The 57,671-nt window shown below is 37.8% G+C and carries 54 protein-coding genes (2 of these 54 only partly in view); 27 read left to right on the top strand and 27 right to left on the bottom strand.

The window, feature by feature from the left end; all coding sequences use genetic code 11:
- The 11 genes from B5488_RS02500 to B5488_RS02450 all read right to left on the bottom strand — a co-directional run.
- Positions 1 to 938, bottom strand: partial view of an NAD(P)/FAD-dependent oxidoreductase gene (locus B5488_RS02500; RefSeq protein WP_079733838.1) — the 5' portion only. The gene continues 127 nt to the left of window position 1, outside the view; 938 of the gene's 1,065 nt are visible here — the first part of the coding sequence; the start codon lies at positions 936 to 938; the stop codon falls past the left edge of the window.
- Positions 931 to 1,524, bottom strand: a complete 594-nt coding sequence (locus B5488_RS02495) for a precorrin-2 dehydrogenase/sirohydrochlorin ferrochelatase family protein (RefSeq protein ID WP_079733837.1) — start codon at positions 1,522 to 1,524, stop codon at positions 931 to 933. The genes B5488_RS02500 and B5488_RS02495 overlap by 8 nt, the downstream gene beginning before the upstream one ends.
- A gap of 9 nt (positions 1,525 to 1,533) precedes the next feature.
- The gene (cobA, locus tag B5488_RS02490; protein WP_231919795.1) at positions 1,534 to 2,334 is read right to left on the bottom strand and encodes a uroporphyrinogen-III C-methyltransferase; all 801 of its coding nucleotides are present in this window, start codon (positions 2,332 to 2,334) and stop codon (positions 1,534 to 1,536) included.
- Entirely contained in the window at positions 2,300 to 4,393 is a 2,094-nt protein-coding gene (locus B5488_RS02485) for a HEPN domain-containing protein (protein ID WP_079733836.1), read from the bottom strand. Before B5488_RS02485 ends, cobA begins: the two co-directional genes overlap by 35 nt.
- A 178-nt stretch (positions 4,394 to 4,571) precedes the next feature.
- The gene (locus tag B5488_RS02480; RefSeq protein ID WP_079733835.1) at positions 4,572 to 5,201 is read right to left on the bottom strand and encodes a phosphoadenosine phosphosulfate reductase domain-containing protein; all 630 of its coding nucleotides are present in this window, start codon (positions 5,199 to 5,201) and stop codon (positions 4,572 to 4,574) included.
- A 161-nt stretch (positions 5,202 to 5,362) separates the two neighbouring features.
- The gene (locus tag B5488_RS02475; RefSeq protein WP_079733834.1) at positions 5,363 to 5,614 is read right to left on the bottom strand and encodes a DUF2061 domain-containing protein; all 252 of its coding nucleotides are present in this window, start codon (positions 5,612 to 5,614) and stop codon (positions 5,363 to 5,365) included.
- Positions 5,615 to 5,742: 128 nt separating this feature from the next.
- Positions 5,743 to 6,159 carry an RrF2 family transcriptional regulator gene (locus B5488_RS02470; protein WP_079736501.1) on the bottom strand — a complete coding sequence of 139 codons (417 nt, stop codon included), beginning with the start codon at positions 6,157 to 6,159 and terminating at the stop codon, positions 5,743 to 5,745.
- Positions 6,160 to 6,254: 95 nt separating this feature from the next.
- The gene (locus B5488_RS02465) at positions 6,255 to 7,418 is read right to left on the bottom strand and encodes a trans-sulfuration enzyme family protein (protein ID WP_079733833.1); all 1,164 of its coding nucleotides are present in this window, start codon (positions 7,416 to 7,418) and stop codon (positions 6,255 to 6,257) included.
- Positions 7,419 to 7,440: 22 nt separating this feature from the next.
- Positions 7,441 to 8,514 carry a homoserine dehydrogenase family protein gene (locus B5488_RS02460; RefSeq protein WP_079733832.1) on the bottom strand — a complete coding sequence of 358 codons (1,074 nt, stop codon included), beginning with the start codon at positions 8,512 to 8,514 and terminating at the stop codon, positions 7,441 to 7,443.
- Between the two features lie 11 nt (positions 8,515 to 8,525).
- Positions 8,526 to 9,590, bottom strand: a complete 1,065-nt coding sequence (locus B5488_RS02455) for an alpha/beta fold hydrolase (RefSeq protein ID WP_079733831.1) — start codon at positions 9,588 to 9,590, stop codon at positions 8,526 to 8,528.
- A gap of 85 nt (positions 9,591 to 9,675) precedes the next feature.
- On the bottom strand, positions 9,676 to 10,968 hold the full coding sequence (locus tag B5488_RS02450) for an O-acetylhomoserine aminocarboxypropyltransferase/cysteine synthase family protein (protein ID WP_079733830.1): 1,293 nt from the start codon (positions 10,966 to 10,968) through the stop codon (positions 9,676 to 9,678).
- A gap of 927 nt (positions 10,969 to 11,895) precedes the next feature.
- Here B5488_RS02450 and metK point away from each other — a divergent pair.
- The 7 genes from metK to B5488_RS02415 all read left to right on the top strand — a co-directional run bounded on the left by metK (position 11,896) and on the right by B5488_RS02415 (position 18,875).
- Positions 11,896 to 13,152 (top strand): methionine adenosyltransferase, encoded by a 1,257-nt coding sequence (gene metK, locus B5488_RS02445; RefSeq protein WP_079733829.1) that lies wholly within the window; start codon positions 11,896 to 11,898, stop codon positions 13,150 to 13,152.
- A gap of 133 nt (positions 13,153 to 13,285) precedes the next feature.
- A complete protein-coding gene (locus B5488_RS02440) occupies positions 13,286 to 14,650 on the top strand; it encodes an acyl-CoA dehydrogenase family protein (protein WP_079733828.1) in 1,365 nt (454 codons plus the stop codon).
- A 28-nt stretch (positions 14,651 to 14,678) separates the two neighbouring features.
- A complete protein-coding gene (locus B5488_RS02435) occupies positions 14,679 to 15,608 on the top strand; it encodes a 2-hydroxyacid dehydrogenase (RefSeq protein WP_079733827.1) in 930 nt (309 codons plus the stop codon).
- A gap of 16 nt (positions 15,609 to 15,624) precedes the next feature.
- On the top strand, positions 15,625 to 16,077 hold the full coding sequence (locus tag B5488_RS02430; protein ID WP_079733826.1) for a universal stress protein: 453 nt from the start codon (positions 15,625 to 15,627) through the stop codon (positions 16,075 to 16,077).
- A 70-nt stretch (positions 16,078 to 16,147) separates the two neighbouring features.
- Complete coding sequence (locus tag B5488_RS02425; protein ID WP_079733825.1) at positions 16,148 to 17,086, top strand: pyridoxal-phosphate dependent enzyme; 939 nt, start codon at positions 16,148 to 16,150, stop codon at positions 17,084 to 17,086.
- A gap of 80 nt (positions 17,087 to 17,166) precedes the next feature.
- The gene (locus tag B5488_RS02420; protein WP_079733824.1) at positions 17,167 to 18,324 is read left to right on the top strand and encodes an ImmA/IrrE family metallo-endopeptidase; all 1,158 of its coding nucleotides are present in this window, start codon (positions 17,167 to 17,169) and stop codon (positions 18,322 to 18,324) included.
- Positions 18,324 to 18,875, top strand: coding sequence for a DUF4411 family protein (locus B5488_RS02415; RefSeq protein ID WP_079733823.1), 552 nt, complete (start codon positions 18,324 to 18,326; stop codon positions 18,873 to 18,875). Before B5488_RS02420 ends, B5488_RS02415 begins: the two co-directional genes overlap by 1 nt.
- 70 nt (positions 18,876 to 18,945) lie before the next feature.
- Here B5488_RS02415 and B5488_RS02410 read toward each other — a convergent pair whose 3' ends face one another.
- Positions 18,946 to 19,476 carry a DinB family protein gene (locus tag B5488_RS02410; RefSeq protein ID WP_079733822.1) on the bottom strand — a complete coding sequence of 177 codons (531 nt, stop codon included), beginning with the start codon at positions 19,474 to 19,476 and terminating at the stop codon, positions 18,946 to 18,948.
- Between the two features lie 165 nt (positions 19,477 to 19,641).
- Here B5488_RS02410 and B5488_RS02405 point away from each other — a divergent pair, with 165 nt between their 5' ends.
- The 3 genes from B5488_RS02405 (at position 19,642) to B5488_RS02395 (ending at position 23,833) form a co-directional block, all read left to right on the top strand.
- A complete protein-coding gene (locus tag B5488_RS02405) occupies positions 19,642 to 22,935 on the top strand; it encodes an amidohydrolase family protein (RefSeq protein WP_079733821.1) in 3,294 nt (1,097 codons plus the stop codon).
- A 116-nt stretch (positions 22,936 to 23,051) separates the two neighbouring features.
- On the top strand, positions 23,052 to 23,393 hold the full coding sequence (locus B5488_RS02400; protein ID WP_079733820.1) for a DUF202 domain-containing protein: 342 nt from the start codon (positions 23,052 to 23,054) through the stop codon (positions 23,391 to 23,393).
- Positions 23,394 to 23,464: 71 nt separating this feature from the next.
- Positions 23,465 to 23,833 carry a DUF6122 family protein gene (locus tag B5488_RS02395; protein WP_079733819.1) on the top strand — a complete coding sequence of 123 codons (369 nt, stop codon included), beginning with the start codon at positions 23,465 to 23,467 and terminating at the stop codon, positions 23,831 to 23,833.
- 503 nt (positions 23,834 to 24,336) lie between these two features.
- On the opposite strand, the gene B5488_RS02385 is transcribed toward B5488_RS02395, so the two are convergent.
- Together B5488_RS02385 and B5488_RS02380 are read right to left on the bottom strand one after the other, a co-directional pair.
- Positions 24,337 to 24,696, bottom strand: a complete 360-nt coding sequence (locus B5488_RS02385; RefSeq protein WP_079733817.1) for a DUF779 domain-containing protein — start codon at positions 24,694 to 24,696, stop codon at positions 24,337 to 24,339.
- Positions 24,697 to 24,698: 2 nt separating this feature from the next.
- Positions 24,699 to 26,198: an aldehyde dehydrogenase family protein gene (locus B5488_RS02380; protein ID WP_079733816.1), complete on the bottom strand. Its 1,500-nt coding sequence runs from the start codon at positions 26,196 to 26,198 to the stop codon at positions 24,699 to 24,701.
- Between the two features lie 112 nt (positions 26,199 to 26,310).
- Between B5488_RS02380 and B5488_RS02375 the strand changes: the two genes are divergently transcribed.
- Complete coding sequence (locus tag B5488_RS02375; protein ID WP_079733815.1) at positions 26,311 to 27,228, top strand: AraC family transcriptional regulator; 918 nt, start codon at positions 26,311 to 26,313, stop codon at positions 27,226 to 27,228.
- 186 nt (positions 27,229 to 27,414) lie between these two features.
- On the opposite strand, the gene B5488_RS02370 is transcribed toward B5488_RS02375, so the two are convergent.
- The 4 genes from B5488_RS02370 to B5488_RS02355 form a co-directional block, all read right to left on the bottom strand.
- The gene (locus tag B5488_RS02370; protein ID WP_079733814.1) at positions 27,415 to 28,377 is read right to left on the bottom strand and encodes an IS701 family transposase; all 963 of its coding nucleotides are present in this window, start codon (positions 28,375 to 28,377) and stop codon (positions 27,415 to 27,417) included.
- Between the two features lie 149 nt (positions 28,378 to 28,526).
- Positions 28,527 to 29,798, bottom strand: coding sequence for a DUF2254 domain-containing protein (locus B5488_RS02365; RefSeq protein WP_079733813.1), 1,272 nt, complete (start codon positions 29,796 to 29,798; stop codon positions 28,527 to 28,529).
- 751 nt (positions 29,799 to 30,549) lie between these two features.
- Positions 30,550 to 31,056 carry a DUF2141 domain-containing protein gene (locus tag B5488_RS02360; RefSeq protein ID WP_231919794.1) on the bottom strand — a complete coding sequence of 169 codons (507 nt, stop codon included), beginning with the start codon at positions 31,054 to 31,056 and terminating at the stop codon, positions 30,550 to 30,552.
- 414 nt (positions 31,057 to 31,470) lie between these two features.
- Positions 31,471 to 31,854, bottom strand: coding sequence for a DUF302 domain-containing protein (locus B5488_RS02355; RefSeq protein WP_079733811.1), 384 nt, complete (start codon positions 31,852 to 31,854; stop codon positions 31,471 to 31,473).
- A gap of 495 nt (positions 31,855 to 32,349) precedes the next feature.
- Between B5488_RS02355 and B5488_RS02350 the strand changes: the two genes are divergently transcribed.
- Positions 32,350 to 32,964, top strand: coding sequence for a deoxynucleoside kinase (locus B5488_RS02350; protein WP_079733810.1), 615 nt, complete (start codon positions 32,350 to 32,352; stop codon positions 32,962 to 32,964).
- An 11-nt stretch (positions 32,965 to 32,975) separates the two neighbouring features.
- Positions 32,976 to 33,641, top strand: a complete 666-nt coding sequence (locus B5488_RS02345; RefSeq protein WP_079733809.1) for a sterol desaturase family protein — start codon at positions 32,976 to 32,978, stop codon at positions 33,639 to 33,641.
- Positions 33,642 to 33,652: 11 nt separating this feature from the next.
- On the opposite strand, the gene B5488_RS02340 is transcribed toward B5488_RS02345, so the two are convergent.
- The 4 genes from B5488_RS02340 to B5488_RS02325 form a co-directional block, all read right to left on the bottom strand.
- Positions 33,653 to 34,687, bottom strand: coding sequence for an App1 family protein (locus B5488_RS02340; RefSeq protein ID WP_079733808.1), 1,035 nt, complete (start codon positions 34,685 to 34,687; stop codon positions 33,653 to 33,655).
- Between the two features lie 157 nt (positions 34,688 to 34,844).
- Positions 34,845 to 37,304 carry a DNA ligase D gene (gene ligD / locus B5488_RS02335; protein WP_079733807.1) on the bottom strand — a complete coding sequence of 820 codons (2,460 nt, stop codon included), beginning with the start codon at positions 37,302 to 37,304 and terminating at the stop codon, positions 34,845 to 34,847.
- Between the two features lie 3 nt (positions 37,305 to 37,307).
- Positions 37,308 to 38,084, bottom strand: a complete 777-nt coding sequence (gene ku, locus B5488_RS02330) for a non-homologous end joining protein Ku (RefSeq protein WP_079733806.1) — start codon at positions 38,082 to 38,084, stop codon at positions 37,308 to 37,310.
- A gap of 1 nt (position 38,085) precedes the next feature.
- On the bottom strand, positions 38,086 to 38,334 hold the full coding sequence (locus tag B5488_RS02325; protein ID WP_079733805.1) for a DUF7218 family protein: 249 nt from the start codon (positions 38,332 to 38,334) through the stop codon (positions 38,086 to 38,088).
- A 209-nt stretch (positions 38,335 to 38,543) separates the two neighbouring features.
- On the opposite strand from B5488_RS02325, the gene B5488_RS02320 reads away from it, so the two are divergent.
- Positions 38,544 to 39,026 (top strand): YciE/YciF ferroxidase family protein, encoded by a 483-nt coding sequence (locus B5488_RS02320; protein WP_079721667.1) that lies wholly within the window; start codon positions 38,544 to 38,546, stop codon positions 39,024 to 39,026.
- A gap of 170 nt (positions 39,027 to 39,196) precedes the next feature.
- Here B5488_RS02320 and B5488_RS02315 read toward each other — a convergent pair whose 3' ends face one another.
- The 4 genes from B5488_RS02315 to B5488_RS02300 form a co-directional block, all read right to left on the bottom strand.
- A complete protein-coding gene (locus B5488_RS02315; RefSeq protein ID WP_079733804.1) occupies positions 39,197 to 41,620 on the bottom strand; it encodes a sodium-translocating pyrophosphatase in 2,424 nt (807 codons plus the stop codon).
- 111 nt (positions 41,621 to 41,731) lie between these two features.
- Positions 41,732 to 42,250, bottom strand: coding sequence for an inorganic diphosphatase (locus tag B5488_RS02310; protein WP_079736500.1), 519 nt, complete (start codon positions 42,248 to 42,250; stop codon positions 41,732 to 41,734).
- Between the two features lie 64 nt (positions 42,251 to 42,314).
- On the bottom strand, positions 42,315 to 44,756 hold the full coding sequence (locus B5488_RS02305; RefSeq protein WP_231919793.1) for a DUF5686 and carboxypeptidase-like regulatory domain-containing protein: 2,442 nt from the start codon (positions 44,754 to 44,756) through the stop codon (positions 42,315 to 42,317).
- A 224-nt stretch (positions 44,757 to 44,980) separates the two neighbouring features.
- Positions 44,981 to 45,961, bottom strand: coding sequence for a pyruvate dehydrogenase complex E1 component subunit beta (locus tag B5488_RS02300; RefSeq protein WP_079733802.1), 981 nt, complete (start codon positions 45,959 to 45,961; stop codon positions 44,981 to 44,983).
- Positions 45,962 to 46,276: 315 nt separating this feature from the next.
- Here B5488_RS02300 and B5488_RS02295 point away from each other — a divergent pair, with 315 nt between their 5' ends.
- The 9 genes from B5488_RS02295 (at position 46,277) to egtD (ending at position 54,545) form a co-directional block, all read left to right on the top strand.
- Positions 46,277 to 47,023 (top strand): electron transfer flavoprotein subunit beta/FixA family protein, encoded by a 747-nt coding sequence (locus tag B5488_RS02295; RefSeq protein ID WP_079733801.1) that lies wholly within the window; start codon positions 46,277 to 46,279, stop codon positions 47,021 to 47,023.
- A gap of 142 nt (positions 47,024 to 47,165) precedes the next feature.
- Positions 47,166 to 48,128, top strand: coding sequence for an electron transfer flavoprotein subunit alpha/FixB family protein (locus B5488_RS02290; RefSeq protein ID WP_079733800.1), 963 nt, complete (start codon positions 47,166 to 47,168; stop codon positions 48,126 to 48,128).
- 83 nt (positions 48,129 to 48,211) lie between these two features.
- Complete coding sequence (locus B5488_RS02285; protein WP_079733799.1) at positions 48,212 to 48,835, top strand: bifunctional nuclease family protein; 624 nt, start codon at positions 48,212 to 48,214, stop codon at positions 48,833 to 48,835.
- 11 nt (positions 48,836 to 48,846) lie between these two features.
- Complete coding sequence (locus B5488_RS02280; RefSeq protein WP_079736499.1) at positions 48,847 to 50,538, top strand: NupC/NupG family nucleoside CNT transporter; 1,692 nt, start codon at positions 48,847 to 48,849, stop codon at positions 50,536 to 50,538.
- A gap of 80 nt (positions 50,539 to 50,618) precedes the next feature.
- Complete coding sequence (locus tag B5488_RS02275) at positions 50,619 to 51,443, top strand: thymidylate synthase (RefSeq protein ID WP_079733798.1); 825 nt, start codon at positions 50,619 to 50,621, stop codon at positions 51,441 to 51,443.
- Between the two features lie 32 nt (positions 51,444 to 51,475).
- The gene (locus B5488_RS02270; protein ID WP_079733797.1) at positions 51,476 to 51,853 is read left to right on the top strand and encodes an energy transducer TonB; all 378 of its coding nucleotides are present in this window, start codon (positions 51,476 to 51,478) and stop codon (positions 51,851 to 51,853) included.
- A gap of 33 nt (positions 51,854 to 51,886) precedes the next feature.
- The gene (locus tag B5488_RS02265) at positions 51,887 to 52,297 is read left to right on the top strand and encodes an energy transducer TonB (RefSeq protein WP_231919792.1); all 411 of its coding nucleotides are present in this window, start codon (positions 51,887 to 51,889) and stop codon (positions 52,295 to 52,297) included.
- 102 nt (positions 52,298 to 52,399) lie between these two features.
- The gene (gene egtB, locus B5488_RS02260) at positions 52,400 to 53,563 is read left to right on the top strand and encodes an ergothioneine biosynthesis protein EgtB (RefSeq protein ID WP_079733796.1); all 1,164 of its coding nucleotides are present in this window, start codon (positions 52,400 to 52,402) and stop codon (positions 53,561 to 53,563) included.
- Positions 53,564 to 53,576: 13 nt separating this feature from the next.
- Positions 53,577 to 54,545 carry an L-histidine N(alpha)-methyltransferase gene (gene egtD / locus B5488_RS02255; protein ID WP_079733795.1) on the top strand — a complete coding sequence of 323 codons (969 nt, stop codon included), beginning with the start codon at positions 53,577 to 53,579 and terminating at the stop codon, positions 54,543 to 54,545.
- A gap of 5 nt (positions 54,546 to 54,550) precedes the next feature.
- Here the strand turns inward: egtD and B5488_RS02250 are convergent, their stop codons facing one another.
- The gene (locus tag B5488_RS02250; RefSeq protein WP_079733794.1) at positions 54,551 to 55,636 is read right to left on the bottom strand and encodes an aminotransferase class V-fold PLP-dependent enzyme; all 1,086 of its coding nucleotides are present in this window, start codon (positions 55,634 to 55,636) and stop codon (positions 54,551 to 54,553) included.
- Between the two features lie 63 nt (positions 55,637 to 55,699).
- On the opposite strand from B5488_RS02250, the gene B5488_RS18115 reads away from it, so the two are divergent.
- The 4 genes from B5488_RS18115 to B5488_RS02235 form a co-directional block, all read left to right on the top strand.
- Complete coding sequence (locus B5488_RS18115; protein WP_231919791.1) at positions 55,700 to 56,197, top strand: 2TM domain-containing protein; 498 nt, start codon at positions 55,700 to 55,702, stop codon at positions 56,195 to 56,197.
- Positions 56,198 to 56,200: 3 nt separating this feature from the next.
- Positions 56,201 to 56,683, top strand: a complete 483-nt coding sequence (locus tag B5488_RS18110) for a dihydrofolate reductase (RefSeq protein ID WP_231919790.1) — start codon at positions 56,201 to 56,203, stop codon at positions 56,681 to 56,683.
- Entirely contained in the window at positions 56,670 to 57,521 is an 852-nt protein-coding gene (locus B5488_RS02240) for a fructosamine kinase family protein (protein ID WP_079733793.1), read from the top strand. Before B5488_RS18110 ends, B5488_RS02240 begins: the two co-directional genes overlap by 14 nt.
- A gap of 102 nt (positions 57,522 to 57,623) precedes the next feature.
- Positions 57,624 to 57,671, top strand: partial view of a pyridoxamine 5'-phosphate oxidase family protein gene (locus B5488_RS02235; RefSeq protein WP_079733792.1) — the beginning only. The gene runs 456 nt beyond the window's last position; the window shows 48 of its 504 coding nt (coding positions 1-48); the start codon lies at positions 57,624 to 57,626; its stop codon lies beyond the right edge, outside the window.

Genomic DNA, 57,671 nt, shown 5'->3' with positions numbered 1-57,671 from the left:
CTTTGACACATAATCGCTGCTTCGTGAAATCCGGAAAGGATTAGTTTCAATTTTCCTTTATAAGTATTCACATCGCCAATGGCGTAAACCCCCGGAATATTGGTTTGGTAGTCGTAAGAATTATCAACTTTTATCGCGTTTTTCTCGATTTCCAGTCCCCAGCTTCCAATCGGGCCAAGTTTTGGCGACAATCCAAATAATGGAATAAATTCATCTACATCTTTAAATTCTTCACCGCGGGCTTCATCTTTATGCCGTATTACCACCTGCTCAAGATTATCTTCGCCTTTTAAGCCAACAACCTCAGCATTGGTGATCATTTCTATCTTACCAAGTTTCGCCAATTCTGAAACTCTTTCTACAGAGTCTAGTGCTCCACGAAATTCTGCTCGACGGTGTACCAGGGCTACTTCAGCAGCAACATCGGCCAGGTAAATCGCCCAGTCTAAAGCTGAATCTCCACCACCTGCTATTACTACTTTTTTATCACGATAAACTTCCGGGTCTTTAATAAAATAAGAAACGCCTTTATCTTCAAAATCTGTAATATTAGCGATTGGGGGTTTTCTGGGTTCAAAAGAACCTAATCCACCGGCAATTGCTACCACCGGGGCGTGGTGTTGGGTGCCTTTATTGGTGGTTACGATAAATGTACCATCATCCAGTTTTTCTAAAGTTTCGGCGCGTTCGCCCAAAGTGAATCCTGGTTCAAAAGGTTTTATTTGTTCCATTAAATTTCCTACTAAATCTCCCGCTAAAATTTCAGGAAATGCCGGAATATCATAAATTGGTTTTTTAGGATATATCTCAGAACATTGCCCGCCGGGTTGCGGCAACGCGTCTATTAAATGCGTTTTTAATTTTAGCAATCCCGCTTCAAAAACGGTAAACAAACCGGTTGGGCCGGCCCCAATTATCAGGATATCTGTTTTAATCATCACTCTTGTTTTTAACTTTTAAAGATTCGGTTATAGAATTCATTTGCTCTACTTTAGCCTCAAAATCGCCTTTTATAGTGCTTCGGTACTCATTCAGGTTTTCTACCATTTGGTTTACATCCTCAGGAATTACTTCCTCAAAGAATTGACGTAAACGCTTTGCCGCGGTAGGTGATTTTCCGTTGGTCGAAATCGCTATTTTTACGTGACCTTTATTTACAATTCCGCCCATATAGAAATCACAGAGCTCCGGGGTATCGGCAATATTGGCCAGTAAATACCGCTTTTTGGCGTGTTTATAGACACGCTTGTTCAATTTCGCATCGTTGGTAGCTGCAATTACAAAATGCCTGTTTTTAAGGTATTTCCTTCTATACCTGCCTTTAGTCAATTTTGCACCGTGTTTTTTTGCCAGTTCTTCGGTTTCTGGTAAAAACCATTTCGCCACCACTTCTACATTGGCGTTCGGACTCGACTTAAACAGAAAATGCAATTTTTCGTGACCTACATTTCCACCGCCAACGACCAGGATATTTAGCTTATTAACTTTTAAGAATACCGGGTATAATTCGTTTCTCTCTTCCATAGTCTGCACTTAAACCTGTGAGGTTTTTGACTGATTTTGAACTTCCTTAAAAACAGCTTTAAGCTGTCCGCTTTCTCTTACCACTTCGCCAATTACAATAATCGCCGGTGCGGTTAATTGTTTTTTAGCTACAACTTTTTCAATATTTTTTATAGTTCCAAAACCTGATTTTTCATTTTCTGTAGTTCCATTTTGAATAATCCCTACCGGAATATTTTCCTTCCCGTAGTGACTAAAAATGTCTACGATTTCAGCGAGTTTGGCCATTCCCATTAAGATCACTACCGTTGCGGTAGATTGCGCTGCCAGTCTAACATCTTCTGACAGTTTCTTTTGAGTGGTAGTTCCCGTGATTACCCAGAAACTTTCGGAAGTTCCACGTTGCGTAAGCGGAATTCCAACATTTGCAGGAACTGCAATTGAAGATGTGATTCCTGAAACCACTGCGGTATCTAAACCTTTGCTTTTAGCATAATTTATTTCCTCAGAACCTCTTCCAAAGATAAAAGGATCTCCTCCTTTTAAGCGAACTACGTGACCTCTTTCTAACGCATATTTTACGATAAGTTCGTTTATTTCGTCCTGAGAATACCGGTGCTTATCTTTTCGTTTCCCTACAAATATATGTTCCGCTTGTGGTGCATATTCCAGTAGATCGCGATTTATTAGCGCGTCAAAAAGTACCACTTTGGCATCTTTCAGTGTATTCAAAGCTTTTAGGGTGATCAATTCCGGATCTCCGGGACCTGCACCTACTACGCTTAATTTTGGTGAATTATACATTTTGTACCTCCTTTGTTCTAAAAGCATCTACTCTTTTTAAGAATAAATGCGCGTCTTCTAAATATTTATTTGCAAAAGCTTCAGTTGGTTCGTGCTCGTTCATTTGATAAACAAAGTCTTTAAATGAAGTCGATAGTTCAATTTTACCGGTGTCTACAAACAATTCGTCAAACTGAGAAATTATTCCCGCCTGGGTATTGGTCTTCACATCTTCTGCAAGCAATAATGCTTTAGCAGAATTTACAATGGAAGTATAGGAATGATAAATACTATCGGCCCAGGCTTTTCTTTCCAGTGCGCTTTTTGCGTTATCAATCTTCTCTTCACTTTCAAATAATAATGTGGCGATAAGATCTATTACTACGCCGGCACATTCTCCCACTCCAACCGCTTTAATATAAGGCTCTTCGTGACCCCAATCCACATATTCGTTTTCTGTTAGGTTAGAGGTATCTGCCAGAATTTTTAGCAAATCGTAGAAATAAGTTTTACCCTGACGATCATAATATTCCGCGAATTTTTCTTCAGAAGTTGCGTTTGCTTCAAAATCGTTTAGCAATACTCGTAAAGCTTGTGGCCCTCGTTTACTGGGCACTTTTATCACTTTATCGGCAAAACGGCCTTTTCCATCTCCCAGCGTTCCGCCGCCAAGCAGAACCTGGAGTGCCGGCGCCACGGTTTTACCAACTTTAACTGACATCCCCTGGAAGCCAATCTCGGCCATATTATGCTGCCCGCAGGCATTCATACACCCGCTTATTTTTATGGTAATATCTTTTCCGTTTAAAAACTGCGGATACTCTTCTTTTAAAACATCTTCCAGCACGTCGGCAATTCCAGTGCTGCTGGCAATCCCCAGGTTACAGGTATCGGTACCGGGGCAGGCTGTTATATCTACGGTTTTATCATAACCGGTATCAGCATAGCCCAGTTTCTTTAATTCTGAATAGAAAAATGGTAAAAATTCTTCCCGAACGTGGCGAATTAAAATATCCTGCCTTAAACTTAGCCTGATCTCATTTCCTGCATATTTTTTCACTAAATCAGCAAGTTTCCTGGCCCCGCCTGTATAAAAATCTCCTAACGGAACACGAATTCCAACTGCAAATAAGCCTTCCTGTTTCTGCGGAATTACATTCGTACTTTTCCAGGTTTCAAAATCTTTCTGATCTTCAATTGTTACTGAAGGCACCTCAACACCCTGAAGCGGCGGTTCTACCTCAAATTTTTCTACCTCAAATTTTGGATGATTTTTGGAAAGCGCCGTACTCTGTTCTGCCACCAAATCCATAAACGCATCTTTTCCGATATCTTTTATAAGGAATTTCATCCTGGCTTTTAATCTTTTTGCACGTTCCCCGTGGCGATCAAAAACCCGCAATACACCTTCAATTAAAGGAAGGGTTTCTTCTACCGGAAGAAAATCATAAAGTTCATCGGCATGTCTTGGCTGAGAACCGAGCCCGCCGCCAAGCATCACTTTAAATCCGCGTTTTCCATCCTTTACCTTCGCGATAAAGCCGAGGTCATGAATGTAACTTAAAGCAGTATCCTCATCTGAAGAAGAAAAAGAAATCTTAAATTTTCTTCCCATTTCCTGGCAAATTGGATTTCGAAGAAAAAATTGGAAAGTTCCGTGTGCGTAAGGCGAAACATCAAAAGGTTCGTTTTTATCGATTCCCGCGGTTGGGGAAGCAGTTACGTTCCTTACTGTATTTCCGCAGGCTTCACGCAAAGTAATATCATCTCTTTCCAGTTGCGACCAAAGCTCTGGCGTTCTGTCTAAACTCACGTGGTGAATTTGTATATCCTGGCGCGTTGTGATATGCAAACGGCCTTTGGAATATTCATCAGAAACATCAGCAATTCTATGAAGCTGTTCTGATGTCACTTTCCCAAACGGCAATTTTATTCGAACCATTTGTACTCCCGCCTGTCGTTGCCCATAAACTCCACGTGCTAAACGCAGGCTTCGGAATTTCTCTTCATCAGCTTTCCCTTCACGAAACAACCTGATTTTCTTTTCTAAATCAAGGATATCTTGCTCTACGATTGGGTTTTCTATTTCGGTTCTAAAACTTTGCATTATCGATAATTTTTAAATTGAAACCTGAACAACAGGTGTTAAATAAAAAAGTCCTTTTTGGATATTCATTTAAAAGGACCTTTTATAATTTTATAAAAAGCTACTTTTAAGTGCAGAGAATACACATTATTGAACGGTACATCACAGTATATTTTTGCTCTTTTTCCATCTGAATTAATTAAGCATGGAGACCGCATTCACGGTTTTCCAAAACTTTAGTGGGATCAAAGTATTTAAATTCGTTTGGCAGTGCGTGTTGCTCTAAATAAGCATCTAATTTTTCGTCACTCCAGTGGTAAAACGGACTCACTTTTAAAATTCCATCTTTGCTGTAGCTTAAAATATCTATACTATCTCTAAAGCTGGTTTGACCCTTTCTAAGGTTAGTGAACCAAACATCTGGATTTTGCTGGCGCATAGCCCGTAGAAAAGGTTCCAGTTTTACCTGTTTGGTAAAATCCTCGTGTTGGGGATTATTAATATCTGGAATTCCACCGAAAAGCGCATCGCGATAAGCAGCAGTTTGCTTTGGGGTGTAAAGCTTAACATTAAGCGATAACTGGTCTATCACTTGTTTCGCGTGCTTATAAGTTTGCGGGGTATTGTAACCGGTATCGCACCAAATTACTTTTATAACCGGGTCTATTTCTGAAACTGCGTGCAAAATTGCAGCTTCATAAGGTCTAAAATTGGTAGTAATCACTGGCCTGGCCGAGTTGGATATTACCCACTGTACGATCTCAGCCGGCGTAATTCCCTTAAACTGCTGGTTGAGGATCTTTAATTCTTTTTCGCTGTACCGTTTCATCTTTTACAAATTTTCTGGCTCTTTTCGAACCTAACTATACTTTATATACTTTCTGAAATATATTTTTACTCGATAATCGAGATTTAAATGTTCCGAGGGTTTCCTCGAAAATTAAACAATAGATCTCAATGAATGCCTCGTGAGTTTTCTCTTGAGGTAGTTCACTCTTTCCCAAAACTTATCATATTCCAAAGCCGTTCGTGGCCAAAATACAGGATCATCTTAGTAACCAATTCTACCGATCCAATTGCCAGTGCGGTTTCAATTTCTTCCGTAAGAATCCAGGAAATAACTATCGTATCTATAGTTCCTACAATCCTCCAACTCACCGTTTTTAAAATACTGCGTAAGGGCTTTTCTGAAGTCCTGTCTTTTTTATAAGTGGTTTTAGATTTTGCCTGATCCAGTATCATACTGCTTTTCGTTTAAATTCTATTAACCTATCGGATTAGTAGGTTATAAAACAAAAGTAACTTTGTTTTTTTAGCAGACCAATTTTTAATGGCCTAAATTTCAGTATTTAACATTTAATTTTTAATTCTTATTTCTTAGCAGAAATATCAGCTAACGTATTATTGCCCAGTACTTTTAGCGTACTGTCCCTAACCTGAATCATCAAACTATGAACAGAACAGGCTTCTTCACTGGGGCAATCGTCGCATTTTTCGTAATAATTAAGGCTCACACACGGTACCATCGCTATAGGACCTTCCAGGACCCTAATTACTGAGGTCATTAGAATTTCTTCCGGTTCTTTAATTAAATAATAGCCACCGCCTTTACCTTTCTTAGACCCTAAAAACCCCGATTTTCGCAATTCCAGAAGTATGCTTTCAAGGAATTTTTGCGAGATATTTTCACTTTTCGAGATCTCTGAAGTTTGTACCGGTTTTCTATCCCCTTTTTTTGCGATAAATGCCAGGGCTTTAATACCGTATTTAGTCTTTTTTGAAAGCATATTGCGAATATACTTAAATATTGACTTTTTAGCATTTATTATTGCTTTCTCTACGGAAAAATCAAAAAGCCATGTGTCTGCTGAAATTACCATAACTAAATTGAGTTTAGAGCCTGTTTCAAATCTTCTATCACATCTTCCACATGTTCCAATCCTACTGAAACTCTTACCAAACCAGGTTTTATTCCCGCTTCTAACCTGTCTTCTTCGCTTAATTTACTATGCGTTGTAGATGCTGGATGCGTAACAATGCTACGGGTATCCCCCAAATTCGCCGATCTCGAACAGAGTTTTATAGCATCTATAAACTTCCTACCTGCTTCAATACCTCCCTTAATCTCAAAAGAAACAATATTCCCCCCTTTTTTCATTTGCTTTTTGGCAATTTCATATTGCGGGTGAGATTTTAAAAATGGATATTTCACATTTTCGGCGTTGGCTTCGGTCTCTAAAAATTCAGCTACTTTTTCAGCATTTTCGCAATGTTTGTCCAGGCGTACCGCAAGCGTTTCCAAACTTTTGGAAAGCACCCAGGCATTAAACGGCGACAAAGCCGGTCCCGTATTCCTTGAGAACAGGTAGATTTCCCTAATGAGATCGGCATTTCCAACTGTTACACCGCCCAGGACACGGCCCTGCCCGTCTATTAATTTTGTAGCAGAATGTATCACCAAATGAGCTCCAAATTTTATAGGGTTCTGCAGCCAGGGAGTGGCAAAGCAATTATCAATTATTAAAATAAGATTATGTTTTTTGGCGATCTTCCCTAAAACTTCCAAATCCAGAATATCTACACCGGGATTGGTAGGCGTTTCGGCAAAAATAATCTTTGTTTCAGGCTTTATTAAACTTTCAATTTTATCAACTTCGTTCACATTAAAATAAGAATGCGAAATATTCCATTTCGGGAAAAACTTGGTAAACAAACTATGGGTAGATCCAAAAACCGATCTTGCTGAAATTATATGATCTCCACTGTTTAAAAGTGCAGCCAGGCTGGAAAACACAGCGCTCATACCGGTTGCAAAAGAAAAACCTGCCTCTGCCCCTTCCATTTTAGCAATTTTCTCAGTAAATTCTGAGGTGTTGGGATTGGTAAAACGGCTGTAAATATTACGTTCTTTTTCTTCAGAAAATGAAGCTCTCATATCTTCGGCATCATCAAAAACATAACTGGACGTTAAGTACAGTGGCGTGGAATGCTCCTGGAACTGTGTGCGTTCGTTTTGGGTTCTAATGGCTTCGGTTTCAAAATGCATACTTGTTGGTTTTGGTAAATTTTTAATTTAGTCTTTGCGATAATTTAAGCACATCGCTTGCTACCCCACGAGCGGTTACCGCGGCTCCAGCACCGGCTCCCTGAATTACCAGCGGTTGATCGCCGTAAGATTCGGTATAAATTTCAAAAATATTATCGGCGCCTTTAATTTGTCCCAGCGCAGTATTTTTTGGCTCAGAAATAAGTTTTGCCTCCAGGTTGGCACTTCCTACTTCAATTTCCCCAATATACCGCAGTACGTGATCTTTGTTTTGTTCTTTTTTATGCTGAAAAAATATTTCATCCAGCTCACCTATTCTACGCTGAAATTCTTCTGCCGAAGTTTTTCCGTTTAATTTCTCCGGAATTAAAGATTGAATTTTCACTTCCTGAAATTCCTTTTCCAGCTGAAGCTCGCGCGCCAGGATCAATAATTTTCTTCCTACATCATTTCCGGAAAGATCTTCCCGCGCATCGGGTTCGGTATAACCGAGTCTTCCGGCTTTTCGCAATACATCAGAGAATTTCTCTTTATTTTCAGAAAAAGTATTGAAAATAAAGCTCAACGAACCAGAAAAAACACCACGAATTTTAGTGACTTTTTCTCCTGCCTGGTGTAATCCCTGTACGGTTTGTACAATTGGTAAACCTGCGCCCACGTTGGTTTCGTAATGAAAATATTTTCCGTGGTAATCTAATTCCTTACGAAGCTTTTTATAAAAATCGGCAGAAAGCGTGTTAGCAACTTTATTTGCAGCCACCAGGTTAAATCCGTTTTGAATTAACCGAATATAAAGCTCAACAAATTCCTTACTTGCCGTGGCATCGATGGCGATAAGATGTTCCAGGTCGTTCTCCTTAGTAAAATCGAGAATATCTTCCAGTTTGTACTTTTTAGCAGATTTTTTAAAATCCTTTTGCCAGGTTTCAGAAATCCCTTCAGCTTTAAAAAGCGCTTTCTTTGAATTGGCTATCACCGGAATACTTACCGAAACCCCGGAATGCTTTTCCCACTGCTCTTTTGCACCGAGTAATTGTTGGATTAAGGTACTGCCTACGTTACCTATTCCAAACAAGATTATGTTCACTTTCTTCATTTATTAATATTTTAACCCGAAAAATGGGAGTCTGAAACAGGACTTTCTTTCAAAACCTGTTTATTGGAATTTTTAGCGTCCAGCATCATGCTGGCTTCATTTTCTTTATTGTGGGTTTTAAAAACGGGTTTTAAAAACCTGGACAATTGGGATGCTTCAATTAAAAACGCATCATGCCCGTGAATCGATCTTATTTCGTGAATACTCACATTACTTTTTATCAGGGAAAGATTTACATAAGTATCCCAATTCTCGTCGGCCAGGAAAAACCAGTCAGAATTCACGGTTACAATATGAATATTTCCCTCAATTTGTTTTGCGGCTTCCAGGTAATTACCGCTGCCTTTGCTAATGTCTATGGTAGTTAGCAAATGATTCATAAATTTATAGGAGGCCAGTTGAAAACGTTCCTCTAACTTATCGCCGTGGTATTGCAACCAGCCTTCAACTTTGTAACAAGGCTTCACTTCTTCTTTTGTTCTATTGAATTTCTTGCTTAAAGATTGCGGAGTGCGATAAAACGTCATTGCATGCATTCTTGCGTCTTTTACCGGCTCTTTAGAGTTATTAAGAATTTGCTCCTGCACTTTACAATTAGCCAAAACCCAATCGGTCGCTTTATAATCTGTAGCGATGGGAATTATATTTTCAGCTAGCTCGGGTTTTAAAGCAGCCAGTTCCCAGGCCAATGCCCCGCCAATAGAACCGCCAATTATGGCAAACAGTTTATCAATTTTTAATTTTTGAAGCGCTAAAGCCTGAATTCTGGCAATATCCCGAAGCGTAAATTCCTTATAATTTTCAATTAAATGTTCTTTTTTTCCATTAAAACCATTCCCCGGAATATTAAAAGCCAGGATACTGAACTTATTGGTGTCAATACATTTTTGCGGACCAACAATTTTGGTCCACCAACCGATTTGTCCGGTTATTTGGGAGTTCCCGGTGAGCGCGTGGTTTATTAAAACCACTGGTGCAGTTTCCGGATTTTGCCCAAATTGCTGAAAGCTCAAATAAATATCCTGAACCGTTCCCGTCGAATTTTCAAAATCTTTTAAACAGAGTTCCTGAAGCATTTTTTTCTTTTTTTGATCTAGAAAGAGCAAAAGGAAAAAGACTTAACCTGGCTGCTTTTTCCTTTGCCTTTCCACCAACAATAATTTATACCAGTGCTTTTTTCTGAATTTTAGAAAAAGCCTCTTTTAGGTCTGCTTTTAAATCTTCAACATCTTCCAGTCCCACAGAAAGACGAATAAGATCTTGCGTTACTCCAGTGGTAGCCTGTTGTTTTTCGTCCAGTTGCTGGTGCGTTGTACTGGCAGGATGAATAATTAAAGATTTTGTATCTCCAATATTAGCAACTAGTGAGAAAAGTTTGGTCTCATCAGCCACAACTTTAGCCGATTCAAAACCACCTTCTACCCCAAAAGTGACTACACCACTTTGTCCTTTTGAAAGATATTCTTTAGCAAGTTTATAGTATTTACTGCTTTCAAGGCCGGGATAATTTACCCATTTCACTTCTTCCTGCTGCTCCAGCCAGGTGGCGAGTTCCAAAGCATTTTGACTATGTTGCTTTATCCTGATTTCAAGAGTTTCCAAACCTTGCAAAATTTGAAAAGCGTTATAGGGGCTTAATGCCGCACCGTGATCACGAAGACCTTCAATCCTAACTTTTGCGATAAAGGCAGCTTCTTTTAAAGCTTCGTGGTAAACAAGCCCGTGGTAACCGGGAGAAGGTTCAGTAAATTCAGGAAACTTACCATTTGCCCAGTTAAAATTACCGGCATCTATAATGGCACCTCCAAGAGAAGTACCGTTACCACCAATATATTTAGTAAGCGATTCTATTACAATATCGGCGCCGTGCTCAATAGGTTTTAAAAGTGAAGGCGTCGCCACAGTATTATCAACAATAAATGGGACTTTAAGCGCATTAGCTTCCGCAGAAATTGCTTTAAGATCTAAAACATCTAATTTTGGATTTCCAAGCGATTCTACAAAAATCGCGCGAGTGTTTTCTTTTGCTGCCTTTTTAAAATTTTCAGGATTTTCAGGGTCAACGAAAGTGGTAGTAATTCCAAACCTGGGTAAAGTAACACTTAGTAAATTGTAAGTTCCGCCATATAAACTGCTGGAAGCTACAATATGATCGCCCGTTTTTAAAAGCGTTAAAAGCGTAGTATTAATTGCCGCCGTGCCTGAAGCGGTAACCACTGCAGCAATTCCTCCTTCCAGCGCGGCAAGGCGTTGTTCCAAAATATCGTTAGTAGGATTATTTAAGCGGGTGTAAATAAATCCTGGTTCTGCCAGGGAAAATAAATTGGCAGCATGATCTGAATTATTAAAAACATAAGAAGTGGTTTGATAAATTGGTACCGCTCTTGTTCCTCCGTTAATTTTAGTATCGTGGCCTGCGTGTAATGCGTTTGTTGAAAATTTTTGAGTACTCATAATTTCTAGTTTTTTTTAAAGTTTTGCTTCTGTTTTTGAAGCTTAATTTTGTTTTTGTTTTGGATTTCCGCCTTCGCGGAAATGACAGTGTTTTAAATAAAAAAAGTCCCCTTAAGTAGCTATTACCAAGGGGACCTTTAAATTGAACTCTAAACAAACTAAGTTACTTTCGGTTTTGGCAATAGCATTTCATGTGTTGCATACACATACACATCATCATAGTGCGCATCATCATTTTATTTATTGCCTTAATATTTTTCATCTTTTCTTTTTATATCATTCCCGTGCAGACGGGAATCTTATTTTTACTAACCCATTTTCTTATTCTGGATTTCCGCCTACGCGGAAATGACTCTCTTTAAATGCAAAAAGCCACTGCGATTGGCAGCGGCTTTTTGCAATTTATATCTTTTCAGAATTAAGCAATTGAGCGTGCTGCGGAAGTTTTCCACATCATCATACGCATCATATTGCAAATTACCTGGTACATTTCGTTGTTTTGTTGGCTACAAAGATAAGGGCAGAAATTTTTAAAAACCAAACCCAAACTTCATTTTTATGAAAAATAAAGTTTTATCAGTTTAAATTGATTAATCAATAATTTAATCGCGTTAAAATTATTTATAATATATTTTTAATGAAAAACTTGTACTTAACAAGCTTAATTTCAGTAGAATAAAATTAAATTTCAGAAACCTGAAATTGAAGTCAATATTTAAAAGTCTTCAACCGTTTAAAAAAGAAAGTTAAAGAAAGTATGAGTTTGGGTTATTTTTATACATTTGTAATCGAATTAAAGGGAAGGATTTGACTGATTGCAACCCTTTTATACTTTTAAAAGTATAAGAAAAATGCTAAAGCAGTATCACTACTCCCTTAGCTTTTCGTCAAATTCAACCCGTATTTTTTAAAAACTAATTTAAAAATATGGCTTATTTATTTACTTCAGAAAGTGTATCTGAAGGACACCCCGATAAAATCGCCGATCAGATTAGCGATACCTTACTCGATAATTTCCTTGCTTTTGATGAAAACTCTAAAGTTGCCTGCGAAACTTTGGTTACTACCGGCCAGGTTGTTCTTGCCGGTGAGGTTAGAAGCGACACTTATTTAGATGTGCAAAACATTGCCCGGGAAGTAATTAATGATATTGGTTACACAAAAGGTGCCTACAAATTTAGCGGGGATTCCTGCGGCGTTATTTCTTTAATTCACGAGCAATCCCAGGAAATTTACCAGGGTGTAGACCGTGAGAATAAAGAAGAACAAGGCGCGGGAGACCAGGGAATGATGTTTGGTTACGCTACCAACGAGACCGAAAATTATATGCCCCTCGCATTAGATATTTCTCACAAAATACTTATTGAACTGGCAAAACTAAGGCGCGAAGGCAAAGATATTCCTTACCTGCGTCCCGATTCTAAAAGCCAGGTAACCATTGAATATAGCGATGATAACGTTCCGCAAAAAATTGTAGCTGTTGTAGTTTCTACGCAACACGACGATTTTGATGAGAATGATGATGAAATGCTGAAAAAGATCAAGAAAGATATTCTTGAAATTCTTATTCCGCGGGTAAAAAAACAATTGCCCGATTATGTTCAGAAACTATTTAATGATGAAATAACTTACCATATAAACCCAACCGGAAAATTTGTAATTGGTGGGCCACACGGCGATGCCGGACTTACCGGAAGAAAAATAATCGTAGACACCTACGGTGGAAAAGGGGCTCACGGTGGTGGTGCATTTTCTGGAAAAGACCCCAGTAAAGTAGACCGTTCTGCCGCTTATGCTTCCAGGCACGTAGCGAAAAATTTGGTTGCTGCCGGGCTTGCAGACGAAGTTTTAGTACAGGTTTCTTATGCAATTGGTGTGGTAGAACCTACTTCAATTTCAGTAGAAACTTATAGAACTTCCAAAGTTGATATGAAAGATGGGGAAATCGCTAAAAAAGTTGCTGAAATTTTTGATATGCGTCCCTGGGCAATAGAAAACCGCTTAAAACTTAGAAATCCTATTTATAGGGAAACTGCTGCATACGGGCATATGGGAAAAGAACCAAGAACGGTAACTAAAATCTTTAAAAGTCCGTATTCCGGGGAAATAAAGAAAGAGGTTGAACTCTTTACCTGGGAAAAACTGGACTATGTAGATAAGGTTAAAGAAGCTTTTAATCTGTAAATTTTCAACTCATAATTTCTACTTAAATACCGCTGCAATCAGCGGTATTTTTTTTGACGTTTTCTTCGGAAAGCTTTAACAACCGGACGCAGTTTTAATTCCTAATTTTAGGACTACACCAATCAAACACCTTATGTCCGTTTTTAGAAAAGTAAGAAACACCATCAACCTATTAAAGTCGGTTGATATGGATCAATTAGCGAAAATAAATGAGCAGATAGACCTTTCAGAAGCGATGAAAAGTTTAGGCCAGTTGGATGCGCGTCAACTCAAGGGTTTGATGAAAATGTTAAAAACCAAACAGAAAAAAGGCCAGAGTGACCTTCCTCCAATTACCGGCGATTTTTACAATTTAGATCTTAAACTTACCGAGGAGCAGCGCAAGCTGCAAATGGAGGTGCGTAATTTTATGGAAGACGAAGTTCGGCCTTTGGTAAACGACCATTGGAACCGTGCTAAATTCCCACACGAGATCATAGAGAAATTCAAAAAACTAAATATCACGGGTGTTCCTTATGAAGGTTATGGATGCCCAAATCTTCCGTTTTTAATGGAAGGCATCATCGCCCAGGAAATTGCCCGGGTAGATGTTTCCATTTCCACCTTTTTCGGTGTGCATAGCGGCCTGGCAATGGGTTCTATTTATCTCTGCGGAAGTGAAGAACAAAAGCAGGAATGGCTTCCGAAGATGCAAAAATTAGACGCTATTGGCGCTTTTGGACTTACAGAACCTAATGTTGGTTCTGGCGTTGCCGGTGGACTCGAAACCACCTGTAAGTTTGATGGTGAAAATTGGATTTTAAACGGACAGAAAAAATGGATTGGTAACGCCACTTTTGCCGATGTGATCATCATTTGGGCGCGAGACGAAGATAGTAATCAGGTAAAAGGTTTTCTCGTAAGAAAAGGAAATCCCGGTTACAAGGCCGAAAAAATGGAAGATAAAATGGCTTTGAGGATAGTTCAAAACGCCATTATTACCTTAACCGATTGCCAAATTCCTGAAAGCGATAGGTTACAAAAGGCAGATTCATTTAAAGATACTGCAAAAGTATTGCGAATGACCCGCGCCGGGGTAGCCTGGCAGGCGGTTGGTTGTGCCCGCGGCGCTTACGAAAGTGCTCTTAAATATACCAGGAAAAGAGAGCAATTTGGCAGGCCAATCGCCTCCTACCAGTTAATACAAAATCACTTAGTAGAAATGGTTTCTAACCTTACCGCAATGCAAACTTTGGTTTTTAGGCTTTCTGAAATGCAGGACGCCGACTTACTTACAGATGAGCACGCTTCTTTAGCAAAAGTTTTCTGTAGTATGCGAACCAGGGACGTGGTAAGCCGTGCCCGTGAAGTCATGGGAGGAAACGGTATTCTACTTGAACATGATGTCGCACGTTTTGTGGCCGATGCGGAGGCCATTTATAGTTATGAAGGAACAAAAGAAATTAATTCGCTCATTGTAGGTCGTGCCATTACAGGGTACAGTGCCTTTGTGAGTTAAATATTAACCATTCAAAAAAAAGATAAGAATGTCATTGTTAGTTGTTAGTCCGGGAAAAGACCCGAAAGCTTGGGTTGAAGCTTTAAAAAATCAACATCCGGGTTTAAATATTTACGTGTATCCAGAAGACCACGACAAAGAAGAGGTAGATTTTGCCTTAACCTGGAACCATCCTCGAGGAATATTTCAAAATTATCCAAACTTAAAAGTTGTTGCTTCTATGGGCGCCGGGGTAGACCATATTACCAGTGATGAAGAGCTCCCTGAAAACGTAATTATCACTAAAGTTGTAGACGATCGCCTGGCAGAAGATATGGGAACTTTTGTACTAACCCTTATTCTGGCGCATCAACGAAACCTGTTACATTATCGTGAGAGTCAAATAAACGAAAAATGGGAACCTGTTTCTTACACCAGAAATAATGACGTTAAAGTTGGCATCTTGGGAATAGGTAACTTAGGACAAAGTGTTTCTAAATGTTTATTGAAAAATGGCTTCCAGGTAATAGGTTTTTCAAAAAATAAAAAAGATTTTGAGAACGTAGAGAGTTACGCCGGGGAAGATGAATTTGATGAATTTTTGGAACAGTCAGACATTTTAGTGAATATGCTTCCACTTACTCCTGAAACCGAAAAAATACTGAATATAGAATTATTTGAAAAACTACCTAAAGGTGCTTATGTGATTAATGTTGCACGGGGCGAACATTTAGTGGAACAGGATTTATTGGCTAAGGTAGATGATGGCCATCTTTCTGGGGCAGCATTAGATGTGTTTTGGGAAGAGCCAATAAGAGACGAACATCCATTTTGGAAACATCCAAAAATTAGAGTAACTCCACACGTTGCCAGCGTTACCCACCCAAACTCTGTAGTGCCGCAAATTATTGAGAATTATGAAAGAGTACAAGATGAGGAAGAACTTAAAAACGTGGTGAAGCGAGATAGAGGATATTAATTAAAAACTTTAGCGTATGAAGACTTTCAAAAATATTTTGGTAGCGGTAGATTTTAATGAGGCCGTTGGAGAACTTATGTCATACGCCGAAAGTATTGCTGAAAAATTCGGGGCTAAGATCTGGGTGGTTCACGTAGCCGCCCCAGATCCCGATTTTGTTGGTTTTGATACAGGCCCGCAATATATTAGAGATATGCGAGCCGATGAATTAAGGGATGAACACAAAGAATTACAGCAAATTCGCGATATGTTTATTGGCAAAAACATAGAATCTGATGCACTTTTAATTCAAGGTTCTACGGTAGAAACCGTGCTGGAAGAAGCCAAAAAGCTAAAAGCCGATATGCTAATTGTGGGCACCCACACACATAGTTTCTTTTATAATCTTTTTGCGGAAAGCGTTTCGGTAGAATTATTTAAGAATTCTGAAATTCCCGTGCTTTCTATTCCTATCGAGGAAGAAAAATAATTTACGCAACTGGAATATAATTTTTTACTGAATTAATTTCTTTTAATTTTATTGATTGAAATCAGTCACAATGATCAGTAAAGAAGATTTTACCAAACTACATTTAGAAATATCACCATACATTCACCGCACCCCGGTCTTATCTTCAGGTTTATTAAACAAATTAGCCGAAACTGAAATCTTCTTTAAATGTGAGAATTTTCAGAAAATGGGTGCTTTTAAAATGCGTGGCGCTACCGCTGCTATTCTCGCTTTAAACGATAAAGAACGAGCAAAAGGAGTGGTAACGCACTCGTCGGGCAACTTTGCCCAGGCGGTTTCGCTTTCGGCTAAAAGTTTAGGAATTCTGGCCTATATTGTGATGCCATCTTCTGCTCCTCAGGTTAAAAAAGACGCGGTAAAAACTTACGGCGGAGAAATTACAGAGTGCGAACCCAATATAAAGGCCCGGGAAAAAGCTGCAGAGGAAATTCAGCAGGAAACCGGCGCCAGTTTTCTTCATCCTTCCAATCAATTAGAAGTTATTTACGGGCAGGGAACCGCGGCGATAGAATTACTGGAAGAAAAACCCGATTTAGATATTATAATCACACCGGTTGGCGGCGGCGGACTTATTGCCGGAACTGCACTTGCTGCAAATTACTTCGGAAATAATTGCAAAACAATTGGCGCCGAACCTTTTGAAGTTGACGATGCTTACCGATCTCTAAAATCGGGGAAAATTGAAACTAATTCCAGCACCAATACAATTGCTGATGGATTAAAAACCCAGCTTGGAGACAAGAATTTTCCCATAATTCAAAAGTTTGTTTCTGAAATTATACGAGTTGAAGAAGATGAAATTATCAATGCTATGAAGCTTATTTGGGAACGTATGAAAATTGTAATAGAACCTTCCAGCGCAGTTGCTTTCGCCGCAGTTTTACGCGAAAAAGAGAAATTCCGAGGAAAAAAAGTTGGAATCATTATTTCCGGTGGAAATGTAGATTTAAGTAATTTGCCTTTTTAGATTTCCTATCTAAGCTTAATTATCTGAATAAAATAAATAGCATACAAATTTCGTACTTTTGTAAAAATTCAAAGGAATTCTTGAAATTAGAACACAATATATCTAGAATAGAATATTTATTAGAATTATACAGACTTTCTGTAGAAGAGCTTTTAAATATTATTAGTGAAGGAATTAAAAATCCTATCACTAGAGATGACTTGTTTTCAAGAGAAATTAAAGTAAGCACTTTAAAGAAGATAGATAAAGTTTTCAACAAAGGCTTGAATTATTATCTAGATCCTAGTGAACCCCACCATTCAAAGGATGCTAGTATCTTTTTCAGAAAAGACAACTTTAATTCTGACTTGAATATTGGAGCAAAAAAAGTAGTTAACCAATTCGAAGATCTAAAAATCTCCCTATCTGCAATATCTAAGTTGACAGACTTTAATTTGGAAAGAAATTTCCGAATTTATAATGTCCAGGATAGTCCTTTAGAGGTAGCGACGGAAGTAAGGAAAGTTCTTTATCCTTCTATAACTGCCAGGAAATTAAGAGATTTTTTAAAGTTACTTATAGATTCATTTGCCGAGTCCAATATTATGGTTTTTGAGTTTATAGAAACCTGGAATAAAAAAGACAAAGCAAATATAAATGGATTTTTTTTGAGTCCGAATACAATCGTGTTAAAGAGGCAGCAAAAATCATTTAGAAGAGAAATTTTTACTTTAGTTCATGAGTTAGGGCATTTTCTATTAAATGAAGAAGAAATTGAAGAAGTAGATTATAAATCTATCTCTAAAAATCACCTTAGTAAAATTGAGAACTGGTGTAATGAATTCGCTTATTATTTTCTAGTTGGCGAATACCATACTGAAATAGATAATCTTGAAAAGGCTCACGCCAACAACGATTATCATCACAACCTAATAGATGATATTTCAAGGGAGACACACCTTAGCACCCTAGCACTTTACACAAGATTGCTGTATGATAATAAAATCTCTCAGAAAGATTATACCAAAATCAAACATGAGATAAAATTAGCTTTTCAGGAAAAAGTAGCAGAAGAAAACAAAATTAAAGAATTGGAAAAATTACAAGGAATTAAAAGAGGAGGCTCTGTTCCAAAACCAATTAATTCTCCCCTATTCATAAATACACTCCAAAACGCCTTATATGATGGAATTATAAATGAGTATGAATTTTGTAAAAAACTTAAAATAAAACCTGAAAAAATGGAACAATATATCTAATGAAAATTATTGTAGATACTAGTTCCTGGATAGCTTTGGTTCGATATTATATTCCCTTCGATCCAAAGTCTAATATTTATCTATTTTTTAAACAAGGAATTGAAGACGGATCAATTATTTTAATTGATGAAGTACATCAAGAATGTTCATTTGTTGCAAAAAAAATTGTTTTAAAAAATCTCAGCTTTTTTAATGATAAGAAGAACATTACGAGGACAACAGATCTTTACCCTTCTCCCAAATTCTTTAACCTAATTGATAATCAGTTTTCAATTCAATCTCAAAAGAGACGATTAACTAATGTAGAATTTGAAAACCGAAAGGAAATATTCTTAAAATCGGCGGATTCAAAGATTATTTTGCAAGGATTAAAATTTATAAAGGAGGGTGAAATTGCAGACGTTATTGTAGTTTCGGAAGAAACGAGTTCTGCTAACGATCATAAGCTTTTTAAAAAAATTCCCGCAATTTGCAGTATTTTAAAAATTGAGTGTTTAACATTACCTGATTTAATCGAGAAATTCAATAATGAAATAAATCTCAAATTTTAAAAGCAATTTAGCAGAAAATGTATGAAAAAACTATAGAGCGAAAAATTACTAAAAGAACAAAGTCATAGCTCTATTCCCCCAGTTTATTAGTGATTCTTTCCTTCAAAACACTCACCGTTATCAAAAGCTGTCCCACGTGCCGCTGACTATGCTCTGCAGCGTGAAAAAGCAATCCGATTACCGTTGAAGGCAATTCTTTTCTTCCCACAGGCCTATATTTGGTTAAAATATTTTCAGGTGTATTTTTCAGAAATGCGATGGCTTCATTTACTTTTTTCTGAAAATTTTGAATAAGGATTCCTACTGAAAGCTTTTCGTCTGGTTTCTCTTCATTTTTTAAATAATGAAATTGATTTTTCGATAAATTTTCGGCTTGAGCGTAGGTCAGCATTCTATCTAGCACTCCGGTTAAATGTTGCAAATGGAATCCAACGGAAGCCCTGCCGGCAGGTTTTTTCCATAATAATTCTTCAGGAAAATCTTGCAGATATTTTTCCAATTCTTCGCTAGATTGTAATAAAGCGTGGGCAGCGGGTTGCAGTAGAGCGGGAACACCCTTAATTTCTCCCCTTAACCAAACTTCAGGTTTCTTACTATTCATTATTCAGGAAATTTTATTCAAAAATATCTTCAAAACAAACTTAATGGAAAAGCCATGAATTCAAGAAAATAAAATCCAAAAACAAGAAGCGGTTTAAATCTGAGTGAGCAATTAGAGCTTTTAAGCTTTTCATAGTATATTTAGCCTCGTTAAAAAAACCACACTATGCTTAGAAAATTCCTTCCGGCTATTATTTTACTACTCGCCGCTCCAAACCTATTTTCACAAGAAAAAGAAGAAGAAAAGAAATGGGATGTAAACGATCCATATTCCGATGACTGGAATATCAAAGAAGTTGAATTGCAAACCGACGAAGGCACCTGGATAAATCTCGATGTCTCTCCAGAGGGTAAAACCATTGTTTTTGATCTTTTAGGTGATATTTATAAAATGCCAATTAGTGGCGGAAAATCGGAGCTTTTACGAAGCGGAATGGCCTATGAAGTTCAGCCGCGTTTTAGCCCCGATGGTTCTAAAATCTCTTTTACCAGCGACGCTGGTGGTGGTGATAACATCTGGGTTATGGATGCCAATGGAGAAAATGCGAAGCAACTCACCAAAGAAGATTTTAGATTATTAAACAATGCAGTTTGGACTCCTGACGGTAACGCGATTGTAGCCAGAAAACACTTTACTTCCGGCCGTTCTCTTGGTGCCGGTGAAATGTGGTTATACCATATTGGCGGCGAAGGCGGATTGCAGCTTACCGAGCGTAAAAACGACCAGCAGGATGTGAATGAACCCAGTATTTCTCCCGATGGACGCTACCTTTATTACAGTGAAGATATGTACCCAGGCGGAATGTTCCAATACAATAAAGATCCTAATAAGCAAATTTATGTTATAAAAAGATACGATTTTGAAACCGGAGAAAACACTACTATTACCGGTGGTCCCGGCGGCGCAGCAAGACCCCAGGTGTCACCTGATGGAAAAAAACTCGCTTTTATAAAACGAATCAGGACAAAATCGGTTTTATATATTCACGACCTGGAAACCGGAGAAGAATGGCCGGTTTACGATAAACTGAGCAAAGACCAGCAAGAAGCCTGGGCTATTTTTGGGGTTTATCCCGGATTTAGTTGGATGCCTTCGGGAGACGAAATTGTGTTTTGGGCTGAAGGAAAGATAAACAAGGTAGATATTGAAGATTATTCCTCTGAAATAATTCCTTTTGAGGTTGAAAATACCATAGAAATCGCCGAAGCTCACCGCAGCGAACACGAAGTTTTTTCCGAGGAATTTAATCCTAAAGTGATTCGTCACGCGGTGACTTCTCCTAACGGAAAAACCCTTGTTTTTAACGCGGTAGGTTATTTATGGAAAAAATCTTTACCAAACGGAAAACCTCAGCGAATCACCAACGGCGAAGACTTTGAATTTGAGCCTGCTTTTTCTCCTGACGGAAAAGAGATCGTTTATGTAACCTGGAGTGACTCCAAAATGGGCGCTTTAATGAAAGTAAGTTTAAATGGAAGGAATCCGCAAAAACTCACTTCAGAAAAAGGTATTTATAGAAATCCTGCTTTTTCCAATGATGGTAAGCAAATTGTTTTTGTAAAGGAAAGAGGCAATAGCGACCAGGGACAAACCTTTAGTAAGGAACCGGGAATTTATACGATTAGTGCTTCCGGAGAAAATAAAAAGAAGATCCACGATTCCGGAGATTTCCCGATATTCAGTAAAGATGATTCTAGAATTTTCTTTCAAACCGGTGGCGCGCTTATGGGAAGCCTGGAGAAAAGTTTAAAAAGTATAGATCTAAGCGGAAATGACGAGCGTACGCATATCAACTCAAAACACGCAAATCGTTTAGTGCCGAGTCCAGATAATAAATGGGTTGTTTTTAGTCATTTGCACCAGGCTTATTTGGCGCCGCTAACTATGACCGGGCGCACTTTAGATTTAGATAATAATACCAAAACCATCCCGGTAACTCAAATTACTAAAGATGCAGGAATGAACCTGCATTGGTCGAACAACAGCCAAAATGTTCATTGGACGTTGGGTGACGAATATTTTACCAATAAAGTTTCAGAGCGTTTTACTTTCCTGGAAAGTTCTCCCGATTCTATTCCCGATATTACTGAGGAAGGAACCAAAATTGGACTTAAACTAAAAACCGATGTTCCAGAAGGGCAAATTGCTTTTACAAACGCCAGGATCATTACCATGAATGGCGATGAAGTAATTGAAAATGGAAGTATTTTAATTGAAGAAAATAAAATTATTTCCGTAGGTGAAGCTTCCGAAGTAAATATTCCAAACAAAGCGAAAGTTTATGACCTGGAAGGAAAAACAATAATGCCGGGTATTGTTGATGCCCACGCACATATTGGTGCCTTTAGATATGGCTTAACGCCAGAAAAACACTGGCCGCTATACGCAAATATGGCTTTTGGGGTAACCACCGTGCACGATCCTTCGGCTTTGAGTGAGAGCATTTTTAGTATGGCCGAAATGGTAAAAGCCGGCGAAATGGTAGGTCCGCGAATTTATTCCACCGGAATTATTCTTTATGGCGCAGAAGGCGACTTTAAAGCGGTGATCAATAGTTTAGATGACGCCAGATCGGCTTTAAGAAGAACTAAGGCTTTTGGGGCGACTTCAGTAAAAAGTTATAATCAGCCACGCCGGGAGCAGCGCCAGCAAATTATGCAGGCTGCAAAAGAATTAGAGATGAATGTGGTTCCTGAAGGTGGAAGTACCTTTTTGCACAATATGAATATGATTGTGGATGGACACACCGGGATCGAACACAATATTCCAATTGCCCCGGTTTATAAAGATGTAAAAACACTTTGGGGAAATAGCAACGCCGGTTATACGCCGACTTTAATTGTAAATTACGGCGGAATTAACGGCGAATATTATTTCTACGACAAAGATAAAGTTTGGGAAAATGAGCGTTTGTTGAATTTCACACCAAGACAAATCGTAGATTCCCGTTCGCGCAGAAGAGAAACTTTGCCCGACGAAGAATATAAAAACGGACCTATTTTGGTTTCAGAAACCGCCAAAGAACTTTCTGATATTGGCGTAAAAGTTAACCTTGGTGCACACGGACAGCTTCAGGGACTTGGTGCTCACTGGGAACTTTGGTTGCTGCAAATGGGCGGAATGACCAATATGGAAGCTTTGCAGGCGGCTACAATTAACGGTGCCCAATATATTGGAATGGGCAGCGAAATAGGTTCGTTGGAAGAGGGAAAGCTGGCTGATTTAATTGTTTTAGAGGAAAATCCGTTAAAAGATATTCGCAATTCAGAATCTGTAATTTATACTATGGTTAATGGAAGGTTGTATGATGCTAAAACGATGAACGAAATTGGCAACAACCCAAAAGAACGCAGTGAATTTTACTGGGAAGATAACAAATATAATGCGGCATTTCCGTGGCACGAAAGCACACAAAGCTTTACAGCACCGGGTTGCACCTGCCATAGATTGACCAATTAAAAAACCAAAATCACAAACTGGATAGTTAGATTTAAGTTCTTGCTTAAACAAACCGAATTTGGTAACTTTTAAAGCAAATTAACTATCCAGTTTTCTATGCTGAAATATGAAATTTTATGAGAAGGGTTAAATTTGGAAAGCTTTTCACTCACAGAAAGATAGATGAAAGTATCATTCGTGAACATCTTGCGCTGGAAAGAACTAAGCTCGCCAATGAGCGCACGTTATTATCCTACACTCAAGCGGCTATGTATTTTCTGCTGGGAGGTTTGGCTTTAATTCAGCTAAAGGAATATGAAGAGATGCATTATATTGGCTATCTGGCCCTGGTTATTTCTGTATTGTTCCTCACTATTGGCATTTGGCGATTCATCGTACTTAGAAATAAGATGAAAGATCTTTTAAAGGGGAAAATAGAGTCTACAGCTGAAGAGGAAGAAGAGCCAGAAAATAATTAATAAGTTTATTGGAATCCAGAGTTTGATATTTTTTTAAAATCAATTAAAGCTTTAATTTTTAATAACTCCAATTGCAAAGTTTCACACATTACTTCCTTCATTTTATAGCAATTGGTGCTATCGCCTGGTTTTATGACAAAAAGAACTGGAAAAAGAACTGGTTAATTTTACTCGCTACTATGGCCGTAGACCTGGATCATGTTTTTGCTGAGCCATTATTTGACCCCATGCGCTGCGGAATTAGCTACCATCCACTGCATTCCCAGCTTGCTATCCTTACCTATTTTTTAGGAATGATCTTTACTAAAAATAAAGTCCTAAGACTCATTTTTATTGGTCTACTATTTCATATGCTGACCGATTTTATAGATTGCCTTTGGATGTTTTCTAAATGTGAAGAATGCTATACTTCTTCTGAAATTTATAAGTGGATAAATTAAGAGTTACAAAAAAACCTTGTTTTCAGAAGTTCCAGTAACAAATTAGCTCAGATGAAATCGTATTTATTCTTTACGCCATGATAAAGGGGTAATTTAAGAATCCCGATAATATCGATTAAGAGCTGCCGATCTAGCAATAAATATCTATTATCGAGTAAAATGCCCCTCCTCTGGAGCTGTATTCCATTTTCAACAATTTTTTCTACAAATATAACGCCTCTATGAGGCTTAAACATCTTTACATTTTTAAATCTTTAGCTCCGGAGGAGCGTAATATTTATAGAAAACAAATCAAGAACCTCGGGGCAAGCCCACGAGGTATGAATCGGAAAATTATTTTTTAATTCGAGGCAAGCCTACGGGTAATTAAACCCTCTGGAGGGATTAAGCATTCAATCTGATGAGCTCCAGCGGAGCGACATATTTTCATTTAAAAAAAGCCCGAAAACCTGAATATTTAGGGAGATATTCAGATTCCAGGCTTCTTCTGTTTAAGTAATAATTTAAGGGTTTAAATTCTTGTTTTCTTCATCGTTAAGCATTCTTGATTTTATGAGAAAACGGTAACCGGTTGGAATATCGAGGGAAAAACTGCCTCCCCTACCCTTTACAATATCTACAGTAAGATGCGTGTGTTTCCAATATTCAAACTGGTCGTGGCTCATATAAAAATTAACGCCGCCAACTTCACCCATTAAAATATCGTTGTCGTCTATATAAAAGTCTTCCTTTGGCAATAACATAGGCGAAGACCCGTCGCAGCAGCCACCGCTTTGGTGAAAGATCACCTCACCGTGCTGTTGCTTTAATTCTTGCAGTAAATTATCTGCTTCAGGAGTTATTACTACTCTTTTAAATTCCATTTCTAAAAGAATCCTAATTTATTCTTATCATAAGAAATCAGCATATTCTTGCTTTGTCTATAATGATTCAGCATCATTAAGTGATTTTCTCTTCCAAAGCCAGATTTTTTATAACCTCCAAACGGTGCGTGGGCAGGATAATCGTGATAGCAATTCACCCAAACCCTACCGGCTTTTATCGCTCGCGGAATTTGATACAGTTGATGCGCATCTCGTGTCCAAACCCCGGCTCCAAGCCCGTACATCGTATCGTTTGCAATTTCAATGGCTTCGGCTTCATCTTTAAAAGTACAAACCGCTACCACTGGTCCAAAAATCTCTTCCTGGAAAACACGCATTTTATTATGGCCTTTTAAAATAGTTGGTTGAATATAAAATCCATTTCCTAAATCGCCGTCAAGTTTTGCAGAGTCCCCACCGGTTAATACCTCGGCACCTTCATCTTTTCCAATTTTTATATATTCCAGAATTTTTTGATGCTGATCGCTGGAAGCCTGTGCCCCCATCATCGTTGATTCTTCAAACGGGTTACCCATTTTAATAGCTTCGGTTCGCTCAATTACCCGTTTAATGAATTCATCATAAATATCTTCCTGAATTAAAATCCTGGATGGCGCGGTACAAACTTCTCCCTGGTTAAAGGCGAAAAGCACGGCGCCTTCAATACATTTATCCAGAAAAGCATCATCGTGATCCATAATACTATTGAAGAAAACATTCGGAGATTTCCCTCCCAATTCCATTGTTACCGGGTTCAGGTTTTTTGAAGCATACTGCATAATCAACTGCCCCGTGGTGGTTTCTCCAGTAAAGGCAACTTTATCTACGTTAGGACTGGAAGCCAAAGGTTTCCCGGCTTCAGGACCAAATCCGTGAATTACGTTAAACACTCCCGGAGGTAAGAGATCTGCTATTTTTTCCGCTAAGAATGTTGCTGAAGCCGGGGTTTGTTCCGCAGGTTTTAATACCACGCAATTTCCTGAAGCCAAAGCCGGAGCAACTTTCCAGGCCAGCATTAGTAATGGAAAATTCCACGGAATAATTTGTGCAACTACACCAAGTGGCTCATTAATTATTAGGGAAAGGGTGTTTTCATTCAATTCTGTAGCCGATCCTTCTTCGGCTCTAATCGCTGAAGCAAAATATCTAAAATGATCTGCCGCTAAAGGTACATCGGCATTCATTGTTTCGCGAATGGATTTCCCGTTATCGGCCGTTTCCATTTGGGCAAAGGTTTCCAGGTTTTCCTGGATTACATCGGCAATTTTATGCAGAATCCCGGCGCGCTCTGCCGCCGAAGTATTGCCCCATTGGTGTTTGGCATTATTTGCCGCTTCAATCGCGCTTTTCACATCCTTCTCATTAGACCTGGGATATTTAGCCAAAAGCTTATTATCTACCGGGGAATGATTATCGAAATACTTTCCGTCTATAGGATCCTGGAATTTCCCGTTAATGAAATTGCCGTATTTCTCTTTAAATTTTGGTGCTGAATAGCTCATAGAAATATTTTTTAAATTTACATTCCTAATATCCCTAATTTTAAGAGGAATTAATTGAACTTTTCTACAAATAAGTATTACATTACTATTAACTTCTTAAATTAAACGTGCTTTGAATACTAATTTATCAAACTATAATCGCAATTTAAAGCTAAATACTTCTATTGAAAACAGAACGATTTACAGCGCAGATTACGCCGAACTAAATGTTTTTGAAACCCAGCAGGTAGCAGAAAAGGTGAATCTTCAGTTTGGATTTCCAATAATTGCGAGTATGCTTACGGGTAAAAAAATAATGCATTTGGAGGGAATGAAATCCTTTGATTTTTATCCTGGAGAATCTGTAGTGCTGCCTTCAGACAAAAAAATGATCATCGATTTTCCGGAAGCGAATACCAAAAATCCTACCCGTTGCCTCGCCCTGGGAATTGATCCCGATAAAATAAAAGAAACCGTTGAGATCTTTAACGAAAATACCAGGATTGACTTTGAAAATGACACGCACAGTTTTGATGCCAGCGCAGTTCATTTAGCCAATAACCACCAGGTACAGTTCGTTTTAGACCGTATTTTTAGCACTTTCCTGGAAGACGGCAAAGCTAAAGACGCGCTGCTGGACCTTATGGTAAAAGAACTTATTATCAGGTTGCTTCAAACCAAAGCTAAAGTGATGTTGATAGATAATGAAACGCTTTTTGATAATAACCGTATGGCCTTTATCGTAAAATATATGCGTGAACATCTTACCGAAAATATTAACGTAGATAAACTCGCTAACAAAGCCTGTATGAGCACTTCTAATTTCTACCGAAGTTTTAAAAACACGCTGGGCGAAACACCTATAGATTATTTAAACGGGGAGCGAATTAAATTTGCAAAAAAACTAATTCAAAAAACAGGCTGGAAGTTTTCTGATATCGCTTATAAAAGTGGTTTTAACAACACAAGTTATTTTAACCGGCAGTTTAAACGCTTGGAAAAAATTACTCCAAATCAATACAGGAAGTTAGTTAAAGGCAATTTCACCTAATATTTCGCCGCACTTTTAATCCAATTTTCAAGGGCCTTTTCATAGTTTCCATCTATAGAAAATTTTTAGTGAGTTTAAGCTTTTGGCCAAAAACGCGGGATCGTTATAGGAATTCTTCACCACTATAACGGCCACAAGCCTTTTGTAAGTAACTCACCTTACGCAAAAATTAATCAAAAAGGGCCGTCATGCTACCCTTGGTGTTGATAACTTATTGAGTTCTGCACAAGCCGCTTGTTGAGCGGCCAGGTATATCTGGGTTTTCATTGCAAAATGATTTTTTTTGGTCCTCTGTTTCAACCATTCCAGTTTTATGTACGCCACGATGGACAGCACATAATGGTTGGTTTGGGTCTTGATTGTTTTCGTTAGGCTTTTGCCAAAACCCGTATTGCTTTTTATGGATTTGTGATATTCCTCTACTCCCCACCGTTTTTTGTAGATCGTAGTTATTTGGTCATACGATAGGTTTAAATCACTACAGGCCAGGTACAACTCGCCGACTGTACCGTTCTCGTTTTTGAAAACCTGCTTTGTGAGCAACAGCGGAAAATCCAGTTCTTCGAACCAGACCTCCACGGTCTGCTGTCCCGGCTGTAGCGTTTCAATACTTATGTATTCCTTTTTTTCTTTGCCCCCCAATGACAAGGACACCTTTCTATTGCTTTTTAGGGCAAGGACAAAATCGACTCCCAACTCTTTTTTCGCACATATCATATTTTCGATCGATGAATACCAGCTATCGCCCAAAACATAATCGAACCTGAACTTGCCATGGCATTCCCGGAGCATTTTCCTGAACATTTCATTTTTGGTCGTCCTGCTTTTGCGTTTTGTCTTTCCCGTCTTGGGATCGGCCACCCAAACGTCCTTCTTTACGAACTCAACGGCACAGGGCAACCCCATACCGGCAACCTCTACCAGGGCGGTCAAAAAATTAACCCCTTTGACGGACCGGCCGAACACGTGGTCGTAATGCCAGCAATTCAGTTCGCTCTCATCGGTGTACCGTTTCTCTTCTATGGAATCGTCAAAACTTAAATACACGACCTCTTTAGACTGGGTCATTTCTTGAATATAGACCTTTGCCTTCTGCCATAAATTTGCTGTCGTAATCACCATTGGACAACTCACGTGTGACCTTGTCATGCTTTATTGACAATAATGAGGCCATGCCCGTTGCCGTGGTATAAGAACTTGAACTTATCAAATAATCGCTGTATAGATCCGCAAAATTTTCCATATTTCCAAAAATATAGTTATCAACAATTCAAAAGTTAAAACTAAGGAATTTTATATTATCTTGCGTAACGTGAGTAACTAAATAAGCATTGCTTTTCTAAAATATCGAGATCATGTTTCAATTTGATTGCCAATTCGGCACTATTGAAGGCATACTTTGAATATTGAATTGCAGCTGCTTTTATTTCAGCATCATTTATCGTTTCTAACGAATTAAATGTTTTTTGCAATCGCAACATTACTTCTATATATCCTGCACCATCTCTAGAAATAGACCTAAATGCATCATCAAAAAGTTCTTCCATCGAGATTTGTGGAACTTCTATACAATCATAAAGTACAGTAATTTCTGTGCTGTTTTCAATCTCATCATTCCATAAAAAAAGGAGTCTTTCTTGGCTAGTAATTATTTGGATGGCGGTTCCAGGATCATTAATGCCAGTAGATAATGCTCGACTGGCAATTTCTGCTAATGTAAGTAACCCAAATCGAGGATCTTCGGGAAATAATCTTGTATGACCAACGTGAATGGCATCATTAAGCTTTTGAGTAACTTTACTCATATCTAAATCTTGATTGGAACTAATGAATGCGATTACAAAATTTTTATGAATAAATTTACCCGGAAGACAATTAAGGCGAATTTTTAGCCCCATCTCTTTAGCCAAATCCTGTAAAGCATGCATATTTATGTGTTCAACGTACCCAATAGAATCAGCAAGCACTGATTTTCCATCTGGGAATTTGCCAGTTATGGGAAGAGCATTGAGCAAAGGATTTTTAATGTAGTTGGATAAAGATTTCGCGGCTACTGCTTCTACCTGCATGATGGTACGCTCCAACCTACCTAATCTTGAAATACTGTCTACCCACCTTAAGAAGGTGAGTATGACTACTGCAAAGAATACTAAAGTGATTAAGAAGAGAATAAATTTACCCGCTTGATTGTAATACCCATTATCCATAGCAACTGTAGCGACAATACTAAATATAAATGCGCCTATGAATGTAGAAAGAGCATATTGCGACACATCGTCTGTGATTACAATTTTAAAAGACCTTGGAGTTGCAGTGGTACTTGCCGCGGAATAGGCTGAAAGCATCGATGCAACTGCAAATATCGAGATGACCAACATGCTGGAAGATAAAATATCCAAAAGTCCTTCAATCGATTCTGACTTTATAATGGGAACAAGATCATTAAGTTGGGTCTCATCGGCTTGATGGGCGATTAGTGCAGCAGCCACTGAGATTAAACAAAATATCAAAGGTCTAAACCATAAACGCTCTTGAATCCTATTGTAATAAATGATGATCTTTTTTTTCATAGTATTCTTAATTGATTTTATAGGCGGTCACAGCAGTTTTTATAGATGGTGCACAATTCGTTATACGATATTCATCCTAAATTTTTATCCCATTCTCATCAAGGATAACAGTAGGATTGTTAATCAAATCGCATTTAATTCTTTCTCATTTTGTACCATAAACTTTACCCTCCATAATCGCAATTTATTCATTCTCTCTTATTGTTTAAGAATTCATGAATCGCCCAAAAAAATTTCCACTCTTCTATGAATTTTCTACTATAGCGATTTCCTCCTCAGTCAACCCATAAAGCTCATACACCATTTGGTCGATTTCTGCTTCTAAAGTAGAAATATCTGTTGCAAGGTTTTCTTTTTCAAGCCTAGTATTTTGTGTTTTTCGGTTATCCCTTCATTAACGGGCATCATAAGGCCGTTTTAACTGGCACGGTTCGAACCGTAATATCCTTGCAATCGGCAACCAACCGGTTCAGTCAACACTGCGTTCATGTTAGGCCGTAGCGACCACACGAACACTTAGTTATTGCAAATAGTATTATTTTAAGGATAATCAAGAAGCGAAAACCTATTATTTAATAATCAGATTTTTGTCGGTACGGTACTTTCTTTAGGTTTCTTTTTATGGTCTTAGGAGTTGATTCTAAAAGTTAAATTTCCGCTGCTCATTCTAGCAGATTCGGCTATGATTTGGAATTTTTCTGTTCCTGCTTTTAAATCATTCCCTACAACAGGAATAGATAATTTTAAATTTTTAGTAGTTCAAATTTATAGACATTTCCAAAACTCCTCCATCATATAAAAATTCAGCGTCAGAAAAAGAAGGAGCGCTCAATGTAACCTCTGCACCACTGGAAAAACCATAACCTTCCTTCGGAAATCCAAACATATTAGTGTCAAGTTCACCGTTGCGGTTTTCATCATGGATCACGGCAATGGCATATTTTCCCGGTAGAATATCTGAAAACTCAAAACTCGCATCTGTTCCGCTTATTTGTGTTATCATGATTTTAGGTGCGAATTTCAGGAATTTATTGGGGAAACCTTCCCCAGATTCAAAAATCGCACAGGCGATAACCCCAGTATTGTTACTTATGTTCTGAATTTTTACATTAACGGAGGGGCATTCTGTCTGAGCAAACCCATTTGACGGCAGCCATACTAAGCTTAGAGCCAGCCAAAAAAACAGCTGTGAAAATTTTCGGAAAATATAGGGGTTTTCAGAATGCCCGGTATTTTGAGAAAAAAACTTAAAAAACATATTATTCATCATTTTACTGTATTTTTTTTAAACACTCCTAAGTTAATCATATTTGCTTTAAAATACAAGTTGGTAAAAAGAAATAACGACTGTTTTTATTTAAATTTTTAATGTTTCTGTTTATTTGTGCAATAATATTTTGTGGCTCTGTCGTATTAATGCGCTCAGGTTAAGATTAAGGTTAAGTGGCGGGAGCAGGAACACGGATTCTTTTGAAAATTTCTTTTGCTGTAGCAGAATCCAAACTTAGATCATATCGAATATTTACATAAATATAGTTATCAACAACTCAAAAGTTAAAATTGAGGAATTTTATATTATCTTGCATAACGTGAGTAATTAATTTCAAAACGAAATTCACATATTTCTGAAATAATACCTTCGTGAGTAGCTATATCAAATTTCCCTGATTTTCTAACTTTTCCTACCTAAAACTTTGGAAGCTATGGTTTTAAGGTATTTTTTCATTTCAGGAAGGTTTTTCACAGCCTTAAATTGATATCTGGATTTTAGATAATTAATACTGCTATAAATGACTTTCGCCTTATTTTTATCCTTATAAACCAACATTTTATGCCGAAGGTCTACCCCGGACAATTGATCACTTTGCATTAATAATGCACCTTGTTTGGGATTTCCGAATATTAAAATCCTTACTTCAGAAAGTTCTAAACTAGCTTTTTCGGCATTTTTAGAATATTTAATTTTAGTAAAAAGGGAAAGCGCTTCGTTTTGTTCCAGCAGCGATTCTAATCTTGAAACAGTACTTTCATAACCATACTTACTTGGGCTTATCATAAGATGGTCGTTTTGCTTTTCTTGAGCAAAGCCGGTAAAATTCAGAAGAAGAAGATAAATTTTAACAGGGATTTCATAAGCTGCAATTCTAACTTTAAGTTAATCAATTTTAAGTAGATATAGAATCAGTATTGTCCGGTAAAGGAGTAAAGATCTCCGAGCTTTCGGGGCGGCAAGAATAAAGAAAAAAGACTAAATACAACCTGCTGGATATCAATGTTCTTTAAGTAAGGTTTTTAAATTATGAAACTAAATGTTCATTTTTTCTAAAGCAAGGTGTGGAAAAGGAAAAACATCCAAATTGCCCTTCATCATTCATATTCCATCAAGTCAGAAAAACTTTATCGGACAACAATAATATAAAATCAAAAAAATTAGACTTTAAAAAATTATGAGTATTTTGATAGGGTGCAAAATATAGAGGTTTGGTTATTCTTGTATCTTTGCATCTGCGCTGCATTTAGCGCAACTAACTACACAAACTAATATATAGATATGCACGTAGCCATTGCGGGAAATATAGGAGCAGGAAAAACCACACTTACCAAATTATTGGCAAAACATTATAAATGGGAAGCTCAATATGAAGACGTCCTGGAGAACCCTTATTTGGAAGATTTTTACAATAAAATGGAGCGTTGGTCCTTCAATCTTCAAATTTATTTTCTAAATAGCCGTTTTAGGCAAATTCTCCAAATTCGAGAAAGCGGAAAGGATATTATTCAAGATAGGACCATTTATGAAGATGCTCATATTTTCGCACCAAACCTGCATGCCATGGGTTTAATGACCAATAGGGATTTTAAAAATTACAGTTCGCTTTTTGACCTTATGGAAAGCGTGGTGCAGGGACCCGATCTCCTTATTTATTTAAGAAGCAGTATCCCTAATTTGGTATCGCAAATTCATAAACGCGGACGCGACTATGAAAACTCGATTTCTATAGATTATTTAAGTCGGTTAAATGAAAGATATGAAGCCTGGGTACACAATTATAGCAAAGGAAATTTGTTAATAATAGACGTAGATAATATTAACTTTGTAGATAATCCCGAAGATCTGGGAGATATTATCAACCGTATTGACGCTGAAATTCACGGTTTATTTTAATATTAATAAAAATGGAATCAACAAAACTTAAAAGACCAAAGCACAAGGGTTCTCCAAAGTTATTTGACAACCCAATTTTAGAAAAACTTACGCATACCCATATTTCGTTTCCGTTAATTATTTTTGGAGTAATTTCAGTTGCTTTAATTTACTACGGAATTATTGAAAAAGGTTTTGAAACCCCGGTTATGGTGGGACTTTTTCTTGCCGGACTTTTCTTTTTCACTTTCGTGGAATATATTATGCACCGGTACTTATACCATATTCCCGCAACCAGCGAACGTAAAAAGAAGATTTCTTACACTATGCACGGGGTGCACCACGATTACCCAAAAGATAAATCGCGGTTAGCGATGCCACCGGTTTTAAGCCTAATAATTGTCACTGTTCTTTTTATAATTTATCGGGCGGTTTTAGGCGATTATGTTTTTGGATTTTTAGCCGGATTTTTAATAGGATATGCCGGTTACCTGGCGGTGCATTATTCGGTTCATGCCTTTAAAGTGCCCAATAATTTCCTGAAAACTCTATGGCATCACCATAGTATTCACCACTACCGCGAAGCCGACAGGGCGTTTGGGGTTTCATCTCCTCTCTGGGATCATATTCTTAGAACGATGCCAAGAAAAGCTCCTGCGAGTAGAAGAACTGCCGTGGGGCAGAGTATTGATGATTAAACTACAGATTTCTAAATAAACCCGTGCTCCCTTGCGTGTTCTACAGCTTCTTGAGATGTTTCAACCATTAAAACCGGCGTGGTTTCAAAATTGTCTATAATACTACGCACCCGGTTCATTTGTTTTTTGTGCTTTACGCTTCGCAGGTAGATTGCCAGGATTCTATCTGGATATTGGGCAGCGATTTCGGTATAAATAGACGCATCGTGTTCGCCACTATCACCAATAAGAATAAAGTTCATCTCAGGATAAGTCTTTAGAATATTTGCGATCTCCTTTTGTTTATGAGGTTTTTCAGGTTTTATACTGCCATCAAACGGCGTTCTGAATTTCCGTAATAAAATTGGTCCTTTTGGAAATGCATTATGGTCTAAAAATAGTTTAAGATATTCATATAAATTCCACGGGCTATTACTTAAATAAAAAATAGGATTATTGGGCGTACCGTCTCTACCGGTATGTAGTTTCTGGTAAAATTCAGCTGCTCCTTTTAGTGGAATTCTATTATAAGCATTGGTAAGCAGTGAGTTTTTTAGCAATCTAAGTTTTAAAAATGAAGTTACACCGGTATGCAAAATAGTGTCGTCTATATCACTGATCACCCCATATTCTGCCTTTGGATCTGGAATTAGAAAATCACCTTTAAAAGGATCTTCCAACAGCTCTGTCTTTTTACCTAAGGGACCTTTGTAATACACAGCATAATCCAGCCAACCTTCTTCATCGGCGTGTTCTGCGAGGTTTGCCTCTATAATATCATCAAATAAAAAGAAACCTTCATCATCACTTTTTGTTGTGGCCTGCACCTTTCCGGGAAGACTTAAATCTATTTGCGCATCAGGAATTTCAAACGTGTCAAACTGTTTATAAGTGGTTTTTATCGTTTTAAAAATATTGGCATCCTGGGTAATCTTAAGAGGTTCGTTATCCAGCACGCGCCCTTTAATATAAAGGTGGGAATGCGTTCCATAACTTCTGTATGGCGTTATTAAAACCTGATCTATAAGCTTATACCGGCCAGCAAGTTTGCGTAATCTTTTCTTCATTAATTTGCACTTTAAATAAATTAGCCCCCGAGCAAGCTCAAGGAGTATTTATAGAAAATATATTTTAATTTCGAGGTAAGCCTGGGAGCTTTCAAGACTCGATTATCGAGTCAAGTTAAAAATTTTACAGAAGCCCTGCCCTGCTTTTAAATAAATTTTAGGAAGATTCAAGGTTTTGCATGGCCTTTTCCATATCAATCCCCTCTTCCAGTACTTTGGTAAACAAATCTCCTTTTTTCTGAGTTCTTTGCGGTATATCTTTAATGGTAAAATCAAGAATTTTAAGTCCGCTTTTTACTTCTTTCCATTCCAGGGGAGCTGAAACCGGCGCGCCGGGTTTTGGACGTGCGCAATAGGCTGAAGCCAGAGTTTGGCCTCTTCGATTTTGCAAATAATCCAGGTAGATTTTATCCTTTCTTTTCTTCTTTGCCCTATCCATACTGGTTAGTTTTGGCACTTTATCGGCAATATAATAGCACAATAATTTAGTGAAATCTCGAGCTTCATCATAAGAGTAATTTCCACCTAACGGAATATAAATATGAAGTCCGCTAGAGCCCGAAGTCTTACAATAGCCTTCAATTTTAGCCAAATCTATCACCTCTTTTGCAGCTTGCGCGACTTCAATAACCTCTTCAAACGTATTTTTATCTGAAGGATCTAAATCTATCACCGTATAATCTGGATAATCAAGATTCTTTACTCTGGAATTCCACGGATTAATTTCAATACACCCCAAATTCGCCATATATAAAATCGTAGCTTCATTCTGGCAAAGTAAATATTCAATATCTTTTTCTGAAGATTCCGAATAAATTTCGGTGGTCGCTACCCAATCGGGTAAATTTCCTTCGTTATCTTTTTGATAAAACCCCTGTTTTTTAATGCCATTGGGATGCCGGTGTAAATTCTGCGGACGGTCTTTTAAATAAGGCAACATCACTTCTGAAACCTGGATGTAATAATCAATTAAATCGTATTTCCTAAATCCGGAATCTGGCCAGTACATTTTATCCAGGTTGGTAAATGGCACATCTATCCCATCAATTTCCAGGCTTTCCCCAGATTTCTTTTTAGAGGTTGATTTTTTAGTTTTCTTTTCTTCGGAAGCTTTATTTTCAACAATTTCTTCAGCTGAAATTTCTTCAGGATCCTTATCTTTTCGCAAAGCCTTAAAAACCGGATGTCGCAATTTGCCGGTTTTTGTAATTTCTGAAAACTTTACTTCGGCAATTAAATCGGGGCGTATCCAAACCGGTTCACGACCTTTTAAATTAATTTTTTCAGGAAAAGGAGAGGTTTTTCGTTCTCGCCTTTTGAACTTTTTAAGTAATTCTTTTTGCTCATCATTAGAAAATCCGGTCCCGCAATTTCCAATATATTTTAAATCTTCACCTTCGTAAGCGCCCATAATCAAAGAACCAAAAACTGATCCTTCTGAAGTTGTGTACCCGCAAATGAGCACCTCCCGGGTGTTTTCGCCTTTTAATTTGAGCCACTTTTCAGTTCTATAACCGGGAGAATAGGTTGCATCGGCCTTTTTGGCGATCACACCTTCCAGGCCCAGGTCTATCGCTTTATTATAAAACGCGGTGCCCATGCCTTCAATATGATCGCAATACTGCACCAATTCCAGGTCTTCCAAAACCTCTGGAATTAAACTTTTGCGCTCTAAAAGTGGCAAATCCAGCATAGCATGGCCGTTAAGAAAAAGCATATCAAAAACATAGAAACGCAAGGCTCCCGGCGTGTTTTCATCATAGTTTTGCAAAGCCTGAAACTGTGGAATTCCCTCTTTATTCAACACCACGATTTCACCGTCTAAAATCACATCGTTTTCAATTTGCTCCAGGTCTTTAACCAGTTTTGAAAACTTAGAATTAAACGAAATTCCGTTTCGGGAATAAAGATCAACTTTACCATCTTCAATATTAGCCAGCGCGCGATAACCATCCCATTTTAATTCGTAAATCCAATCTGGATCGTTAAAAATTTTCTTGCCGGTAGTGGCCAGCATCGGCTTTATAAATTCTGAAGGTTTAATTTTCCTTACTTTACCATTAGATTTACCGGCCTTTGTACTTTCTATAGACTTTTCAGAAAAAATTTCAGCATCATAATCTAAATCGGTAGAGAAATCGTCTTTCTTTTTAATCAGTAACCACTGATTCTTTTTATCGCCACGATTGGTTTTTACCAGTGCAAATTCTCCTTTAATCTTGCTGCCGGTAAAAACAATTTTCAGGTTACCATCTTCCCATTGTTCCTCAAGATTATCTTTTGTTTTTGCGGCAGCTTTAAAAGTTCCTTTATCCCAAATTTGCATTTCGCCTGCACCATAATTTCCTTTGGGGATTGTACCTTCAAAATGGAGATATTTTACCGGGTGATCTTCGGTTTCTATGGCAAGACGTTTGTCTTTAGGATTCATTGACGGGCCTTTGGGAACGGCCCAACTTTTTAAAACGCCTTCCATTTCCAGGCGTAGATCATAATGCAAGCGCGTAGCCTCGTGCCGCTGAATAACAAACCTACCCCGATTTTCTGTAGAAAAATCTGCACCGGGTTCTGGGGTGTTATTAAAGTTTCGCTTTTTTTTATAATCTTCTAAACCCATCGCTTAGGATGCTTTAGATTTTTTCTTTTTATCTAAACTGGCCTTTAATTTTGCCATAAGATCTTTTGCCTGGGTAGGCTCATCTTTAAATTTTTGAGGTTTAGGCTTTTTACCGGTGCTCTTAGATTCAATGATCTTCATTAATTGATCGTTATAAACATCTTTAAATTTATCTGGATCAAATGCTGTAGTGTACTGTTCTATAAGAGAAATAGCCATATCTACCTCCTTTTTGGCGACTTTGGTTTTTGGCAACTTAAGGTCTTTGGTTTCCCTAATTTCATCTGAAAATCTTATAACATGAAGTACGAGGGCTTTATCGTAAACCCCCACCAGGCTTAAATGCTCTTTTTGTCGCATTACAAAAGTAGCCACGCCAAGTTTCCCGGTTTTTTTCAAAGCATCGCGGAGTAAATTATAAGATTTCCCACCTTCTTTTTGCGGTTCGAGAAAGTATGGTTTTTTATAAAGCACCTCGGCCACATCATCTTCGGCAACAAACTCTTCAATATCTATAGTTTTGCTCTTTTTAAGATTGGCGTTTTCAAAATCTTCTTTTTCCAGGACGATATAATCTTCGTCTTTTTTAAAACCTTTTACGATATCTTTCCATTCCACTTCTTTCCCGGTATCCTCGTTCACACGCTTATACCTTATGCGGGCATTATCGTGCTTATCCAGCATATCCAAATCGAGTTTTCTACTTTCTGAAGCAGAATATAATTTCACCGGTATAGAAACCAGTCCGAAGCTAATAGAGCCATTCCAGATAGATCTCATTTTAGTGGTTTCTAAGCGCTTTAATTAACTCATCTTTGGTCATATCGCTTCGGCCTTCAATCCCGATCTCCTGAGCCTTCTCATAGAGTTCTTCCTTAGAGCGTTCTTCATATTTATCGGCTTTTCCGCCTTTTTCTCCCGAGTTGGAATCGTTGGCAATTCTCGCAGCTTTAGATTTGCTCATTCCTTCATCCCGAAGTTCCTCGTACTGTTCATCATTCTTAATTGATGGTCCATGATCTTTAGCCATAACATTCCATTTTAGTTAGTAAAAAATTTCTATTTAAAATTAAAGGAATTACCGCTGAAGCTTAGTTGTAGCTTTGTTAAAATTAAAATGAAGCCTTCAGCTTAAAAATTTTAAGGAATAAACAACAAAGCTTTATCACTCATTTAACTTGGCTCAGAACACTTTGCTTATAAATTTATCTAACAATTTTAACCATTAAATATTTAATCATGAAAAAGTTAGAAGATCTATTTGAACACCAATTAAAAGACCTTTACAGTGCCGAAAGCCAGTTAGTCAAAGCTTTACCGAAAATGGCGAAAGCTGCAACCGATGAAAAATTGAAAAAGGCTTTTGAAGACCACCTCGAGGAAACCAAAGAGCACAAAAAGCGTTTGGAAGAAGTTAGCAAAGAACTGGGCTTTAAGCCTACCGGCGAAGAATGCAAAGCGATGAAAGGTCTTATAGAAGAGGCCGAAGCTTTTCTAAAAGAAGATGCCGAAGATGATGTAAGAGATGCAGGAATTATCGCAGATGCCCAGCGGGTTGAACATTATGAAATTTCCGGTTACGGTACTTTGGTGCGATACGCCAAAGAATTAGGCCATAAAGCTGTAGCAAACAAGTTACAGAAAACGCTTGATGAAGAATATACCGCCGATGAAGACTTGAATAAACTCGCAGAAAAACGCGTGAATAAAAAGGCTAAATAGGTCTATATTTTAAAGAAAAGACGCTGTTTGATTTTTTCTGTTTTCGTCAAGCTGAACTTGTTTCAGCTTCTAAAATGATTAACAACTTAGATCCTGAAATGAATTCAGGATGACGGTTCTAACAGGAATCTTCAAACAGCCTCTTTTTATTCTATAAACTGATAAATTTATCAGGCTTTATCTTTTAAATCCTGTACTTGTTTTTCAACCTCAGCTTTTGTACCGGTAAAGGTTTTCTGCTGAACTTTGGTTTCACCTTTTCTCGTGGTGGTAATTCTCACTTTTGCAATGGTTTTATTTCCTTCGGAAGTCATATTTACCTGAATTTCTTCTGAAATGTCTTCAGCATTTATGCCTTCTTCCATCTCAATAGAAGCCCCTTCGTTAGGAATATCACTTTCAGTATGGCCACCTAGAATTGGCGCGATTACCAAACCAATTAGACAGGTTAATTTTATTAAAATATTCATAGACGGGCCTGAAGTATCTTTAAAAGGATCTCCAACCGTATCACCGGTCACCGCCGCTTTATGCGCTTCAGAACCTTTGTAAGTCATTTCCCCATTAATCATTACTCCTGCTTCAAAAGATTTTTTAGCATTATCCCAGGCGCCACCTGCGTTATTCTGAAATATCGCCCAAAGCACTCCGCTTACCGTAACCCCGGCCATATAACCACCAAGCATTTCAGCAATCAACACATTTTCGTAACCAAAAAGCATCGGGATTAGTGCAATTGCAATAGGAAAACCAATGGTTAATACTCCTGGCAGCAACATTTCTTTTAAAGCTGCTTCAGTAGAAATAGCTACACATTTATCGTATTCAGGTTTTGCGGTTCCTTCCATAATCCCGGGAATACTTTTAAACTGTCGTCTAACTTCTTCCACCATTTTCATCGCTGCTTTACCAACAGATTTCATCGCTAAAGCCGAAAAAACAACCGGCACCATTCCGCCAATAAATAACATTGCCAATACCGGGGCTTTAAAAATATTAATTCCATCAATTCCCGTAAAAGTCACGTAAGCCGCAAAAAGAGCTAAGGAAGTCAGGGCTGCTGAAGCAATTGCAAAACCTTTTCCTGTAGCCGCAGTTGTATTTCCTACAGAATCCAGGATATCGGTACGCTCTCTAACTTCAGCGGGAAGTTCGCTCATTTCAGCAATTCCCCCTGCATTATCGGCAATTGGCCCAAAGGCATCAATAGCTAACTGCATAGCGGTAGTTGCCATCATTGCTGAAGCTGCAAGCGCAACGCCGTAGAATCCGGCGAAAGCGTAAGAAGCCCAAATAGCAAACGCAAATAATAAAACCGAAAAAAATGTTGAAATCATTCCGGTAGCGAGACCGGCAATAATATTTGTTCCTGCTCCGGTACTGGAATTTTGAACAATAGAAAGTACCGGTTTTTTACCCAACCCGGTATAATATTCGGTTACTGCTGAAATTACACCACCAACCACAATACCTACCAAACAGGCATAAAATACTCTAATTGAAGAGATATCCATATACTCAAAACCTTCTGCTCCACCAACAAAAAAGCCCATAGTTAGGGTTTCTTTTGGCAGCATCCAGGTTACCAGAAAATAACTAGCCACGGCAACAAGTGCTATAGCCGTCCAGTTTCCAATATTTAATGCTTTTTGAACCTCAGCTTCTTTAGCCGAGTTGCTGCTAATTTTTACTAATAGTGTTCCGACAATGGAAATAATAATTCCGGCACCGGCTATGGCCATTGGTAGTAAAATGGGTCCAATTCCACCAAAACCGGCATCAACGATATTTCCGCCCATATCTTCAATAATGTAGTTTCCTAAAACCATCGCTGCAAGAACGGTGGCCACATAACTACCAAAGAGATCGGCTCCCATTCCTGCTACATCGCCAACGTTATCTCCCACGTTATCGGCAATAGTGGCAGGATTTCGAGGATCGTCTTCCGGGATTCCGGCTTCAACTTTTCCCACTAAATCTGCACCAACATCGGCGGCTTTAGTATAAATTCCTCCACCCACACGGGCGAATAAGGCTATAGATTCAGCGCCCAGTGAAAACCCGGCAAGGGTTTCCAAAACCACTGTCATTTGTGTAGTATTTGTCCATTCCCCGCCCATAAAATAATGAAAGAAAAAGATAAAAAAAGCGGTTAACCCAAGTACGGCCAATCCCGCAACACCAAGTCCCATAACGGTACCACCGCCAAAAGAAACTTTTAATGCCTGTGGCAGGCTGGTTCGGGCTGCCTGGGTAGTACGAACATTAGTTTGGGTAGCTATCTTCATGCCCATATTTCCTGCCAGGGCAGAAAAAAAGGCTCCAAAAATAAAAGCAACAATAATCAGATAATGAGTAGTTGGCACAACATAAGCAATACCCGCAAGGGCTATACTGGCACCAATTACAAAAAAGCTAAGTAATTTATATTCTGCATTAAGAAAGGCAAGTGCTCCTTCGTAGATATGAGAAGCAATATCTTTCATTTTTCCGTCTCCGGCATCCTGTTTCATTACCCAGGATCTTTTAACCCACATAAAAATGAGCCCTATTATAGCCAGTATTGCAGGCATATAAATCATCATTGATTCCATATTAATTGTTAAGTTTTAGTTAATATGGCTAATGTAGTAAATCAGCGATAATTAAAAAAGCAATAACTTTTTAAGGTTATTGCTTTTAAATTATAAAATATTTTGTTTAAATTATGGTAGTATCCCAAAACGATCTTTGTCGCCATCATAATTCTCATAACGCTCCACACAATCTTTAATGATTTTGCGAGCCTCCTTAGCATCACCCCAACCACCAACATCTACTTTTTTCTTCTCAAGATCTTTGTAAACTTTAAAGAAATGTTCAATTTCTTTGATCATATGACCATTAAGTTCATTTAGATCATTTAATCTATTCCAAATAGGATCTGATACCGGTACACAAATAATTTTTTCATCAGGTCCTTTTTCATCGGCCATATGGAAAACGCCAATTGGCTTTACTTCCATTACAACTCCAGGAAAAGTAGGCTCACTCACCAATACCAAAACATCTAGCGGGTCGCTGTCTAGCGCAAGTGTATTTGGAATAAAACCGTAATCGGCGGGATACATCATAGAAGAAAAGATCATCCTGTCGTAACGGACTTTCTTTAATTCAAAATCGTATTCATATTTGTTTCTACTCCCTTTTGGGATTTCTATTAATACATCAAAACTTTCTGACATTTTTCTATCTTTTTTCTCAATTAAGGGCGGCAAATATAGTGAAAATCAATCTCAAATCATTCTATTAAAAGTGAAAACCGAAGGAAGCAGTTATTGCAAAATCCCGGGATTCTGGAATTTCAAGATAATTTCCTCTAAAATGAGCTTCCAGGCTTAAAAATTTTAAAATATTTCCAACTCCAAAACTATATTCGTAATAAGGTTCTTTATTAGGAGCTCGTAAAGGAATTCCTGAAGCGTTCAATGCTTTATTTTCTTCTGAAATTTCTCCCCAAACTGCCCTAACACCAACAAGCTCTCTTAAATTTAATTCTCGCAACAGCGGAATCCTGGCAAATAACCTTCCGTTGAAATTATGATTAAAATGCGCTGAAACATATGTATCGGTTACAAATTCATAGAAGTTAAGCACGGGAAATGAATTATACATCGCAAAATATGTTTGATTTCCCGGCACCACGTTTAAAAGCCCCAGCGGAACTGCGCCAAAAGTTTTTCCTGCTTCCAAACTGGCATTTGCCCTGCCAAATCCGCCAATTCTAAGCGGCTGATCGTAAAAAAACTGTAGTCTTTTATAGTCAAAATCGCTATTAAAAACATCTTTAAGGCCAAGCGAATAATTAAGAAAGAAGGTGGGGAATTCTTCTTCGTTCACCACATTTCTTTCCACTCCAAATCCTGAAGTTTGTCTCTTTGGGGTATAGGTGAAAGTTGTAGATATTTCGGTTTGCTTTATTTCTGAAGCCGTTTCTGTAAAATTTTCATCTGTATAATAATCTAAACTAAACGCGGGAGATGCCGAACTTAGCTCGCGGTAAGAAGCACCAACCCGAACATTAAAATTATACCAGGGCTCAATTTCAAGATTAAAAGTACTTAAATCTATATTACTCAATTTATCGTTATCGCCAACGCTTACCAAACCAGATGAAGCCAAACTACGGCCCAAAACATCGGTTGTATTATTGGTTAAACTTGCTCCCAGTTGATCTATATCCCTTCTTTTACCTGCAGAAACTATTAAACGCGAACGCGCATCCAAAAGCCATTTTCCAGAAATTCCATATTTAAATTTATTATCTTTAAATCCGTAGGCTAAATAACCTTCTACTCGCCAGGGATCGTGTTGCCCAAAATACGTTCTACCGCCTACACGCGTTCTAAATCCTTCAACCTGGTTATAGTCGAACAAAGAATATACCGGGCCAAAATCCCAACCGTTGAATTCTACATAACCCGATTCTGCAATAGTGGCGATATCATAAATCCTTTTAAATGCCGGAACTTTGGTTAAACTATCCAACATTACATAAATATCTTCCTCTTCCCTATTAAGTTTTTCCAGGCGGTTTTCTTCCCAAAAATCTGTATCGCGTTTATAGACCTCTTCGTTGAATTTATAAGCTCGCTTGTCGTAAAAGTCTTCTTCTTTCTTTATGTCGAACTGATATTCTTCAAAAACCCGGGTGCGTTTCGCGTAAACCCCTTTTGAACTTTCTTTTTTGGTTAACGAGAAATTCGCCTGAAAATAATCTTTGAAAATTATAAAAACCGAATCGTTAAGCACTTCAAATTCTTGCTCTATATACAATTCTTTCACCCAATTTATATTAGCATCACGCGAAGCATCAAGGTTAATTTTCTTCACCGCCCAGGTGGTATCATTCACCCAAAAATCTCCTTTAAAAGTTAGTTCGTTTTCCCGCCGTGGATAATAAATTATATTATAACACCATTTGTTATCTATATAAGCGCTATCGCTTAAAATATAATTGTAATTGTTAATGCCGGTTGTAGAAAGCGGACTTACAAAACTCTTGTCAAAAACCTTGATATAATTATTGTAGACGTTATATTCATCATACACATCTTTTACCGCGGCGATTAGGTTTTGGTTCTGTTCAAAACCGGAGTTCTTGTTTCCTATAAGATCTTCTCTTTTTTGGTTTTCTACATTATCGCCATAAACTTTAGAAACCGATTCGTTAATAAAAACAGGCAGAATAGTTTTCCCGGAAATTCTATTGGTATCAGCATAATCAAAAATGAATTCCATACCATTAAAAACCGGATTTTTCACTACAGAGCTATCAATCCCATCTAAATCGAATTCCAGCTTTTCGTATTTCTTATACTGATATTGTTTAAAAGCCGAAACGCCATTGTCACGTTTATTTTCCCAGATCTTCTTTAGAATATCTATAGCGGGATTATTCTTTTTTGAGGTTTTTCCCCTAAGAATTCGAACCTCGTCTAAATTAGAAGTTTCCTCATCTAGCACAATCTCCATATCGAGATTGGTTTTTTGCTGAAGTTGGATTATTTCAGTTTTATAACCAATAAAAGAAATTTTGAGTTCGGTATGGTTATTTTCACTTTGCAAATAGAATTTCCCGTTTTCCCCGGAAGTTGTTCCTACCGAAGAATTATTAAAGATCACATTTACAAATGGAAGCGCTTCGCCGTTTTGGTCTTTAACCACGCCGCCAACTTTGGTTTGTGCCATAAGCATGGTACAACACATTAATAAGAATAGGGGAAGAAAATTTACTTTCGTCATCATCATTCTTCAAGGCAAAAAAAAACTTCACCGAATCAGCATCCGATGAAGTTTCAAATTTATAAGGATTTTCTATCTATTTGTAAGTTTAACCCAATAATGGAATTACTCACAGACTTATAATTAACTGACTGTTTATTACTAATTTTTGCGTCCAGCATCATGCTGGTTTAGTCAATATACATAACCTGCTTCACTGCTTTAATAACATCGTCGCTGTTTGGCAACCATTCTTTAAGCAATACAGGTGAATAAGGTGCCGGAGTATCGGCAGTGTTTATTTTTACAATTGGCGCATCTAAATAATCAAAAGCTTTAGATTGTACCTGGTAAGTAATTTCAGTAGCAATATTTCCAAAAGGCCAGGCTTCTTCCAAGATCACCAAACGATTGGTTTTCTTTACAGATTCAAGAATGGTTTCGTGATCCATTGGTCGAATTGTTCTAAGATCTATAATTTCACAAGAAATATCGTCTTCAGCTAATTTATCGGCTGCTTTGTAAGCTTCTTTAATAATTTTTCCGAAGGAAACAATTGTTACATCACTACCTTCTCTCTTAATATCAGCTTTACCAATTTCAATTACATATTCTTCTTCAGGAACTTCACCCTTATCACCATACATTTGCTCACTTTCCATAAAGATTACAGGATCGTTATCTCTAATGGCAGCTTTTAGCAAACCTTTAGCGTCGTAAGGATTGGAAGGAACAATAACTTTTAAACCGGGGCAGTTAGCAAACCAGCTTTCAAAAGCTTGCGAGTGCGTTGCACCTAATTGACCTGCAGATGCGGTTGGCCCTCTAAAAACGATAGGAATATTAAATTGCCCACCACTCATTTGGCGCATTTTGGCCGCATTGTTTATTATCTGGTCAATTCCAACTAAAGAGAAATTAAAGGTCATAAATTCAATGATTGGCCTGTTACCATTCATTGCTGAACCTACACCAATTCCAGAAAAACCAAGCTCGGCAATTGGGGTATCTATCACACGATCTGGGCCAAATTCGTCCAACATACCTTTAGAAGCTTTATAAGCACCATTATATTCTGCTACTTCCTCGCCCATTAGATAAATGGTATCGTCCTTTCGCATCTCTTCGCTCATCGCTTGCTGAACGGCTTCCCTAAATTGAATTGTCTTCATTATTTATAATGCTAAATATTTTTATTCATCTTAAAGGAACAAAAATAGTAATTCAATAAAGTTTTCACCACTAATAATCCACAAAAATTTGCAAGTTGCTCATATCACTAATAGAAACTACGATCTCAATTAATAAATAAGAAGTTTCACCCCATATTTCTATTTTTAAATTGCATTATTTACCATTAATCTACGAATTCAATAAAATTTAAGGAATTTAAAAACACAAATTTTATTATGCGTGCATAGCATTTTCTGAATTAAATTATGTAACTTCGTAAACGAAATCGTTATAAATTTAAAAAACTCGCTATAATGAAAATATTAGTATGTATTAGTCACGTTCCTGATACTACCTCAAAAATCAATTTTACCGACGGCGATTCGAAATTCGATACCAACGGAGTGAATTTTGTAATTAACCCGAATGATGAATTTGGACTTACCCGTGCCATGTGGTTTAAAGAAAAACAAGGCGCAAGTGTAGATGTGGTAAATGTAGGTGGTGCTGAAACCGAACCAACTTTAAGAAAAGCCCTGGCTATTGGAGCCGATAATGCTATAAGAGTAGACACTCCTGCAACCGATGGTTTCCAGGTAGCCAAACAACTTGCAAAAGTTGCTAAAGAAGGCGAATACGATCTTATTATTGCCGGCCGTGAATCTATTGATTATAATGGTGGAATGGTACCGGGAATGCTTGCTGCAATTCTTGATGCTAATTTTATTAATACCTGTATTAGTTTAGAGGTAGAAGGCGACAAAGCCACAGCTATTCGTGAAATAGACGGTGGTAAAGAAACTTTAACCGCTTCCCTTCCACTTGTAATTGGTGGACAAAAAGGTTTGGTTGAAGAAAGCGATCTTAAAATCCCAAATATGCGAGGAATTATGCAAGCGCGTAAAAAACCGTTAAATGTAGTTCCTGCGGAAGAAGTTTCAACGTTAACCGAAGCTGTGAAGTTTGAAAAACCGGCTCCAAAAGGAGACGTTAAACTGGTAGATCCTGAAAATCTTGATGAATTGATAGATTTACTTCACAACGAAGCAAAAGCGATATAAATTATAAATAGACCTCACAGGTTTTGAAAACCTGTGAGGTCTGAAAAGAATAAAATAAGATTTCCGCCTTTATTCAAATAAATGTGGGAATGAATAAAAAATAGATTTCCGCCTTCGCGGAAATGACAAAAAATATATAGATATGTCAGTTTTAGTATATACAGAAACCGAAGACGGCAAGTTTAAAAAAGCTGCTTTTGAAGTTGCTTCTTATGCAAAAGAAGTAGCCGGCGGCGATGAAGTAGTAGCCGTTAGTTTTAACGCTACAGATGTTTCTGAACTTGGAAATTATGGTGTGAGCAAAGTGCTGAACATCCAAAATGATAAATTGAGCAAATTTAACGCTGAAGCTTACGCAGATGCATTGACACAAGCTGCAGAAAAAGAAGGAAGCAAGATAGTTGTGGTGAGCCAGAGTGCCAACAGCAAATATTTAGCGCCTCTTTTAGCGGTACATTTAAATGCCGGCTACGCTTCAAATGTAATGGCTACTCCTGAAAATACCGATCCGTTTACAGTTAAAAGAAGTGCTTTTACCAATAAAGCGTTCAATTTCACCAAAATCACTACCGATGTGAAAATCGTGGGACTGTCTCAAAATGCTTTCGGTTTAAAAGAAAATCAGGGTGACGCTACAGTTGAAGATTTTTCACCAGAATTAAAAGATGGAGATTTTACCGTGAATGTAGAATCGGTAGACAAAGCAAAAGACAAAGTAACTATTGCCGATGCAGAGATCGTAGTTTCTGGTGGTCGCGGACTTAAAGGTCCGGAAAACTGGGGCATGATCGAAGAAATGGCCGATATTCTTGGCGCTGCAACCGCTTGTTCCAAACCCGTTAGTGATATGGGCTGGAGACCGCACAGTGAACACGTTGGGCAAACAGGAAAACCTGTAGCTTCTAACCTTTATATTGCCGTGGGAATTTCTGGCGCTATTCAGCATTTAGCCGGAATTAACGCTGCGAAGACCAAAGTAGTGATTAACAACGATCCCGAAGCGCCTTTCTTTAAAGCCGCAGATTACGGTGTTGTTGGTGATGCTTTTGAGATCGTACCTAAGTTAAACGAAAAACTAAAGGAATTTAAAGCGAAAAACGCATAATTTTTATAACTTGCACCCCTTAAAAGGGCTGTCTAAATACGGTGAAAGTCCTGCTTTAGACAGCCCTTTTTAATTGATGATATATGAGTTTAGTGCGCCTTAATATAAAAGGAATTTCTTATAGTCAAACCCAAAACGGAGCTTACGCTTTAATCTTAAGCGAAGTAGATGGAGAACGTAAACTTCCCATAGTTATTGGTGCTTTTGAAGCGCAATCTATCGCGATTGCCCTAGAAAAAGAGATTAAACCCCCACGCCCGTTAACCCACGACCTTTTTAAAAATTTCGCCGACAGGTTTGAGATTACCGTAAAACAGGTGATTATACACAAACTGGTAGACGGTGTTTTTTATTCCAGTCTTATTTGCGAACGCGATAAAATTGAAGAAATTATAGATGCTCGCACCAGCGATGCTATTGCTTTAGCGCTAAGATTTGATGCTCCTATTTTCACTTATAAAAACATTCTTGATAAAGCTGGAATTTTCCTGAAAGGAGACGAAGCAGAACAGGAAGCTTCAGAAAAACAGGAAGAAGAAATCATTTCAGAAGAATTACTTCCTGATGATATCGACATCAAATCTGACGATACCAATTACAAAAAATTATCTTTAGACGAACTAAAAACTTTGCTCTCCCAGGCCGTAAATAATGAAGATTACGAGAAAGCGGCACGCATACGGGACGAAATCTCCAAACGCAAATAATGCCCGACTTTATGAATAAAACCTGGTTTTGCCTGATTTTAGTTCTATTTAGTGTGACCAGCACTTTTTCTCAAGACATTTCAAAAACCTGGACTTTAGAGCAAGATTCTGGCCAGGAAAATTTTATTAACGGCAATACCTTGAACTTAAACGAGGGATTTTTCAGTATTAGTAAAACTGAGGATACGCTTGCCCAGGGAGATTATATTTTTCAAAATAAACTGCTAGTACTATTTTACAATACTCCTCAAGACAGTATAGTTAATTATAGGGTATCTAGCCTAACAGACTCAAGCCTGGTAATAAACCAGGCAAATAAAGAATTTCATTTCAAGAATACTGAATTTAATAACCCTAAAGAGGTAATTCCTGCCCCTATGGTAAAAGAAATGATCCCAAGTGCGGGACTTTCTGCAAGCAGTATTGGACGTGGCGCTTTGGGGATGCTCACTTTACTTGTTATCGCTTTTTTATTCAGCAATAATCGTAAAGCCATAAACTGGAAGACCATTGGTATTGGAATTGGTGCTCAATTATTGCTGGCAATTGGAGTTTTAAAGATCACTTTTATTCAGAATATATTTGAATTCGTAGGAAATATCTTCGTGTTAATCCTTGATTTTACTGCAGCGGGAAGTGAATTTCTTCTCGGGGGAATGATGGATGTAGATAGTTTTGGTTTTATTTTCCTTTTCCAGGTTTTACCTACTATTATTTTCTTTTCAGCATTAACCTCGGTGTTGTTTTACCTGGGCGTGATTCAAATTGTGGTAAAAGGATTGGCAATGGTACTTACCAGATTACTCGGTATTTCAGGTGCGGAAAGTTTGAGCGTTGCCGGTAATATTTTTCTTGGTCAAACCGAGGCTCCGCTTATGATTAAAGCCTACCTGGAACGGATGAACCGTTCTGAAATTTTACTGGTAATGATTGGTGGTATGGCTACCGTTGCCGGTGGTGTACTGGCCGCATATATTGGCTTTTTAGGCGGCGATGATCCAGAACTTAGACTTCAATTCGCAAAACACTTGCTTGCGGCATCGGTAATGGCTGCACCTGGCGCGATTGTAGTTTCAAAAATATTATACCCGCAGCAGAATAAAATTAATACTAACGTAGATGTTTCTTCAGATAAAATTGGCTCGAATATCCTTGACGCAATAGCCAACGGGACTACCGAAGGTTTAAAACTTGCAGCCAATGTTGCGGCGATGCTTTTGGTATTTATCGCTTTCATCGCAATGATCAATTACGTACTAAACTGGACAGGGTCCTGGACAGGTATAAATGCTATTTTAGCCGAAAACACACCGTATACCGGTTTTTCCCTGGAGGCGATTTTGGGGACCATTTTCGCTCCTTTAATGTGGCTAATTGGCGTTGCCAAAGAAGATATGATGCTTATGGGCCAGTTACTGGGAATTAAACTTGCCGCAAGTGAATTTGTAGGCTACGTCCAGCTGGCCGATCTTAAAAATACTGCAAATGCGCTTAGCCTTACTTACGAAAAATCGGTGATTATGGCCACTTATATGCTTTGCGGATTTGCTAATTTTGCTTCTATTGGAATTCAAATTGGAGGAATTGGTTCCCTGGCACCGGGGCAAAGAAAAACTTTATCTGAATTTGGGATGAAAGCCTTAATTGGCGGGACTATTGCTTCCCTGCTTTCGGCAACGATCGCCGGAATGATTATCGGATAATTTTATAAAAATCCCTTTCAGAATTCTATTTAAGAAGCTTTTGCTATTTTAGCAAAACTAATTTTCTGTATCCTAGACTTATGAAACAATACCACGAACTTTTAAAGCATATTTTAGATAACGGAATCGACAAAGGCGATAGAACCGGTACAGGAACCAGGAGCATTTTTGGCCACCAGTTACGCTTTGATTTAAGCGAAGGATTCCCAATGGTTACTACAAAAAAACTACACTTAAAATCTATTATTTACGAATTGTTATGGTTTTTAAAAGGGGATACTAATGTTGAGTATTTACAGGAAAACGGAGTTAGAATATGGAACGAATGGGCCGACGAAAATGGTGATCTTGGTCCCGTTTACGGTAAGCAATGGCGCAATTGGAATAACGAAGATATAGACCAGATTAAAGAAATTATTGAAACCCTTAAAAAAAATCCGAATAGTAGAAGAATGCTGGTTTCAGCCTGGAATCCTTCAGTAATGCCAGATTCTTCAAAATCATTTTCAGAAAATGTAGCTAATGGTAAAGCGGCGCTGCCGCCCTGTCATGCTTTTTTCCAGTTCTACGTTGCCAATGGCAAACTCTCCCTTCAACTTTATCAAAGAAGCGCCGATGTTTTTCTTGGCGTGCCTTTCAATATCGCTTCTTATGCTTTGTTAACTATGATGATGGCACAGGTTTGCGGTTACGAAGCGGGTGATTTCATTCACACCTTTGGTGATGTTCATATTTATAGTAACCATATGGAGCAGGTGAAATTGCAGCTTTCCAGGGAACCCAGAGCTTTACCAAAAATGAAAATAAACCCGGATATTAAAAATATTTTTGATTTCGACTATAAAGATTTTACATTAGAAGATTATAATCCGCATCCGGGCATAAAAGCAAAGGTGGCGGTCTAATCCAAAATAATTTAATTAAAATTTTAAAGTTTATGAAAAAGTTAATGCTTATCGCATGTTTTGTAATTGTAGGTTTAACCAGTGCCCAGGCACAGCAAACTTCGCCGGTTTGGCCTGGTTGCGAAGACGCCGAAGACGTAAAAGCCTGTTTTAATCAACAACTATCACAACACGTAAGAGAGAATTACGAATATCCGCAAACCGAAGACGGTGATTATGTGCGCGGAAAAGTAAAAATCTCTTTTACAATTACTGAAGAAGGAAAAGCAGTTGTAAATTCGGTTGAAGGGCCTGAGCCAAAAGTAAATGCGGCAGCTAAGGAAATGATACAGAAAATTCCTGATATGCAGCCCGGAACTTTAGAAGGCGAACCAGACGATCGTAATTTTACCGTTCCTTTTAATTTCTAGAAAAACAGTCTGGAAAACCCAAATCCCCAAGCTATGAAAAAATTGATGTTTTGCTTTTTTCTTTTAACCGGCACCTTTGTATTTGCACAAGATGATGTAGATGTTAAAGGAAACACGATTACTGTAAGAGAAAAAGCACCGGTATGGCCGGGATGCGAAGGCAGTGAAGACCAAAAAACCTGTTTCAATCAAAAATTGATGGAACACGTAAAGAACAATTATAAATACCCAAGAAATGATAAAGGGGAATTTATAAGAGGGAAAGTGGTAGTGAAAATGCATGTAGACGAAGAAGGTAAAACTTTTGTGAATTCAGTAAAAGGAGATCAAAAACAAGTAATTGCAGCTGTAGAAAATATGCTGAAAAAGATTCCCGAAATGAAACCGGGAACCCGTGGAGGTAAACCTACTAAAATAAGTTACACCCTTCCGCTAAATCTTTAAGAGCAGGCTATACTTTAACTTGGCCTTAACTAGCAGAGGTTTCAGACCGAACGAAAAAATTGTAAATTTGAGTGGTACCCAAAAAAGTACCACTCTTTTTTTATGCAATCACAAGAACAATTACTCGATTTTTTTAAGAAAACCAGGGCACATTCTGAACTTATATGCTCTTTTTTGGAAACCGAAGATTATGTAGTACAACCCATAGTAGATGTTTCCCCACCAAAATGGCACCTTGGCCATACTACCTGGTTTTTTGAAGAATTCGTTCTAAAACCAAATGTAAAAAACTATAAACTTTTCGATAAAAATTCGGCTTACGTGTTCAACAGTTATTACGAAAGCGTTGGAGATAAAGTAATTCGCACCAACCGCGGTAATTTATCGCGCCCAACTGTTGCGTGGGTGTATGAGTATAGAAATTATGTTTCTAAAGCAATGCAGCAATTTCTGAAAGATGAAAAAATTTCAGAAGAACTCTGCGGCGTTGTAGAAATTGGTTGTCATCACGAGAAACAGCACCAGGAACTTTTATTAACAGATATTAAGTATATCCTTGGGAATAATCCTTTATTGCCTGAATATAACGACCAATTTAAAGAGAATCCTATTCAGGATTTTAAACAGGAATGGATTTCAATTGCTGAAGGCGTTTACGAAGTAGGCCATAAATCTGATGATTTTTGTTATGATAACGAACAGGGTGTGCACAAAGTTTATCTCAACGATTATCAAATTTCGAATAAACTGGTTACCAATGCCGAGTTTATAGAATTTATTGAAGCCGGCGGTTACAAAGATGTTCTTCTTTGGCACGCTGAAGGCTGGGATTGGGTGAATAATAACAATATTGAAGCGCCTTTTTACTGGCATAAAATAGATGGAGATTGGCATCAATACACTTTAAACGGACTTATAAAATTAATTCCCGAAGCCCCGCTGAATCATATTTCCTATTTTGAAGCCTTTGCCTTCGCACAATGGAAAGGCTTAAGATTACCAACCGAATTTGAATGGGAAACCGCACATCCATATTTTAAATGGGGTGACCGCTGGGAATGGACAGAAAGCGCTTATTCCCCCTACCCTAATTACACTAAACCCAAAGGCGCACTTGGCGAATACAATGGCAAATTTATGGTAAGTCAAAAAGTGTTGCGAGGAGCTTCTGTAACTACCTCACCAAATCATTCCCGCCCAACTTATCGCAATTTTTTTCATCCACATTTACGCTGGCAATTTACCGGACTAAGACTCGCCCAATAACCAAAAAAATTAAATGAAAACCACACCAACCACATTTCAGTCGGCTTTTGAAGAAGACGTATATAAAGGCCTTACCAGCTTTCCAAAATATTTGCTTTCAAAATATATTTACGATGAAAAAGGAGATAAACTTTTTCAGCAAATTATGGCAATGCCCGAATATTATCTCACAAATTGCGAGCTAAATATTTTAGATAAACATAAGTCGGCTATTGCAGAAATTATCAATAAAAAAGGTGGATTTGATCTTATTGAACTGGGTGCAGGAGACGGCAAGAAAACCAAAGTGCTCCTTAAAGAACTTGTAGAGAAAGAATACAATTTTAATTATTTGCCAATAGACATTAGTCAGAATGTTTTGGAAGAATTGGAGAATTCTTTAAAAAACGAAATACCCGAAGTGAATGTTAAAATCCAACAGGGCACCTATTTTAAAACCCTGGAAAACCTGGCCGATTATAGCAATCGCAGGAAAGTTATTTTAGTGTTGGGATCTAATATTGGAAACCTTTTACACGAAAATGCTATTGAATTTCTTCGGAATATTCAGGAAGCAATGTCTGCGGAAGATATGCTTTTTATGGGCTTTGATCAGAAAAAAGATCCCCAGAAGATTTTAGATGCTTATAACGACGCAGCCGGAATTACTGAAGCCTTCAATAAAAATTTATTGACCCGAATCAATAGAGAATTAGATGCAAATTTTAATCCCGATAATTTTACTCACTGGGAAACCTACGATCCCGAAAGCGGAACTGCAAAAAGCTTTCTTGTAAGTAAGGAAAATCAAAAAGTGGCTATCAATAAAATGGATTTAGAAGTGAGTTTTGATGCCTGGGAAAGTATTCATACCGAAATCTCACAAAAATATGATGATGCGGTGGTAGAGTGGCTGGCAAAAGAAGCCGGATTAGAAATTCAAACCAGTTTTCAGGATAATAATGAGTACTATAAAAATTATATTTTCAGGAAGAAAATATAAAAAATTCAGACCCCAAATTTCCTTAATTCCTTTAAAAGAAAATCCAATTCTTTTTCTGTATTAAAATAATGAAAACTCACACGTATTCCTTCTCCCCGTTGCGATACAATAATTTGTTTACTTCTTAGGTACTCAAATAATTTATCGTTTCCTTTTATATTAAAAATCGAAGAATGTTCAGCGCGATTTACCACGCTTTCTTCCAGGAGATGCATTTTGGTAAATTCAGATTTGGCTTTAGCACTTAATGCCTTAATTTGGGAAGAAATATCAGCTATTCCTGTCTTTTTTATAAGTTTCAAGGCTTCGGCTAAACTCCCATAATTCAACGTATCCTGGTGACCGGGTTCAAATTTTCCAATAAAGTTCCCTTCGTGGGCTTTGTATTTTCCCTGGAGCGATCCAAATCCTAAAGCTTTTGGAATAATTTTCCCCTCCACTTCTTTTTTAAAGAGCATAAACGCATTTCCATACCCGCCGTTTAACCATTTATAAGTGCTGCAAATTAGAATATCAATTGCACTCGCATTAAAATCAAAAGCTTCAGTCCCACAAAATTGTGTGCCGTCAGCAATAAATAAGGTTTCCGGATATTCTTTTTTTAGATTTTGAAGAAATTCAAGATCTAATTTAATTCCGTTTATATACTGCACAATACTAAACGCAAAAAAATCGGGTTGTTGCTTTTTAAAAGCTTCAGCAATTTTATTCTCTAAACTTTCATCAATTTCAGCATATTCAATTTCAAAATCTCTGGATTCTACCGCCCAGTTTAGCGACGGATAGTCGTTTTTTAGCAATAATGCTTTTTGAGGTTTTTCAAGCCCTTCAAGTAAAGTATTAAATCCGTAACTGAAATTTGGAACTAAAGCAATCTGCGAAGGCGGGCAACCAAAAGATTCGCCAACAAGTTCCCGGGTTTCGGTTAAAATTTCGCTTTGCTTTTCTTTAAAAACGCTTGCACCAAGAAGAAAATCCAGGTCGTGATTTTGCCTGAACTCCCATACCGATTCCGGTAATAATCCCGAAGCCGCGGTATTTAAATAGGTATATTGCTCTAAAACCGGAAATCCTTTTCTTAAATTCTCCATTTTCCTCTGCGAATTGTTAACAAAAACTGTAAATTTGGAATAGACACTAAAGTACTTCTAATTATGTTTTCTAAAAAGAAAAACACTTCTAAACTCGATGCCGAACAGCGTGAACTCTATGAACACGCGCGTAAACGTACCCTACAAAAAAAGAGGTTATTTCAGCATTTTATTATATTCCTTATCGGTGCGGTTTTCCTTATCGTTTTAAATGTGGTGATTGGCTACCAGGAGAATTTTATGCCGTTGGGCTATAATTGGTTTGTATGGGCTATTTTAATTTGGGCGTTTATTTTTTTAGTGCACGTTTTTAATGTTTTTATCACCAATAAATTCATGGGTAAAGAATGGCAGGATAAGCAAATGGCGAAATTAGTGCAGAAACAGAAGGAAAAAATCGCAAAAATGCAAACACAGGTAGAAAAAGATTTTCCTGCAAATCGGTCTCAAAGAGAAACCACTCTAAAACCTGAAGATAACCGGGAATTAAAAAGCGGGAACGAGCGTTTTAAACCAAAAACCGACAATCCCGATAAGCCCGACCAACCTTACAATACTTAAAATATGATTACAATGATTGCCGCTGCCGCGGAAAATAATGCCCTGGGAAAAGATCAGGATTTGGTGTGGCACCTGCCAGATGATTTTAAGCGTTTTAAAAAGTTAACTACCGGGCATCACATAATTATGGGACGAAAAACCTTTGAAACTTTCCCAAAACCACTTCCTAACCGCACTCATATTGTAATAACTCGAAAAGATAATTATTTAAAAAAAGATGCAACAGTGGTATCATCTTTAGAGAAAGCACTCGAATTTGCTAAAAACGATGAACAGCCATTTATAATTGGCGGTGGTGAAATTTATAAATTGGGAATGGACGTGGCCGATAAAATAGAACTTACCCGCGTACACGGAACTTTTGAAGCAGATACTTTTTTCCCTGAAATTGATGAAGAAAAATGGGAATTAGTAGCCGAAGAATTTCACCCAAAAGACGAAAATCACGATTACGCATTCACTTATCTTACCTATGTTAGAAAATGAAGCGCTGCATAAAATAGCAGAGGAAAATAATCTTAAAAGTCCAAAATTCAGCCGACTTACAGGCGGAGATATTAATGATGTTTTTCTTATTAATTCTGAAGATAAAAAGCAGGTTGTAAAAATAAATAATGCTGAAAAGTTTCCAGGAATGTTTGAGGCCGAAAAAGCCGGACTGGAAGCACTTGAGCAGCCAAAAGTAATAGATATTCCCAGAGTTTTAGGAGTTGGTAAAATTGAAAACACTTCATATTTACTTTTGGAATACAAGGAAAGTACCGCCAAATCCTCCACTTTCTGGACAGATTTTGGAAAGCAAATGGCCGCTTTGCATAAAACAACTTCAGAGGAATTCGGGTTTCATCAGGATAATTATATTGGTAGCCTTCCACAACAAAATAATGCGTCAGCATCAGCAGCCGACTTTTATATTTCTGAGCGCTTAGATCCTCAATTAAAAATGGCAAAAGACAGAGGCTATGATCTTGGCGTCACTAAATCTTTTTTCAAAAATATTTCAGCAATAATTCCTGATGAAAAGCCATCATTAATACACGGTGATCTTTGGGGTGGTAATTATTTGGTCAATGAAGAGGGAAACCCTTGTCTTATAGATCCAGCCACAGCTTTTGCTCCACGCGAAATGGATCTTGCCATGATGCAACTCTTTGGTGGTTTTGACAAACAGCTTTTTGAAGTTTATGAGCAGGAATTTCCTTTAGAATCCGGTTTTGAAGACCGAATTCCGCTATGGCAACTTTACTACTTACTGGTTCATCTCAATCTTTTTGGGATGGGTTATAAATCTCAAGTTACCGGTATACTTAAACAATTCAGTTAATTTCACAATTCTTAACAGCCCGCTTTATTCTTTTAGGAGTTTATTAGCGCAGATAGGCAGAGATACTCATTAAATTCAATTTCCAACTTAAACTTAAAAACAATGAGTACTGAAAATTTAAATAGAGACGAGGCTTTAGACAAAATGAAG

The organism is Salegentibacter salegens (assembly GCF_900142975.1).
Taxonomy (GTDB): Bacteria; Bacteroidota; Bacteroidia; order Flavobacteriales; family Flavobacteriaceae; genus Salegentibacter; species Salegentibacter salegens.
This window is presented reverse-complemented; position numbering and strand designations above follow the sequence as displayed.

Excerpts from the sequence above, each read along its gene's own strand:
- B5488_RS02270 (WP_079733797.1), top strand. The coding sequence starts at position 51,476 with ATGAAAAAGTTAATGCTTATCGCATGTTTTGTAATTGTAGGTTTAACC.
- B5488_RS02360 (WP_231919794.1), bottom strand. The coding sequence starts at position 31,056 with ATGTTTTTTAAGTTTTTTTCTCAAAATACCGGGCATTCTGAAAACCCC.
- B5488_RS02470 (WP_079736501.1), bottom strand. The coding sequence starts at position 6,159 with ATGCTTTCAAAAAAGACTAAATACGGTATTAAAGCCCTGGCATTTATC.
- B5488_RS02290 (WP_079733800.1), top strand. The coding sequence starts at position 47,166 with ATGTCAGTTTTAGTATATACAGAAACCGAAGACGGCAAGTTTAAAAAA.
- B5488_RS02380 (WP_079733816.1), bottom strand. The coding sequence starts at position 26,198 with ATGAGCTATTCAGCACCAAAATTTAAAGAGAAATACGGCAATTTCATT.
- B5488_RS02460 (WP_079733832.1), bottom strand. The coding sequence starts at position 8,514 with ATGAAGAAAGTGAACATAATCTTGTTTGGAATAGGTAACGTAGGCAGT.
- B5488_RS18115 (WP_231919791.1), top strand. The coding sequence starts at position 55,700 with ATGTTTTCTAAAAAGAAAAACACTTCTAAACTCGATGCCGAACAGCGT.
- B5488_RS02435 (WP_079733827.1), top strand. The coding sequence starts at position 14,679 with ATGTCATTGTTAGTTGTTAGTCCGGGAAAAGACCCGAAAGCTTGGGTT.
- ligD (WP_079733807.1), bottom strand. The coding sequence starts at position 37,304 with ATGGGTTTAGAAGATTATAAAAAAAAGCGAAACTTTAATAACACCCCA.
- B5488_RS02355 (WP_079733811.1), bottom strand. The coding sequence starts at position 31,854 with ATGATAAGCCCAAGTAAGTATGGTTATGAAAGTACTGTTTCAAGATTA.
- B5488_RS02345 (WP_079733809.1), top strand. The coding sequence starts at position 32,976 with ATGGAATCAACAAAACTTAAAAGACCAAAGCACAAGGGTTCTCCAAAG.
- B5488_RS02415 (WP_079733823.1), top strand. The coding sequence starts at position 18,324 with ATGAAAATTATTGTAGATACTAGTTCCTGGATAGCTTTGGTTCGATAT.
- B5488_RS02475 (WP_079733834.1), bottom strand. The coding sequence starts at position 5,614 with ATGATACTGGATCAGGCAAAATCTAAAACCACTTATAAAAAAGACAGG.
- B5488_RS02425 (WP_079733825.1), top strand. The coding sequence starts at position 16,148 with ATGATCAGTAAAGAAGATTTTACCAAACTACATTTAGAAATATCACCA.
- B5488_RS02440 (WP_079733828.1), top strand. The coding sequence starts at position 13,286 with ATGTCCGTTTTTAGAAAAGTAAGAAACACCATCAACCTATTAAAGTCG.
- B5488_RS02495 (WP_079733837.1), bottom strand. The coding sequence starts at position 1,524 with ATGGAAGAGAGAAACGAATTATACCCGGTATTCTTAAAAGTTAATAAG.
- B5488_RS02350 (WP_079733810.1), top strand. The coding sequence starts at position 32,350 with ATGCACGTAGCCATTGCGGGAAATATAGGAGCAGGAAAAACCACACTT.
- B5488_RS02340 (WP_079733808.1), bottom strand. The coding sequence starts at position 34,687 with ATGAAGAAAAGATTACGCAAACTTGCTGGCCGGTATAAGCTTATAGAT.
- B5488_RS02310 (WP_079736500.1), bottom strand. The coding sequence starts at position 42,250 with ATGTCAGAAAGTTTTGATGTATTAATAGAAATCCCAAAAGGGAGTAGA.
- B5488_RS02250 (WP_079733794.1), bottom strand. The coding sequence starts at position 55,636 with ATGGAGAATTTAAGAAAAGGATTTCCGGTTTTAGAGCAATATACCTAT.
- ku (WP_079733806.1), bottom strand. The coding sequence starts at position 38,084 with ATGAGATCTATCTGGAATGGCTCTATTAGCTTCGGACTGGTTTCTATA.
- egtD (WP_079733795.1), top strand. The coding sequence starts at position 53,577 with ATGAAAACCACACCAACCACATTTCAGTCGGCTTTTGAAGAAGACGTA.
- B5488_RS02265 (WP_231919792.1), top strand. The coding sequence starts at position 51,887 with ATGAAAAAATTGATGTTTTGCTTTTTTCTTTTAACCGGCACCTTTGTA.
- B5488_RS02405 (WP_079733821.1), top strand. The coding sequence starts at position 19,642 with ATGCTTAGAAAATTCCTTCCGGCTATTATTTTACTACTCGCCGCTCCA.
- B5488_RS02455 (WP_079733831.1), bottom strand. The coding sequence starts at position 9,590 with ATGCTTCAGGAACTCTGTTTAAAAGATTTTGAAAATTCGACGGGAACG.
- metK (WP_079733829.1), top strand. The coding sequence starts at position 11,896 with ATGGCTTATTTATTTACTTCAGAAAGTGTATCTGAAGGACACCCCGAT.
- B5488_RS02275 (WP_079733798.1), top strand. The coding sequence starts at position 50,619 with ATGAAACAATACCACGAACTTTTAAAGCATATTTTAGATAACGGAATC.
- B5488_RS02480 (WP_079733835.1), bottom strand. The coding sequence starts at position 5,201 with ATGAAACGGTACAGCGAAAAAGAATTAAAGATCCTCAACCAGCAGTTT.
- cobA (WP_231919795.1), bottom strand. The coding sequence starts at position 2,334 with ATGCTTTTAGAACAAAGGAGGTACAAAATGTATAATTCACCAAAATTA.
- B5488_RS02365 (WP_079733813.1), bottom strand. The coding sequence starts at position 29,798 with ATGAAAAAAAAGATCATCATTTATTACAATAGGATTCAAGAGCGTTTA.
- B5488_RS02385 (WP_079733817.1), bottom strand. The coding sequence starts at position 24,696 with ATGGAATTTAAAAGAGTAGTAATAACTCCTGAAGCAGATAATTTACTG.
- B5488_RS18110 (WP_231919790.1), top strand. The coding sequence starts at position 56,201 with ATGATTACAATGATTGCCGCTGCCGCGGAAAATAATGCCCTGGGAAAA.
- B5488_RS02300 (WP_079733802.1), bottom strand. The coding sequence starts at position 45,961 with ATGAAGACAATTCAATTTAGGGAAGCCGTTCAGCAAGCGATGAGCGAA.
- B5488_RS02315 (WP_079733804.1), bottom strand. The coding sequence starts at position 41,620 with ATGGAATCAATGATGATTTATATGCCTGCAATACTGGCTATAATAGGG.
- egtB (WP_079733796.1), top strand. The coding sequence starts at position 52,400 with ATGCAATCACAAGAACAATTACTCGATTTTTTTAAGAAAACCAGGGCA.
- B5488_RS02320 (WP_079721667.1), top strand. The coding sequence starts at position 38,544 with ATGAAAAAGTTAGAAGATCTATTTGAACACCAATTAAAAGACCTTTAC.
- B5488_RS02240 (WP_079733793.1), top strand. The coding sequence starts at position 56,670 with ATGTTAGAAAATGAAGCGCTGCATAAAATAGCAGAGGAAAATAATCTT.
- B5488_RS02410 (WP_079733822.1), bottom strand. The coding sequence starts at position 19,476 with ATGAATAGTAAGAAACCTGAAGTTTGGTTAAGGGGAGAAATTAAGGGT.
- B5488_RS02325 (WP_079733805.1), bottom strand. The coding sequence starts at position 38,334 with ATGGCTAAAGATCATGGACCATCAATTAAGAATGATGAACAGTACGAG.
- B5488_RS02485 (WP_079733836.1), bottom strand. The coding sequence starts at position 4,393 with ATGCAAAGTTTTAGAACCGAAATAGAAAACCCAATCGTAGAGCAAGAT.
- B5488_RS02295 (WP_079733801.1), top strand. The coding sequence starts at position 46,277 with ATGAAAATATTAGTATGTATTAGTCACGTTCCTGATACTACCTCAAAA.
- B5488_RS02280 (WP_079736499.1), top strand. The coding sequence starts at position 48,847 with ATGAATAAAACCTGGTTTTGCCTGATTTTAGTTCTATTTAGTGTGACC.
- B5488_RS02305 (WP_231919793.1), bottom strand. The coding sequence starts at position 44,756 with ATGGCACAAACCAAAGTTGGCGGCGTGGTTAAAGACCAAAACGGCGAA.
- B5488_RS02430 (WP_079733826.1), top strand. The coding sequence starts at position 15,625 with ATGAAGACTTTCAAAAATATTTTGGTAGCGGTAGATTTTAATGAGGCC.
- B5488_RS02400 (WP_079733820.1), top strand. The coding sequence starts at position 23,052 with ATGAGAAGGGTTAAATTTGGAAAGCTTTTCACTCACAGAAAGATAGAT.
- B5488_RS02465 (WP_079733833.1), bottom strand. The coding sequence starts at position 7,418 with ATGCATTTTGAAACCGAAGCCATTAGAACCCAAAACGAACGCACACAG.
- B5488_RS02285 (WP_079733799.1), top strand. The coding sequence starts at position 48,212 with ATGAGTTTAGTGCGCCTTAATATAAAAGGAATTTCTTATAGTCAAACC.
- B5488_RS02450 (WP_079733830.1), bottom strand. The coding sequence starts at position 10,968 with ATGAGTACTCAAAAATTTTCAACAAACGCATTACACGCAGGCCACGAT.
- B5488_RS02370 (WP_079733814.1), bottom strand. The coding sequence starts at position 28,377 with ATGACAAGGTCACACGTGAGTTGTCCAATGGTGATTACGACAGCAAAT.